Below are 57,671 nucleotides of genomic sequence, written 5' to 3' on the forward strand. Positions count from 1 at the left end.
CGGTTAAACGCTATGAAAATCATCTCAGTATTTGAAAAGAGCCATAAGCTCATTTTGAATCTGACGATTCATTGTGAATCGAAAGTTACTATCCATTTGTTCAGTTTTCAAGGAACTTGTATGTCCGTTTTCTGTTGATGTTTGTCAACCGGACAGGAATCTTATCATATCATGTTAACTAACTTACTGTCAACACTTTATTTTCGTCACCGTTCAAATGATTTCTCCAATCATTCGTTTGAAGCGACAAGAAATAATATAACACGTAGCGAATTATTTAGCAAGCATTTTTAATCAACCTTTTGATATCATGATATCTTCATCTACGGTGTCTTGTTTCCAACCTGTATTCGACAGATTAGCACATTCTCTGAACAAGTGAAAGGCTACCCTTAAAGTGCATTACATACATAAAGAAATAACTCATTTTTATAAATACTCCCTTCTATAACCACAAGTAATAATGATCTAGATGAGTTTTAGTTAGAGTACTGATCATGATAACGTTCCCTACCCTCCTGTTGGTTTGAAGAAAGTGATCCAAAAACTCTATAATAAGGTATATAGATATAGAGATAAGGCTAAGCAGTCAAGTGTAATACTTTCATAAGTAGCCCATGAACAATCGTATAACCATCTCGCATTGCACCTTTACACAGATCACGTACTCCATTCACAGCTAGCTATTACATATCAAAGTTCTGAATAAACTCATTACTAACCTATATGGGGTGATCGCACTTGAAACAATGGTTGAAGAACATGCGTAAAGGTTACGGCAAAAAGTTAGTTTCCATCCATGCCTGGAATGCCTGGATTGTTGTAATCCTTGCTATATCGGGTCTTATGCTGGTAGGTGGCTTTTGGCGAGAGATACTCGGAATCGGACGTGTGTGGTTAAAATGGCTGCATATCATCGTTGGGTTAGCTATGCTAGCACCCGTGGTATATTACTTGATTTTGGCCGGAAAGCACTGGAAGCAGCTTCGAAATAGACCTTGGCAAAGGATGAACACCATCATTGTTCTTACGCTGCTGGTCGGGTGGCTACTCTCGGGTATTGTATTATGGCAGTTCAAGCTAGCTGGACCTCGATGGTCGAATGCTGCACTTTTGATCCATGACCTGCTGACTTGGGTGGGCTTACCTTATATTATCTATCACTCCATCACTCGGACCAAATGGTTAAAGGACCCTTCACGTCGTGCGTTTAAAACCACTACAACTTCAACACGAACTCAAAATACAACGGAGACAACTGCTGAAACAGACGAAAAGGATACGATAGCAGCAGTTTCTTCTTCCAAAACCCAGGGCTCCAAGGTGGATCCGATTAAGAAAGCAGAGCGACCACAACCTGTGTATACACGTCGAGCTTTCATCCGTTCTGCTGTAGGCATTGGCCTCGCTGTGACTCTTGGACCTACATTTATATCCTGGGTTGGGCGAAATCTCAAGATCGATAACAGTATTGATAGTATGCTGGAGAACGATCCTAACCGTATGATTCCTTTACCACAACCGCTGTCTGCCTCCTCACCTCCCATTGGAGGCGGAGCTGAAGGTCATTTCCGCGTATATACGGTTACGCCTATACCGTCCTTCTCCAATGCCAACTGGTCTTTCCGAATTGATGGACTGGTTGAAAGAGCACAGGTTTGGAATTGGGAACAGTTCGTGAAGCTCGCGCGTACCGTACAGGTTAGTGATTTCCACTGTGTAACGGGCTGGTCTGTATATAAGAATACCTGGGAGGGCATCTCTCTTGCACAGCTTTTGAAACAAGCCGGGGTCAAACCGGAAGCTCATAGTGTGAAGTTTTATTCCGGTGACGGCGTGTATACGGATGCCATTACGATGGATCAAGCGCAGATGGACGATATTATGGTCGCTGTCATGCATGACGGCAAACCGATCCCTGCTGATCTTGGCGGTCCGGTAAGGCTGGTCATTCCTCAGATGTATGCCTATAAATCGGTAAAATGGTTAAATCGCATTGAACTCATCGACAGCGAACACATTGGTTACTGGGAAGAGCGAGGATATGATAAGGATGCCTGGCTTACAGGCGCATCTCAGCGCATCCCTAACAATTTAAGCGGATCATGATCAATTAAGACTGGTGAGTGTTCATTCGTTGTAAAATCATTCAGCTACACAGCAAAAGCCCCCGACCACGTATTCGTGTCTTCGGGGGCTTTCTGATATGAACTATTTTGCTAATTCATCCTCTAACTCTGTGGATTCAAAAGACGTACAAGTTCGTCCTCATCCTCAATCGTAGGAATACCAAGATCATGGGCTTTGGTTAGCTTACTACCTGCCTTCTCTCCGGCAATCACCAGATCTGTCTTTTTCGACACACTGCCTGTCACCTTCGCTCCGAGCGCTTCCAGTCTTTGCGTCGCCTCTTCCCGCGTCAGTTGGTGCAGGGTTCCGGTCAGTACGACGGTTTTGCCACTGAAGAAGGAATCTTCCACAACAGCAACCGCTGGCGCCTCAGGTGCCTGAGCTTTTACGCCCAAGTTTAGCATTTTCTCAATCGCAGCCTGTGTAAACGGATCTGCAAAGAAAGTTACGATGCTCTCCGCCACGATACCACCGACGTCGGGTAGTTCAACCAGTTCTTCTACGGTTGCATTCATAATGGCGTGCAGATCTCGGTAATGATCCGCAAGCATGCGCGTGGTCGATTTACCTGTGTTCGGAATACCCAGTGAGTATAAGAAGGAAGCTAGGTCTCTATCTTTACTAAGCTCAAGCGCAGCGATAAGATTGTTCGCTTTCTTTTCACCAAACCGCTCCAGCTTCACCAGATCATCAAACTGTAACGTATACAGGTCGGCAGGCTCACGTACGTTCAATTCGTCATATAGCTGAATCGCTGTTTTCTCACTGAACGTCTCAATGTCCATCGCATCCCGGGAAGCAAAGTGGGAAATACGTGCCACCGTTTGCGGTTTGCATGCCAGTCTGTTGTTACAGAACAGATGCGCTCCACGTTGCTCCAGCGGGAACCCACATGCAGGACACAGTTCAGGGAAGACTATCTCCTCGCCATCACTCTCCTCTGTCACTTTACCCAGAATCTCAGGAATGACGTCATTGGAGCGACGGATAAAGACCCGTGTGCCCAGAGCGAACTTCAGATTTTTGCGCTCAATATCGCCGACATTGTTCAGAGTACAGTTCTGTACCGTTACTCCGGCTAGTTCAACCGGTTCTACGCGTGCCAGCGGAGTTACTTTGCCAGTACGACCCACATTCCATACCACAGCGTTAAGAACCGTCGTGGTCTCTTCAGCCTCGAATTTATATGCTACCGCCCAGCGAGGGAACTTATCGGTATAACCCAACACTTCGCGGGTGCGCATGTCCGTAATTTTGATAACAGCTCCATCGATCAGATAGTCCAGTTGACCCCGGTTCTCTTGAATCGCAGCCAGTTGCTCCATCACATCATCAAACTCTTGGAAGTACGTGATAGATGGATTCACTTTGAAGCGGTTCTCACGCAGGAAGTCCATCATCTGCTGATGATTGGCAAACTGAATGTCATCCGAATAACCTACATTATAAAAATATGCATTCAACCGACGCTCAGCCGTCGCCTTCGGATTCAGGTTGCGGAGTGCTCCCGCTGCTGCATTACGCGCATTCTTGAGTGGCTCTGCAGCTGTCTCATTGTATCTATCCAGGACAGACAGATTCATGATGCCTTCACCCTGTACTTCAATCGTGCCACTTGTGTAAGGAATTTTGAGCGGAACAGATCGGATCGTTCTCACCTGTGCCAAAATCCCTTCGCCTATCGCACCGTTACCACGAGTAGAGGCTTGTACCAACTCACCGTTGGTGTACGTCAGGTTCAGCGTCAATCCGTCAAACTTCAACTCAATGACATAACCCGGTTCCGGTAAAGGCGTATCGGGATTTTTACTGTTAAAGTCATTAATCAGTTTCAGTACACGGGTGTTCCAGCTACGCAGCTGCTCAATATTCTGTGCTTTGTCCAGACTCCATAATGAGGATAGATGGCGATGAGGGGTAAACCCCTTGAGCAGTTCGCCACCCACACGCTGGGTTGGAGAATCAGGCAGAACCATGCCGCTTTCCTGTTCCAGCGTAACCAGTTCGTCGTACAGAAGATCATACTCCTTGTCGCTGATCTGTGGCTGATCCATCGTGTAGTACTGATAATTATGCTGGTTCAGCTCGGTAACGAGTTGCTCCATCCGGTGCATTGGGTCCATACAGGGCCATCCCTCCGTTAATTTAATCTATATATGTAGAACGAACACTCCTATTGCACGTGAACTGCGATAACAGAAAAACGTTCCATCGTTGATATCACTACATAATTTCAATGAATGAATATCCACACTGACACTCCGATAACAGAATAACTTTCCGATCGCTGTTATCCCCGGATTTCTTTTAATCCATTTTAAAAGGTGGAAATCCGGGGATAAAGGCGAACGCTATGCTTCTTCAAGTTATTTCTGCTCTCTCCGTTATCGTGCAAAAGGAGGTTTCGTTCTTATTCTACTTTGGTAATAGGGGCAAAGCCGGCAAGCAGACGTTTCACACCAACCGGAGCCGGGAAGGCAATCTGCAGTTCGGTATCATTACCTGTCCCTTTAACTGCAACAATCGTGCCTGTCCCCCATTTGCCATGCTGCACTTTGTCTCCTGCCTTGAACCCTGCTTCACTACTAGAAGCTGCCGGCTTGGAAGCAGATGATGGCGTAGAATATGTTGGGCGGGTGACACTTGTGGTCACACGCGAAGTTGGCGTGGATGAGGTAGCGGATGAACCGCTCTTACTTTGGTGATCGAATAGCTTGGTGCCACCACCGAAGTTACTTCCTCCACTAGAACCTAGTCCGCGTCCACCATATGAGCCGCCTCCGCTACTGCCTCGGCGGTAACGATCACGAGCCATCGAGGTGTCTTCCTTCAGCTCATCCGGAATTTCATCCAGGAAGCGGGAAGGCGGGTTCGCTGTTGTACGTCCAAACAAGGTACGCATCTGGGCACAGGACAGGAACAGTTGCTCTTCCGCACGCGTGATTCCTACATAAGCAAGTCGGCGTTCTTCTTCCAATTCTTCATTGTCCATAAAGGCACGGCTATGCGGGAAGACTCCTTCCTCCATACCTACGATAAAGACAACCGGGAACTCCAGACCTTTGGCGCTGTGCATGGTCATCAGGGTAACAGCGTCGCTCTGATCCTCTTCATCATCGTTCATGCTGTCGATGTCAGCAATCAATGCCAGATCGGTGAGGAACGACACGAGCGTTTTGTCTTCATTATTTTTCTCAAATTCCATCGTTACCGACAGGAACTCATCAATGTTCTCCAGCCGTGCGCGAGATTCGAGTGTGTTTTCATTTTGCATCTCAAGACGGTATTGACTCATCTCAAGAATCTTCTCAGTCAGTTCAGTGACAGACAGATACTCTACCATCTGATGCAACGCAGCGACCATGTCATAGAACTCCACCAGCGCATTCCGCGTACGGCCAGCAAAACCAAGATCATCTACGACCTGAAGTACACGGAAAATAGAAATTCCACGCTCTCCTGCCGCAGCCGCAAGCTTCGCTACCGTTGTATCACCGATGCTACGCTTAGGTACATTAATGATCCGGGTAAGACTGATATCATCGTCGGGGTTGGATAACAGGCGCAGATAAGCCAGAATGTCCTTGATCTCTTTACGATCATAGAACTTAATGCCGCCGACAATCTGATACGGGATATCAGACTTGATCAGAATTTCCTCTATAACCCGGGACTGGGCGTTGGTACGGTACAAAATAGCATGGTTCTGATAGGATTTGCCGTTCTTCACATTTTTACTAATCTCGGAGGTAACAAAATACCCCTCATCATGTTCGGAATCCGCACGGTACACCTTGATCTTCGAACCACCCTCTTTGTCCGTCCACAGTTTCTTCGGTTTACGCCCTGTATTCAGGCCGATCACTTCATTCGCTGCATTCAGGATATTGGAAGTAGAACGATAGTTCTGCTCCAGCAAAATCGTATTTGCTTCAGGGTAATCTTTTTCGAAGTTCAGGATATTGCTGATATCCGCCCCACGCCAGCGATAGATCGACTGGTCGCTATCCCCTACAACGCAGATGTGGTGGTGGCTGTCAGCGAGCATGCGGCACAGCATGTACTGTGCACGGTTCGTATCCTGGTATTCATCAACGTGAATGTACTGGAATTTCTTTTGGTAAAAGTCGAGGACCTCAGGCACTTCTTTGAACAGTTGAATGGTCTGCATAATGAGATCGTCGAAATCAAGTGAGTTGTTGGCTCTTAACCGTTTCTGGTACATCTTATATACCTTAGCCACAATACCTTCGAAATAGTCTCCCGACTGCTTCTCGTATTGCTCTGGACTGATCAGTTCATTCTTGGCCGTACTCATCATCGATTGAACTGCTTTGGGTTCGAATTTCTTGGTATCGATATTCTGATCTTTCATACAGCTGCGAATAACAGATAATTGGTCCGAAGAGTCCAAAATACTGAAGTTGGAGGTAAAACCAATACGTTCAATGTCACGGCGCAGAATTCGCACGCACATGGAGTGGAAAGTGGATACCCAAATGTCGCGGCCTTGTGAGCCACCTACGAGTTGGGATACCCGGTCTTGCATCTCACGAGCGGCTTTGTTCGTAAATGTAATCGCTAAAATGCCCCACGGGGGTGCTTTCCGTGTTGCAATGAGGTAGGCAATCCGGTGTGTTAGCACCCGGGTCTTGCCGGAGCCCGCTCCGGCCATAATCAGTAGCGGGCCATCCGTCGCCTCGACGGCTTGCCGTTGAGGGGTGTTAAGTCGTGCAACGGCATCATGTATATTTATAGGTTGCATGCATGCATGCTCCTTTCGTTGGTTGGTCTATAAAGCAAAATTAATAGGTTACACTTGCCACTCCGATGACAGAATAATCTTCCGATCGCCGTTATTCCCAGATTTTTTAATTTACTTTTTCAAAGGTGAAAATCCGGTAATAAATGCGAGCACTTCGTTTCTCCAGCTTATTTCTGTCCTCTACGTTATCGTGTAAAAATTAGTTTAGCTTAAATTTAAGGGCAGTAAAAATACAAGAGAGAACACTTTCTTCAGATTGCTTCTGCACTCTCCATTTCCGTGTAAACATAGTCCCTGTATACGAATTTCTTTAGTAAAAAAAGAACAAAATCAGGTAATAGAAGTATGCTTAGGAATTAGCTTTCTTACAGAAAGCTTTTAACGAGCATTTCGTTTCTCCAGCTCACTTCTCTCCTCTTCGTTCTCGTGTAAACGACATTACGCTTATATAACTTCTTTAATCAGTAAGGGCAAAGTTCTATTTTAACAGATCATCAGGGGAAAATGGGGGATTGGTAAACTAAACCGATTAAATGGTTCCTTTCACGGCCAACACCGTCTCAAGTGCTTTATTCAAATCGCTGTACACAATGTTACCTACCACGATGGTGTCTGCCACCTGGGCAGCTTGCGCGGCTTTCTCTGGATCATCAATTCCGCCGCCGTAGATAAGGTGTGCCCGATCCAATTGTCTGTGTGTCTCACCAACAAGCTCCATATCTCCGAACATTCCGCTGTACTCCATGTATACAATTGGAAGATTGAGCAGACGCTCCGCAGCCTGGGCATATGCCACCGCAGCTCCTGTCGTCAGATCCGTATCTGCACCAGTCAACCGAGCTACCGTGGAGTTTGCATTGAGCACAATATAACCCTCGGCAATAAGTAGATCCCACGGGATGAGATAACCATAACGCTCTATCGCTTGCTGGTGGTGCCCAATCATCCATTTGCTGTCCGTTGCATTCAAGACCATCGGGATCAAATATCCGTCAAACCCGGGAACAACAGCCTCCAGATCGGATACTTCAAGCACACATGGCAACTCATAACGACGCACACGGGACATCAGGTCTACCGTGTTATCATAGGTAATTCCCGAAGATCCGCCGACTATAATCGCATCGGTCCCCGACATGCAGACCAGATCAAGTTCTTCGTCCGTAATGTCCCGGTCCGGGTCAAGCTTAAATACATGTCTCCACTGCTTAATCATGTCTATCAACGAACATTCCTCCAGAGGTTCTTCTGCATCCTAGAAAGCTTGTAAACTAAGTCTAAGTCAGCAGGCAGCGAGTGTCAATGTTCGTATAAAAAGGGGAACAGAAAAACATGTATTTTTACGGTTTCCAGGCAAAACGTGTATTCATTTCATCCAACTCTTGCTCCGTAAGCACGTCAGAGTATACCCCGTACACGCCCCATTTCTCATAGTTAGCCACCTGTTCAGTGTCATTGATGGTATGCACGTAGGTGACTGAGCCTGCACTATTCAGCTTGGCAACGAAATTCTGGTTTACTTTATATTCCGGCATAGTTACGGCATCAATATCATTCTTTTGTACAAAATCAACAACCTGAGCTTCTGTATCCTGTGTGGCATATAATGTATAGATAATAGAAGGGAATGCATAGACTTCTTTCACCGTTTCGAGCATCGGTTCGTTATAAATCTGTACAACCACCCGATCCAGCACGGAGGGATCATGTTCTTTGGCTGCATCCACCAGGGACTGTAACACCTGCTGAATATCCTCATCCTTCTGTTCCTTGGTGTCAGTTACGATATACATATCCGGGTACTCAACCAGTACATCTATAATGCCGTCGGCATCCATGGGTTGGTACATGCCTAAAATAGGCGTATTCATAAATTCATAATGTGTCAGTGCCCCGGCTTGTTTATCCTCCGGAAGCTCTTCGTCTTGTCCTAGCATTTTGCTCATATTAGCGGTCCATTCATGTCTGGCTACGGCTTTGCGATCCGAGGTTAACATAAAGTCGATCTCAAATACACGTGTGCCTTTCTCGTAATTGGCAATCATCGCTTCATAGGCGTTGGTATATGGTTGATCACGAATGCTACCCATGGCATGGGCTATTAATCTATAAGCGGTAAATCCGTCCCGTTGTTCTTCACTCTGGCTTTCATAGGCGAAAAAGAGTGTGCCCACGGTAACGATCAGTAATGTTAAAACGGCGGTTATGCGTTTCATATAGCATTCACATCCTCAGTACCTTTTTGTTAGCTAACTACCCGAATTGAGTAGGTGCAAAACAAAATAGCCGCCCGGAGGCGGCTGTTAAATGGTGGGATAGACTATGGATATTAATAACGTACGTTGATGCTCTCAGTCTGTTTTTTGCACACTCAACTCATTCAAAAATGCAATCAATGCCTCACGCCAAGGTCTCAGAGGTTTCAGATCGTTCGTTCGAATCGCCAGATGATCCATTACAGAGTATGCAGGACGCGGAGCTGGACGTGGAAACTGATCGGTTGTGCATGGGTTAAGCTCGGCCGTTGGCTTAAATCCACCCTGCTTATTCGCTTCTTCGCTAATGGCCTGTGCAAACTCGTACCACGTGCAAGTTCCCGAGTTGGAAGCATGATAGATACCATATTTTTCACTAGCGGAAAGGATGTAGATGAATCGCGCAAGATCCACCGTATAGGTGGGTGAGCCTTGTTGATCATGAACGACTTGCAGTTGTGGACGTTTCTCCATAAGTTCCAGCATGGTTTTGACAAAATTACTGCCAGATACGCCAAACACCCATGATGTTCGAATGATAAACCACTGCGTACACAGACTTTGAACCAACCATTCTCCCGCTAGCTTGGACTTGCCGTACACACTCTGTGGATTCGTTACATCGTACTCGCGGTAAGGTAAACTCCCTTGTCCGTCAAATACATAATCGGTACTGATATACACGAGCTTCGCATTCACACTTTCAGCAGCAACGGTAATATTCCTAGTGCCTGATACATTCACAGCGTATGCTGCGTCCTCATCCACCTCAGCCTGATCGACTGCCGTGTAGGCAGCACAGTGAATAATGATGTGAGGCTGGAACGTCGTAATCATGTCTGTACACTGCTGTTGATCGGTAATGTCCATCTGATTTCTATCACAGGCCAGTACTTGAAGCCCCTCTGCTTGGAAGGTCTTCACCACATCATAACCCAGCTGTCCCGCCGATCCAGTCACCATAATTCTATAGTTCATTGGGACGAATCACCCATCCGCTTACCGTACTGAAGCTGGACATAATCCTGATATGCGCCTGATTGAATTCTCGTCCACCAGTCTTGATGATTCAGATACCACTGGATTGTCTCTCTGATCCCTGTCTCAAAGTTATGTGCAGGTTTCCAACCGAGCTCTGTACGAATTTTGGTTGGATCTATACCGTAACGCCGGTCATGTCCCAAGCGGTCCTGTACATGTTTAATCAAACTCGCTGGTTTGCCCAGTTGCTCCAAAACAGTCTGCACAATATACATATTAGTACGTTCGTTATTACCGCCAACGTTATATACCTCACCCGATTGTCCATTGTGAATGACAAGATCAATCGCGCTACAGTGATCCTCGACATAAAGCCAGTCACGAATATTGAGCCCATCACCATATACTGGGATGGCTTCATCATTCAATGCACGGGATATAATCAGCGGAATCAGTTTCTCCGGGAATTGAAAAGGTCCATAGTTGTTGGAGCAACGTGTAATGTTTACAGGAAGTCCAAAGGTTTCATGGTAGGCTCTTACAAGCAGATCCCCACCAGCTTTACTGGCAGAGTAAGGACTGTTAGGCATCAAAGGTGTATCTTCAGTAAATAAACCTGTTGCACCTAGTGATCCATACACCTCATCCGTCGATACCTGAACAAACTTGGTGACTTGATACTTCTTTGCCGCATCCAGCAGAACCTGAGTACCCATCACATTGGTACGGACAAAAATATCCGGGGACAGAATACTGCGATCTACATGAGACTCGGCAGCGAAATTCACAACCACATCGATGCCTTGAGCAAAAATAGCTTCCATCTCCTGTACATCTGCAATATCGGCTTTGATAAATGTATATTGAGGATTCGACTCTACCGTATGCAAATTCTCCAAATTCCCCGCATACGTTAATGCATCCACATTGATAATTTCATAACTCGGATGTTCACGAAGCATATATAGCACAAAGTTGCTGCCGATAAATCCGGCCCCACCCGTAACCAGTAGTTTCATGCTGTCTCTCTCCCTCTGCCTCCAGATACAGAAGTATCTGAGGAGTCTGTTTAATTAGTCGAAGTTTAATTCGGCATCTTTCAATAAAGGATGCTTCTGGTCCTTCTCCGATAATATAGGTTTCGTCACAGGCCAATCAATGGCGAGCGCAGGATCATTCCATAGAATTCCACGGTCATGTTCAGGCGAATAATAGGCGTCTACTTTATAAGTTACCTGAGAATGAGGTACCAAGGTACAGAATCCATGAGCAAACCCCTGAGGAACAAGCAGTTGCCGCTGGTTGTACTCACTTAGAATGAAACTTTTCCATTGTCCAAAGGTTGGGGAAGATTTCCGCACATCCACAATTACATCATATATAGCCCCAGATATAACCCTCACCAGTTTGGTCTGCGCCTTGGGATGAAGTTGGTAATGAAGTCCACGCAGAACACCAGCTTCTGCCGACAAGGATTGATTGTCCTGAATAAAGACGTGTTGTATCCCATTCTCATGCAAGACCTGTTCATTATAACTCTCCATAAAATATCCACGATGATCACCATAAACCTTGGGTTCCAAAATGGCTGCGCCATCCATAAACAGCGGAATTACCTTCATGACATCCCTCCGTTTTGCTGTTGACATCATTTCCTCATATTGACTATGTATATGTAAGGTGTCGGGTAATGGTTTGTTCATTGGCCTGTATAACCCTCATAATTAAACTTTCATAAAATAAATTAAAGCCCAGCCGCGATATCATTCTTCGGCTGGACTTCGAGGGCAAGCAGAAAACTATTTATTGATTCTTTACGACCTGTTCCAAATACTTCAAGAGATTTTCCCGCAGATCTGGGCGCTGCAATGCGTAATGAATCGACGTTTCAATAAAACCTAACTTCTCACCTACATCATGACGGAGCCCATCAAAGTGATAAGCAAGGATCTGACGCTGCTCATTTAAACGGGATAAGGCATCCGTGAGTTGGATTTCTCCACCGACGCCAGCAGATTGTTGACCTAGTATCTCAAAGATATCCGGTGTAAGAATGTAACGTCCCATAATAGCAAGGTTAGAGGGGGAATCTTCGGTCTTCGGTTTTTCAATTAAGCGGCGGGCACGAAAGACACGTTCATCGGTACGGGTCAGCAACTCTCCGTCCACAATCCCGTAGCGAGACACCTCATTCCAATCGACAGGTTGTACACCAACGATTGGAGACTGCAGCTCATCGTAAACTTCGATCATCTGCTTCAAGCAGGGATGGTCCGCTTCCACAATATCGTCCCCTAACAGGACGGCAAAAGGTTCGTTGCCGATAAACTTGCGTGCACACCAGATGGCGTGACCAAGTCCCTTCGGTTCCTTTTGACGGATATAATGAATGTCTGCCATCTCGGAGGGTTTGCGTACTTCGTTGAGCAAGTCCCACTTCTGTTTACCAGCCAGATTTTGTTCCAACTCGAATGAATAGTCGAAGTGATCTTCAATGGCCCGTTTCCCTTTACCCGTCACAATAATGATATCTTCAATGCCAGAAGCTACGGCTTCTTCAATAATGTACTGGATCGTCGGCTTGTCCACGATGGGTAACATTTCTTTCGGCATCGCCTTGGTGGCAGGCAAAAAACGGGTACCCAGCCCTGCGGCTGGAATAATTGCTTTACGAATTTGCATACGAACCTACTCCTTTTGCTAGATACATATTTTAATATATTTAATGATTCTGAGTTCTAGGATGCTTGGACTCCATTATACCATCAACAATTCGCGGATATCCTGTTCGGATAAGGTCGTCGATCCCCCGTCTCCCGGTTCGATCACTTCGGCAATTAAGTCCTTCTTCCGCTGCTGGAGTTCCAAAATCTTTTCCTCGATCGTACCTTCGGTAACCAGGCGGATGACTTGCACCACTTGTTTCTGTCCCATACGATGGGCACGGCCAATGGCTTGTTCTTCCACCGCGGGATTCCACCATAGATCATATAATATAACGGTATCTGCGCCCGTTAAGTTTAGCCCTGTTCCCCCAGCCTTCAGTGAAATCAGGAACAATTCAGCTTCGCCCTCATTAAATCTGCGGCACATCTCGACGCGGCTCTGTGCAGGTGTCTGACCATCGAGGTAGAACAGGTTTCTCACCTGTGCTGCGAGTGTCTGACGAATCAGGTTCAACATGCTCGCGAATTGGGAGAAGATGAGAATACGTTTGCCTGCCGCCAAACAATCCTCGACCGTTTCGAGCAACTGTTCCATTTTCCCGGAATCGCCTTGGTACCCTTCGACAAAGAGGGCCGGATGACAACACAACTGACGCAAACGCGTAATGCCTGCCAGAATTTTGATACGATTCTTCTGGAATCCGTTATCCTCCATGTCCTTCGATGCTTCATCCTGAAGCTCAGAGAGGTACGCGGCGTACAGTTTCTTCTGTTCAACCGTAAGCTCTGACCGCTGTACCGTTTCAATGCGATCCGGCAATTCTTCCAGCACATCCTTCTTCAGGCGGCGCAGAATAAACGGACGTACCATTCGCGAGATCCGTTCTGGAGGAAGATCGCGGAATCTTCTGTAACTTGGAAACAACCCAGGGAATACGGCTTCAAAAATGGACCATAATTCATCCAACGAGTTCTCCACAGGCGTACCTGTGAGTGCAAAACGGCGCGGAGCCTGAATTTGTTTGACCGCCTGCGCTGTCTGGGAAGAAGCATTTTTAATCGCCTGAGCTTCATCCAGAATGAGCGTATGGAATGTTCGGCCCAGGTACGTCTCTAGATCCCGGCGTAACAAAGGATACGACGTCACAATCACATCTGCCTCATCCATACCTGACAGCATACTAGCTCGCTCTTCTTTCTGACCTGCTGCGATTAGGACTTTCAGATGCGGGGCGAACCTCGTAAACTCATTAGCCCAGTTATAGGTCAGCGAGGCAGGCGCCACGACCAGTACCGGAGGATGAATGACCCTCGTTCGGATTGTCAATCCATCCTGCTGCACCGTGGACCATAAGCCCTCTGTATTCTCTGAAGCCAACTTATCCAATGGGAGTCCAGTTTCGGGATCGATGTCGGAAGTCGCCCACGTTTCACCGTCCCATAATGATCCGCTCTCCCGGTATTTATCAACGCCCGCATTGTCCACATTGTACTTAGGCTTCTCCTGAAGAACCGCTGTGATATAGGCGATGCTTTGCAACGTTTTGCCAAGACCCATATCATCCGCGAGAATGCCGCCAAAACGATAATAAGCGAGGGTACGCAGCCACTGGTATCCGCTGTTCTGATAATCCCGCAGGATGGGAGTGAGAGCTTCCGGCAATGCAAAATCCATCCGCTCGGGATCTCGCAGATCATCGAGGAAACGTTTCAGGGAGCCTCCCCACTTCACATGACCGGAAACCTCATCCCTGCCTGGCAATTGTAACGCTCGCACAGCTGGCAGCCGGATATGGCTGCTCTTGATGTCATCTGCTCCAAGGCCCAGTGAATCGGCCATATGAGCGAAACTGTCTGCACCTTCATTTTCAAGCGACAGAAAGACACCGCTCTTGAGACGGAAATACGGTTTCTTTTCCACAATGCGGCGCATGAGTTCCTGAAGCTCCTGCTCGTCCACACCTTCCATCTCGAATGAAATCTCCAGCCAGTCCAGTCCTCTCCCCAAATCTGCTCGTACTTTCGGCGGTGTTGGATAGGATTGCACCATCGCCTTCACGGCGTTTGGCATATAGATGTCTACCTGTTTTTCAAGCTCAGGCAAGAGATGATACATGACATCATAGATGGCATCTTCCCGTTCGCTCGCCCAGACACTACCATCACGTTCCAGGAAAGAACGATCGAGCCGTTCAATCAGATTTCGCTCTTTGTATCGGTCACGCACCAAAATAACCTTTTTCTCTTCTTCATCTATCAAGTACTCTGCCAGCGGATTAATAACCATGACCTCATAGTCGAATTCCAGACGCGCTGTGATCCGTTCACGATAGAAGTCGATGTACAGCTTCGGTGAAAGTTCCGGTTCCGCGATCTGTTCACGCACCTGTGAATCAATGGACAGATGTCCGAGCGTACGCAGTTCTGGCACGACATGCTGAACAAACTCATCCACCTGCTGGGTCGAAATATCAATGCTTTCCTTGATCCCATATGAAGTGAGCGCCGCACTCAAGTCCTCCAGACTTCGCATCTGCATCGGCTCCAACATGTGCAACTGCCCTTCCACTACGGCAGCATCATAAGCAGGGAGAAGAATCAACTCACGCAGTCCGGAAATTTCAAGTTGATATCCTTCGTTCGCTCCCTGGGCAATTCGGTAAAATAAAGGAAGTACCCCCTCACCCAGTGTGAGTGGTCCATTGGCAAATCCCGTGCCTTCCATCCGGCTGTCAGCCTGTAGCAGCAATTCCAGCAATGGCTTACATACGAGCGGAGCAATTAAAATATCACGTCCATCTGAAACTCCCAAATAACCGGAAATAGATTGGCGATATGCCTCCTCACTCTGTCTCATTCGAATAAGCATCGAGAGAATGGCCTGATCCTGCGGAGTGAAAACATGCATCAGTGGATCATAGTGGAACAGTTTGGTAAATGACATCGGCTCGCCCTTCTCAATGCAGTTCAGGAATTGTTTCACTTTCTGCACCACATACAGACGTTTGTTACCCACTTTCAATTCAAGAGCGAGTTTCCCGCCACCCTTGTGAACTTGTATCAGCTTGCATATAAACTGAACCTGCAACTCTTCACGTAAGGAGGATCGGCTGACAGGAGCGGTGTATTTACGGTCATTACCATGCAATGGTCTCCGTTCCTTGGCAAACATGGACAGAATTTGATCCGCCGTACGATAGGAAGGTTTTTCTGCAGAACGCCCCCACCCCGAAGCTGAGCTTGGACGACCTGCCTGGGAAAAGTGAACCGGAGGACGCTCTGGAGCATCATTACGTTGCTCTTGTTGTGAAGAAGACTGGGGTCGCTCCCACATGCTCTCTTCGACCAGCGTCCCTACCCTGGACTTGGAACCTGAGCTGGAACCAGGTCCTTGGCCTGTAGAAGACTGAGATGTCTTTCCAGAATCACGCGTGGCATTACGCTCCTGCTGCTCGCCCCATTCGTGAATAGCCAACAGAACAGCAGCCACATGTTTACAATAGTCATAATGCCTGCCATCACCCGGACAGCTGCAGCCTGCCACAATCTCACCCGATCCATCTACATCCACCGTCACCTGATAACGCTCCGATCCACGTACCTGTGCCTCGTAATGGAGTTGATTTTCACTGACCACCAGATTGGTCACCCTGCCAGATTGGTTATAATCTTCTCCACGCTTGAATGCCGTGACCCCGCACAGCAATTTGATATCCATGATTGTGAATGGCGCCACGCTTCTTCGCCTCCTGTGTCATGATGTAAAAAAACCCCAAGAGCTCCTTAAAGCAGAGTTTGGGGTTGCTTCATACTTGCTTGTAAATGAAGATGTAACATTCAATCCGTTTATTTAACCAATTGACCACGTGTAACGCCTAGTTGGTTCGTTGCTTTTAGTGTTTTCCACACTTGTGTACCACTGATCTCACCGCGCAATGCACGGTTGTATAGATCAATTACTTCGCGCACCTGCTCCGGTGTCTCTTCCAGGAATTCCACACGGTAACGGGATACACCCAGATCCATAAAGTTAGTCAGATACTCGGCACCTGACTGTTCCACGGCATTGTATACCGTATTGCGGCAACCTTCATCCACACGTACCGGGTGAGACATGCCGATCCGGTCTTGCAGGGATGCACGCTGTTCCTCACAAGGACGTCCACAGTTCGTAAAGTCCGTTCCTTCACTCATGAACGTACAGTACACACAGTGCTCGGTGTGGAACATCGGCAGATGCTGATGAATAACCACTTCGGTCTGACTTGTACGGGAGTGGCCCAGCAAATCAACCATTTGTTGAATGTTCAGGTCATAGGATGGCGTAATCCAGTCACATCCCGCTTCTAGGAACAATTCAACTGCTTTGTGATTGGCGATGTTCAATGAGAAGTCGCCGATCAGTTCCGGGTGCTTCGCATCCGGGTTTTCCATCCGGTGACGAAGGTAGAAGTACAGCGCGCCTGTATTACGCACCAATACCGCATCCGGCTTCAGACGCAGGATGTTATTGTGATATCCGTTCTCCCCAGGCATGTGAATACGCGGTGTTGCCAGCGCGATCTTGCGACCAGCGGCATGTACAGCTTCCACGGCTGCCGGGAACTGCTTGATAAACTCGAAGTCGGCATAGATCATGCCGATTCCTGCTTCAATCGCTGCCTCCACTTGTGGCAGGCTGCGACAGAGCGCGGTCAGTTCTGCTTGACCGCGAGCGACTGGAGATGCCGGTTTAACCGAATCGCCGTACACATCTACCGCCCGTTTCACGTAGACCGGCGGTTTAGGACGCTCGCCCGCGAGTTGTTCTACCGCCTGACGGCGAATGTTATTCAACTCGCGCATTGGGATGATAACGTCACCGTGCAGGTTGACGTCCATTCCTTCCAATTGAAATACTGTGCCTCCCAGACGTCCGAACTGCTCTTCGAGCAATTCATGTGTCATTGGACGCTTCTGGGCGATGTCCAGTTCCATCTCGGAATCAATACGGACGGTCGTGCCCTTCTGCACGTCTGTCCACCACGTGCTGAGCGGCTGCCCCGGGCTGCCGATAACTTTAACTTTTACCGGGAATACGCGGTACGGCTTCTCAGTCTCGAAGCTTTGACGCAGACGTTTGTCCAGCGCCGGGTCATTCGTTTTCCACACTTTGTCGCCAACCTTCACGCGACGCAGATCCACGTCACTGCGGCCTGGCACAACGTCAACGATCCAGCCCTCTTCAGCTTCGCCTTCGAGTTTTACGCCTTTGCGACGTACATCGTATACGCGTCCGCCCTCTTCCTTCTGAGTCGGGTCTCCGGCGTCAAATACGATCCCGTCTCCACGTTTCACAGGTGCATCCAGCTTCAGGACCACACCATCGCGCAACACTTGATCTACACGACCGAGGTAGACACCACGACTTTTCGGGAACGTTCCATCCACCAGTTCTTTATTGTTTGTACCGCTCAGGAAACCATGCGTGAATCCACGGGAGAAGCTTTGCTGTAATTCGCGAACTTCTTCCTTGCTTGGCGGTGTGTTATCTCCATCAAAATAACGGTCAATCGCTTTACGATATTTGCTTACTACGTTTGCTACGTATTCCGGCGTTTTGAGACGTCCTTCAATTTTGAAAGAAGTTACTCCTGCTTCGATCAGTTCCGGCATCAGATCAATCGCTGCCAGATCCTTCGGAGACAACAGATAGGCTACATCACCCATCGGCTTGTGCACTCCATCCACCATCAGGTCGTATGGAAGACGACAAGCTTGTGCGCACTCCCCACGGTTCGCGGAACGTCCTCCCCACATTTCGGAAGTCAGACACTGCCCCGAGTAGGACACACACAGTGCACCATGAACGAATACTTCCATTGGAAGCTTCGCCTGCTCACCGATCTTCTGGATCTGCTTCAGGTTGTTCTCCCGTCCCAGAACGACACGTTCCATATCAAACGGCTTCGTAAACTCAACCGCTTCTGGTGACGTAATCGTCATCTGTGTTGAACCATGAATCGGAAAATCCGGAGAAATCTCGCGGATCATCTTCACCAAACCCAAGTCCTGAACAATTACAGCGTCCACGCCAGCATCGACACATGCATCAATCAGTTCTTTGGCATCCGTCAATTCATTTTCAAAAATCAATATATTAAAGGTCAAAAAACCTTTTACGCCATAACTGTGCAAAAACGCCATAATTTCCGGCAGCTCGTCCATGCGGAAATTGTTCGCCCGTGCCCGTGCATTAAACTTTTCGACTCCGAAGAAAATTGCATCTGCGCCATTGGCTACCGCCGAACGCATACAATCCCAGTCACCAGCGGGTGCCAGAAGTTCAACGTCTTCTCTTCGTATTGTTGCTGTTTTCATGTAGATCCTCCCCATAACCGGCTATCCGCCGGATTTCATCCCTATATCCTTAAATGCCTGAAGTCACCAAGCCTAAACCTGTACCTAATCCGGTACACCTGCATTGTCACTGTATTGCTATATCTATACATTATGTCTGTATTGCCTGAACTCCAAGCTTACAGTCATCCATATTCATCAGATCAGCAGTCATAACTCCTGAACTAGTATAGTGTACCACTTCTGCACCGACTCTTCTACGCTTTCCTGAAAAAACCGTTTACCAATTTCATTTCCAGCACGGCGAAAAAACCGAAAGGTCTTTTGACCCTCCGGCTCCGATACATTTATTTAATAAAAGTAAATGAGTTCACTGCTTTTTCCAAGGCGGCCGCCTGAACTTCTGTCTTGTTGGCATCATTCAGACCACTTGTGATCGTATAGGTTGTTCCGTCCTTTTCAAACACGATCTGGCGACCCGCATATGGCACTCCCTTGTCCAGTTCATGATACGTAAAGGAAAATGCAGGCACACCCGCAAACGTCAGCTCCTCATTGCCAAGCAACTTGAAGTTCTTACGCGTTTTGGTCGCTTCCGCATAAGCTTCTCTCAGTTGACTGACCGTCATCTCGATCGACTTGTCTTCGCTCGCCGCAATGGAGAATTCTCCGCCCGTGAAGGTGTACACCACAGGTGAATATTCGAATCGATCACTGTATGGCGTCCAGTACCGCGGAATATCGACACTGTATTTATAACGTTTGGATGTACGCGTGAGTGTCTTCGTTTTGTCTGTCAAATACGGATCTTCATCCAGCTGACCGAAATTATCGGCAACCGTATCAAAATCAATCTCCACGCTCTTCATAATCCGTTCAAACCATGCCCGATCCGCAACCTGCTCCTCAGGGAACGTATACTCTGCATAATATCGATACCCATTCTTCTGCAAAAGAACATCGAACTCGGTCTGCCAGCCCCCGCCAAAGTTATAACGGAATTCATTCACCTCAGCAGTCTCTCCCGAGATATCCATCGTATATGAACCAATTGGCTCGTAACTCTCTGGTGTAAATGTCTCACGCATCCACTTATCCAGTTGGCCGCTCCAATCTTTTACCGTTGTACCTGCCTTCGCCGAAGTAACACGCCATTGCAGATACGCTCCATCCTTGGCCTCATAGATCATCTGATTGTTGTCCATCGACCAGCCGGCAGGAATCTTCATTTCAATGCCATAGTCATCATTCCACGCGGAGCGCATGCCATTATCTACGGTGGACAGATCCTTGATCGTTCGATCCGACTCTGCATAGGTAGGCTGGAATGAATTGAGCAGCGCCGCACGTTTGCCCAGATCCTTATAATTCAGGGCTTCGTAATCCGCAAGGTACACATCATATTGACGGCCTTCGCTCAGATACTGGCGCATCTCCCACAACATGCCGTCTACATCTTTCACAATAATTCGTGCATAAGGCGTTTTGCCTTTTGACACCGCTTCACGATCCAGTACCGTATCTCCCGATTGTTTGGCCTCCTGGACAAGTTGCTGCAACAAATCATCCGAATCCAAAGTCACATCTTGATCACTGACATACACTTCAAGATAATAACTGTTGTCCGCAGCGCCGAAAGTCATCATGCGCTCCTGCTCACCAGTCTGGAAGACCATGAGATCTGCCGGGTAGTTAATGGACCAACCGTAAAAGCTGTTACCGATTCTGGTTTTGCCTTCGTCCAAATGACTGCCATCCTCATCGTCCACAGAATCATCGGTTTGCAACAGACGAATCACCATTTCTCCGGAGCTGCTTGGAGCAAGCGTCGCACCGATTCCAGCAGCTACTGGACGAAGTGGGACCATAAGTACGCCATTCACCATCTTGGGAGCGGCACCCATCTCATGTTTCACACCATCCACCCAAGCAATCGTACTGCCAATCGTTAGAGTGACCGTGTGCGGACCTTCCTTGATTTTGACGACATCATTTTTCTCCAATCGGATTTCACTGCCAAATGCTTTCTTGAATACACCGACAGGCACCATCGTTACACCCTTGACCTTGTACGGTTTGGCTATGGCCTGCTTATCGCCGTTAATGTATGCGCTCGTGCTACCCGCTTTGACCCGTAGTTCACTCGTCGTTAGATCGGATGCCCATACAGGCAGTGCCGCACCAATGGTCAGCATCCCGGTTAATACACCTGTGCTCAGCACACGTATCCATGACTTTTTCATTCCGTTCTTTCGTCCTCTCTCCATCCGGGTTGATTGCCGGGCTATATTATTCTTCATCTGCAAGGAACGCTTCATCTTCCTCGTCCTGGATGTCTGCGCGATCAGCAAGCACCAGCGTACGGGTGACGATATCACCATCCGTTTGCATCAACAGCTTTACCTTTTGCCCAGGCAGATACTTTTTGAGCAACTCATTAATATCCACGACAGAGGACACGCGTGTGCCAGCCACACTATAGATGACATCGCCCTCTTTGATTTTGGCTTTCTTCGCTTCAGGAGACAGTACGCCCGTAATCGTTAATGGATCATCTGTAGGCAAGCCCACAATAGCAGACCAGCTTTCTTCCAGCTGTAGCCCCAGACTCGCACGTTTTATTTTGCCATATTTAAAAAACTGATCGATGATATATTGAACGGTATCCACCGGAATCGAAAATCCCAAGCTTTCTACGCCGATCGCAGAGAATTTCATGGAATTAATACCGACCACTTCACCCTTCAGGTTGACCAGCGGTCCTCCGCTATTTCCTGGGTTAATGGCCGTGTCAGTCTGAATCAACCGGTAGGTCGCCTCAACACCACGATTCAAGCCGCTAATTACCCCTACCGTTGCCGAGTTGCGCAAAGAAAAGGAAATTGGCGTACCTAGGGCGATCACCGTCTCACCAACAGAGGTTTGTGAAGCTTTGGCGAAGCTCGCCGGTTTAAGTGATTTGGCATTGATTTTGATTAGCGCCAGATCACTTAGTGCATCACTGTATGTTTTCGTAATTTTGTATGTATTGCCATCCGTCGTTACGACCACCGGGTTCACTAATCCATCAACCACGTGGGCATTCGTCACGATCCATCCGTTGGAACGAATGATGACCCCTGTACCATGTGCAAGATTATAGCGGTCATCTGATGATGCACCTTCCTGCACTTCGGTAGATTTCCCAATAATGCCTACGACCGAAGGAGACACCTTTTCGATCACTTTGGGAATGGCTTCATTTCCCTTGTACGTATACGTTCCGGATTTGGCATCATATTGTCCACTTCCACCAAATGCCTTAACTAAATCCTTGGTGTTCACATAGACTTGACCCTCTACCACTTTCGCTTGCATTCCCACTTTGGATTCAGCCGCACCAGCCGTTGCCGCCACACTAATTGAGAGTACAGCAGCCATTAGTATGGCTATCCCCTTTTTACCCAACACGCTCATGTTCTCACCTGACCCTCTCTATACATCCTTCTTGCGCGACTCGACATCGGATTCATCGCTGAATCTATTTTCTCTTTCTCTCATCTGCAATACCGGTATCCCTCAATGTATCATACAGAATCTGGATATACAATTGTTTTAAGTCGCTATTTTGGTAGAGAAGATAGAATCCTCTTCAATCGTTCAAACTAAATGAAAAAAACACCCTCCATGTCTCTCTGGAAAGTGTTCGTCTGTACCTCTATTGGCTTACATTCCATTCGCTTCAACAGCATTCCTACTGAGCAAACCAACCGGTTATCATCGCATAGTCTGTCATTAGAAATACCAGTAGGCTGACTACTGCAAATCCAATCGCAAACAGATTCTTCTTCGGTGCCCGAAGGAGGCGAACGACTCCGATGAAAATCAGGATCGTGAATAAGATGACAAAAATATCAAATGCATTAAAATTCGATGTACTCGCCGTGGCAGCTTCTGCAAACAGCATGGATAGACAGACCTCCTCACCATAGTTGAACAGCTAACGCATACCCTAATATCTTCCTCTATGTTATCTGTACCCTGCTTGTAATGCAAGCCCTATCATCCATAAAAATGAAAAAAATCCAATTTGGCCGAATATTCCTGTAATGCTCGTCGCAATGCATATGTAAACACTTTCACTAAAGCAATATAATACAGGGGAACCTCCTACATATCCCATTTAAAAATAAAACCCTCCCTTTCGAAAGCAGAGCATATCAGATCGTAATCCAATGTCTCACACTTCTCGAAAAGAAGGGCTTGTTCACTACCATTTTTCGTTCAAAAATCTCTGACTATAAGAACTTAGTCCACCAATTGCAGTGCCTTACTCCGTTCAGTATCCCGCTCCAAAACCGGCTTCAAGTACTTGCCTGTATAGGAAGCTTCCACTTTAATGATATCCTCAGGTGTTCCAGTTGCAACAATGGTTCCTCCACCGCTACCGCCTTCTGGACCCAGATCGACAACATAGTCTGCCGTTTTGATCACATCCAGGTTATGCTCGATTACTAACACTGATTCCCCAGAATCAACCAGACGGTGCAATACGTTCAGCAAACGATCGATATCATCGACATGCAAACCGGTTGTCGGCTCATCGAGAATGTAGATCGTTTTCCCCGTACTGCGGCGATACAGCTCGGAAGCAAGTTTCACCCGCTGGGCTTCACCACCAGACAATGTAGTTGCAGGTTGTCCCAGATTAATATAACCCAGACCCACATCCATCAGTGTCTGCATTTTGCGATGGATTTTCGGAATGTTCTCGAAGAATTGGGTTGCATCTTCAACCGTCATTTCCAACACATCGGAAATGTTTCTGTTTTTATATTTCACTTCAAGCGTTTCCCGGTTGTATCGTTTGCCTTTGCAGACTTCACAAGGGACATAAACGTCTGGCAAGAAGTGCATCTCGATCTTGATAATGCCGTCTCCACGGCAGGCTTCACAACGTCCACCTTTGATGTTGAAGCTGAATCGGCCTTTCTTGTATCCACGTACCTTGGCTTCGTTCGTCTGAGCAAACAAATCCCGGATATCATCAAAGACACCTGTGTACGTAGCCGGGTTGGAACGTGGTGTCCGCCCGATTGGCGACTGGTCAATATCGATGACTTTATCGATATGCTCCAGACCACGAATCTCTTTATGCTGACCCGGACGTACCCGAGCACGGTTCAGATCACGTGCCAGCGTTTTGTAGAGGATTTCATTGATCAATGTGGATTTACCTGAACCGGACACACCCGTTACCGCAGTAAACACACCCACAGGAATCTTCACATTCAGATTCTTTAGGTTATTTTCTTTGGCTCCGCGTACTTCCAGCCAGCGGTCTCCTACACTTCTACGTTCTGCACGAATAGGAATGAATTTGCGACCACTCAGATATTGACCGGTTAACGAGTTCTCATCGTTCATGATCTCTTCCGGTGTACCCTGTGACATAATGGTACCTCCATGGATACCTGCACCAGGACCAATATCAATAATATAATCGGCAGCCATCATCGTATCCTCATCATGTTCAACCACAATCAACGTGTTACCAATATCCCGCATATGCGCAAGCGTTGAAATCAGACGGTCATTATCCCGTTGATGCAATCCGATACTTGGCTCATCCAGAATATACAGTACACCCATCAGGCTGGAACCAATCTGTGTGGCCAGTCTGATCCGTTGGGCTTCCCCACCGGACAACGTTCCGGCAGCACGACTCAGTGTAAGGTAATCCAGACCTACGTTCACCAGGAAGCCAAGACGGCTGTTGATCTCTTTCAAAATCAGCTTGGCTATCGTCTGCTCTTTCTCCGTCAATTCCAATGTATCGAAGAATCGGCCAGCTTCACCAATGGACAAACTAGTCACATACGCCATGTTGTGATCATTAATCGTAACCGCGAGACTTTCCCGTTTCAGACGCTGACCTTTACACGTACCACAAGGCTTCGCACTCATGTAACCTTCAATGAATTCGCGGATACCTTCAGATGCCGTATCACGGTAACGACGCTCCAGATTATTTACGATACCTTCAAAGGTAACCAGTGCTTCCTTGCGTTGTCCAAAATCATTTTCATACCGGAAACGGATTTTCTCCGTACCTGTACCCTGTAACAACTTGTTCATCTGTTCAGCCGGCAGATCTTCGACAGGCACATTCTGCGGAATGTTGAAGTGTTCACATACTGACTTCAGGAACTGCGGATAATAGGTTGATGTTCCACCAGTCCAAGCATCGAAAGCACCATCTTCAATCGTCTTGCTGCGATCCGGTACGAGCAGGTCAGGGTCAACGATCATTTTGACACCTAACCCATCACAATCCGGGCAAGCCCCGAAAGGACTGTTGAATGAGAACATCCGCGGTGCAAGCTCTTCAATACTGAATCCGCACACCGGGCAGGCAAAGTTGGAACTGAAGCGCAGCTCTTCTTCGCCCATAATGTCCACAAGTAGTTGTCCACCGGACAAATTAAGTGCTGTTTCAATAGAGTCGGCCAGACGCGCCTGTACATCATCTTTAACAACGATCCGGTCAACAACGACTTCAATCGTATGCTTCTTGTTTTTCTCCAATTGAATATCTTCTGACAAGTCACGCAGTTCCCCGTTCACCCGTACACGAACAAAGCCCTGCTTGGACACATCGGCAAATACACTTTTGTGCTCGCCCTTGCGGCCAGAGATAATAGGTGCCAAAATCTGCAACCGGGTACGCTCTGGATATTGCATAATGCGGTCAACCATTTGTTCTACGGTCTGGGAACTGATCTCAACGCCGTGGTCTGGACAATGCGGATGACCCACACGTGCAAATAACAGACGCAGGTAATCATAGATTTCCGTCACAGTTCCCACCGTGGAACGCGGGTTACGGCTTGTTGTTTTCTGATCTATTGAAATGGCAGGAGATAATCCTTCGATGGAATCCACATCCGGTTTCTCCATCTGCCCCAAAAACTGTCGTGCATAAGCTGACAATGATTCTACATAACGTCGCTGTCCTTCGGCATAGATGGTGTCAAAAGCCAGCGAGGACTTGCCTGAGCCACTCAAGCCGGTCAATACAACAAAGCGATCACGCGGGATGGTAATATCGATATTTTTCAGGTTATGCGCTCGCGCGCCTTTAATGACAATGTTATCGCTCGCCAATAGAATTCATCCTCTCAAATTTACTAATCCAACCTTTTAAAAGACTTTTCGATCCCTCCCAAACCCTCCCTTCCAAGGGAGGGCCCCAGAGGGCGCAGCCCTCTGGACACCCGAAACAAGCGGTGCAACGGTGAGGGGTCGGGTCTTGCTATGTGAAGGGTGGTCGTGTGCCCGCGGCTCCACATAAGGTTCCCGCTCATTGCCGGAACCTTATGTGGCCGCTCTACTGCGAGGTGACGCTCTCGGCTTCGCCTTGATCGCGACAAGTCGCCATTGCCTTCGGCTCGGCTCCAAAGTTCAACACCCGGACGCTCTCGGCTTCGCCACGTTCGCGACAGGTCGCCATTGCCTTTGGCTCGGCTCCAAGGTCAACACCGAGGCGCTCTCGACTCCCAGGGGGACACGACTCCCAATTGCTTTCCTATAAACCTTTTAACCAATTTCAACTTTTCTATCAGTATAGACCTGATTCCAAGATTTCAACATCTCTTATTATCGGTAGATATAGATGATTTCCTTACTCAACAAGAGAACGGCCAATTGGCCGTTCTCTTGTTACAGATCTCTCTTTTATGGAGCATATGAAAGAGCTGTACCTTATTCAGCGCGAAGTTCCAGCAACGCATCGCGAAGCTCGGCAGCACGTTCAAACTGCAGGTTTTTGGCTGCATCTTTCATCTCTACCTCTAGGCGCTGAATAAGCGCCTGGCGATCCTTCTTCGACATCTTCTCGGCTGCGCCTGTGAGATAGTCTTTCTTGGATTCGGCAACTTTGGTTGCCTCAATCACATCACGCACTTTTTTGCGAATCGTCTGTGGTGTAATTCCATGCTTCTCGTTGTACTCGATCTGAATCTCACGACGGCGTTCGGTTTCCTTAATCGCCTTGTCCATCGAATCGGTTACTTTATCACCGTATAGAATAACGCGACCCTCGCTGTTCCGTGCTGCACGACCAATCGTTTGGATTAGTGAACGCTCGGAACGCAGGAATCCTTCTTTATCGGCATCCAATATGGCTACCAAGGATACTTCGGGCAGATCCAGACCTTCCCGGAGCAAGTTGATTCCGATTAGCACATGGAAAACGCCCAACCTTAAATCACGTAAAATCGCCATCCGTTCCAACGTTTTAATCTCGGAATGCAGGTAACGTACCTTGATTCCAATTTCTTTCAGATAATCCGTCAGGTCCTCAGACATCTTCTTCGTTAATGTTGTAATCAACACACGCTCGTCTTTGGCAATCCGATCATTAATCTCACCGATCAAGTCATCGATCTGTCCCTTCGTTGGACGCAGTTCGATAATTGGATCAAGCAGTCCGGTTGGACGAATAATCTGTTGCACCATCGTATCCGTATGCTCAATCTCATAAGGACCCGGTGTGGCCGATACATAGATAATCTGATCCATCTTGCCTTCGAACTCGTCGAATTTGAGTGGACGATTATCCAATGCTGACGGCAAACGGAATCCATGCTCAACCAATACCGTCTTCCGCGCTTGGTCACCATTGTACATCGCACGGATCTGTGGCAGGGTCACATGGGACTCATCAACCACGATCAACATGTCATCCGGGAAGTAATCCATCAGTGTGTATGGCGTATCGCCACGTTCACGGAAAGTCAGAGGTCCTGAATAGTTCTCGATCCCTGAACAGAATCCAACTTCCTTCATCATCTCGATATCGTACCGTGTGCGCTGCTCCAGTCGCTGAGCCTCCAGCAATTTCCCCTGTTCACGCAACGCTTCAAGACGCTCTTCCAGTTCACGCTCAATGTTAACCAGCGCAACCTTCATCGTCTCTTCTTGCGTTACAAAGTGAGACGCCGGGAAGATGGCAATATGTTCACGTTCGCCAATCAGTTCACCGGTTAACACGTCAATCTCCGTAATTTTCTCGATCTCATCACCGAACAATTCAACCCGAATCGCGTGTTCGCCCTTGGAGGCAGGGAAGATCTCTACAACATCCCCACGGACACGGAATGTCCCCCGTACAAAGTTAATATCATTCCGTTGATACTGGATCTCTACCAGTCGGGATAAGATCTGATTACGTGGTTTCTCCATACCTACCCGGAGCGACAGCAACATGCTGGAATATGAGTGAGGTGAACCCAAACCATAAATACAGGACACACTCGCTACAATAATGACATCCCTGCGCTCAAACAACGAACTTGTCGCTGCATGCCGCAGTTTGTCGATCTCTTCATTAATACTGGAATCCTTCTCGATATACGTATCGGAGGACGGGATATATGCTTCTGGCTGAAAATAATCGTAATAACTGACGAAATACTCAACCATGTTATTAGGGAAAAAATCTTTGAACTCACTTGCAAGCTGCGCTGCCAGCGTCTTGTTGTGCGCAATAATCAGCGTCGGCCGTTGCAGCTGAGCAATCGTCTGGGCAATTGTAAACGTCTTACCCGTACCGGTTGCGCCCAGCAGTGTCTGATACCTTTTCCCCTCCTGAACACCCTTCACCAATTCTTTAATGGCTGCAGGCTGATCACCTTGGGGAGAAAACTCTGACTCGATTTCGAACGTTTTGTCGCTCATTATAATATCGCTCATTGCCGTATCTCACCCTATCGTCTAAAATAATAGTCACTATATATTGTCGAAGTTCCCCGAATTTTCATATGGGAAAACTTATAGTAATAGGAATATTTGTTCCCGTTTAATTATACCTCGTTCGTTTTAGTGATGCAAACGTGAAATGAAGATAGGAGTGAGTTAATTTATGGATATTGCGACACTTATCGGTATTATTGCCGGAATTGCCGCAGTCATTAGCGGTTTTTTGTGGGAAGGCGGCCAATTATCGGGTCTCCTGCAAAAGACGGCTGCTTTAATTGTATTCGGTGGAACAATAGCTGCTGTGGTTGCCAGTTTCCCAGCACATCGCCTGCGTACGATTCCAGCTGCCCTGCGTATGGCTTTTGGACGTAACAATAATGAATCAGGCTTGTGGGTCGAAGAACTGGTCGAGATGTCTTCAATCGCACGCCGCTCAGGTGTGCTTGCATTGGAACGTAAGGTTATGGATCATCCGCATCCATTTTTGCAAGATGGTATTCAGATGGTTGTCGATGGTACCGATCAGGATGTGGTTCGCCAGATCCTGGAGATGGAAATTGACTCGATTGAACAAAAACATGAGGGATATGCCAAAATATTTGAATCCGCTGGTGGGTACGCTCCAACCATGGGGATCATCGGAACTGTGATGGGACTTATTCAGGTACTCGGCAGTTTGACCGATCCCACAGGACTCGGACCTGCTATTGCTGTTGCCTTTACCGCAACCCTGTATGGGGTCGCCAGTGCCAACCTTATCTTTTTGCCCATTGCCTCCAAGATCAAATCCAGAGGTGCTGACGAAGTTCAGACCATGGAAATGCTTCTCGAAGGTGTACTTGCCATTCAGAACGGTGAGAATCCCCAGCTTGTACGCAAAAGACTGGAGTCCTTCACCCTCACGCATCGTGAGCATATACGCCCCCTAGCAAAGGAGGGATTGGATGAGTCGGCGCAGTAAACGTCGCGGAAAACGTGCAACTGTTGATCATCGGGATCGCTGGATGATTACTTATGCCGATCTCATCACCCTGCTTTTGATCTTTTTTGTCATCATGTACGCCATGAGCAATCTGGATTCCGGTAAATATGACGTCGTTACTCAATCCTTACAAAATACATTCAACGCGTCCGACTCTGTACTTGAGCTTGGTGAAGGACTCGGTGAGAAACCCGGACAGACGATTACAGAGACCCCACCATCCGAGGTTCAGGGTGAAGGAACGCCTTCCGATTCCGGGACTGCCACGCCAGAAGATGACGACAAGCCTCTCACAGAGCGGGAAGAGCAATTCAGATCACAGGAACAGGAACTGCAAAATCTGTTCAATGTGATTACCCAATATATTGAGGATAATAAACTGGAAAATCAGATTTTTGTTGCGGATAAGCCACAGGGCCTCTCCATTACCCTAAGTGACCGTTTCCTTTTTGACCAGGGACAGGCCGCTCTAAAGGATGGTGCAGCACCAACACTTAGTAAGCTTGCCAGCCTGTTCCGTGATCTGAATACCGTTGTCAGCATTGAGGGTCACACCGATAATGTTCCTGTGGGGGCAAACTCCGCCTATACCGATAACTGGCAGCTTTCCGGGGAACGCGCACTATCTGTATTGCGATTCTTTCTGGATACAGAGAAGCTCAACCCTGACGGCTTCCAATATGCCGGGTATGCGGATACTCGCCCAACGGGTGACAACACCACACCGGCTGGCAGACAAAAGAACCGTCGAGTGGAAATTACTGTCTTACGTCAGCTCCAACCTTAATCAACATTATCTCGCATAATGCATCATTACTTATAAGCAAAAAGAGCACGCTCTAACTGAATTCAATTCAGCAGAGCGTGCTTTCTTTTATGTCGTATTACCTTATGCATCCACACCCGGCTGACTGGGACGCAAAATTGCAGAACCAACCGTCAACAAAATGGCAGCCATTCCGAACAAAATCAATAGTGGTAGTGTAATATCCGATAACGTACCGCCAGCGGAGATCGTTTCCACCGCCTGAATCGCCCATTTCTGTGGAACAAAGTTGGCGAGCTTCTGCATATAATCAGGCATCAACGAGATCGGCCAGAAACAACCACCTATCATACAAGTTGGCATAATGACGAGTGAATTCAGCATATTCGCATTTTTGGGATTACGGATTAATCCTGCAACAGTACTCGCAATCCCCATCGAGACCAGCATGAATGCCGCCAAGATCATGAAATGAATTCCAAAAGGAATACCCGCATCATAATGCAGCAGCCACCTACTGACTCCCAAAACCATAACAATCTGAATCATACCAATGACAAAGCTGCCCAAGAAATTGCCAAGCGCAATCTCATATGCGCGTACGGGTGCCGTATACACTCTGGCCATCGTGCGTTTCCTGCGATCCTCCATAATCACAGCTACTGCACTGGTCAGCAGACCCATCATAAACATGATTGTAAATCCAGTCACATTGTTCAGGCCTGGCTTGGAATAGATCTGCAGATCGGTGACTTCACCAGCAACCTGATGTTTTCCTATCTCCTGTAGAAGCTGTTCAAACGGCTTCTGTATCTTCACCGCTATGTCATTCTCACTTGAGACACGACCCGCGGCCAACATAACAGCTGAAGCAGATTGTTGCAATCCGCTCGTCAAACCTTCAACCGCCGCTCGTAGGGTATAGGAATCTTCACTTATACGCAGTTCCACCAGTTGGATCTCGATTGCCTCACCTTGTAGGAGATCCTCCGTATAATGTGCAGGAATGATGATGCCAGAACTTCCTTTTTGCTGAGCAATAGCTTCCTTCACTTCTGCTTCATTGTTCATTGGCTTGAGCAGATACTCCTCTTTGCCAGCAAGTTCATTAATCATCCATGTCCCTGCTACCCCTGTATCCTCATTGACGTAGATAATGACAGTCCGTGTACTCTGCTCACTCCCAAAAAGGGCAACCGCTCCCGTAACCACCAGGCAAGGCAGAAGCAGAAACGTAATGAAGCCCATTTTACGACCAAGTGTACGTCTGATCATCAACCAGGCGATGTGTAGACTATTCATATCGGTATCCTGCCTTTCTATAGATCAATCCTGAGATGAACAACAATACAACGCATACCACGCCTAACATTAGAATGCTGTACACAATCTCTCCTACAGGTGCATCCAGCATCATTCTCAGAAAACTCTGGAGCGCCCAGTGATTAACCGTAAATCCGCTAATCCGTTGTACAAAATCAATCGGAATGGGCATGAATCCACCGCTGATGAATGTCATAATAACGATGATACCTTGTATCGTTGCACTGGCTGATGCCGTACTTTTGCATACCAATGCCACGATTACGCCAAGGGTCATGGATGCCAATGTGATGAAGACACAAGTTAGCACGATATACCAAGGATGTGTTCCCCAATCCACACCATAGAACCAATACGTCATAAGGATGATCGTCGTTGCTTGCAAGAAAGCGAGCAGACTGTTGCCTGCAATTTTGCCAGCGAAAATAACTCCATTGCCTATAGGCGCAGCCTGAAGGCGAATTAACGTTTTGTTATCACGCTCTCCAAAAAGGCTGGTGCTTGTTGTCATGCCTGAGTACAACATGAACATCGCCAGCATGGATGCTGCATAGTATTGGGAGGCACTATACGCCGTACCTGTCTTACCGGGATTAATGACAGCAATGGAGGTGGAATTCGCATCACCAGACTCCGAATAAGCGGCCATGGCAGCAATCACTTCCGGACCGAGCACTTTGGTAATCGCCATCTGTCGGTTCAATTCATCCGTAAAACGTGTGAACAAAGTTTCACCCAACGTATTAAGTGTGTTGTCCTTTCCTCGAATCCACTGTAACCGGGCCTTTTTCCCCATCATCACGTTCTGTTCAAAATCCGAAGGAATCATTACGGCAAAGTCCAACTTGCTGGTACGCAGCGAATGGACAGCCTCTTCTTCTGTTGTAAAGTTCTGAACTTTAACCATCTCCGCTACCACTGGAGAGTTCACGAATGTATCCAGCGCTTGATTAAGCGTATCTGGTCCTCCGCCTGATTCGGAATTCATATGGATTATTCCCACACGTACAGTATCCGGAATAACATCATCCGCCGTACCCATCGTACTGGAAAGCGCCGTGCCCAATATGAAAATCAATAACAACGGCAGAATGAACAGGTTCAACACTACAGATCGAATCTTAAGAATACGTCTCAATTCAAAAATGCAAATATGCCATATATTCATCTCTCGCTCCCCCTAATCCCGAAGCGTACGCCCGGTCAGATTGAGGAACAACGTTTCCAGATCCGGCTCTTCCACCTTGAGCGACTGAATGGATATTTCATGTTTGCTGCAAATGAAGAGCAGATCCTGGAGATCCTGCTGTGCTGAAGGCAGCGTAATGGTCAGTGTATTCTCTGAAACGTCTACCATTCGCACGCGAGGGTGAAGTTTCAGTTCTTCCACGACGTCGGGACCGATACCGGAAGTGGAGAGCACTACTTTTTCCTCCGATGCTACCTGTTCTCTCAGCTCTGCTTCAGTCCCACAGGCAATAATTCGCCCCTGATCCATAATCGCAACCCGGTGACTAATCGCCGCCACTTCCTCCATGTAATGACTTGTATATATGATCGTTGAACCCATCTTATTGAGTGTGCGTACCGATTCAAGAATATGATTCCGAGATTGTGGATCAATACCAACTGTTGGTTCATCCATAATAATCAGATCCGGGCGATGTGTAATCGCACATGCGATGTTTAACCTGCGTTTCATACCGCCGGAGAAGGTCGAGGGGGCGTCCTTTGCTTTGTCCTGTAACCCTACAAATTCAAGGGACTCCTGCACTCTTTCCTTAAGCAACTTTCCACGCAGTCCGTACAGTCGGGCAAAAAAAGTCACATTCTCCGCAGCCGTCATCGTTTCGTATAACGCCAGATCCTGCGGAACCAGTCCGATCTTGCGCTTTACTTCAAGCGGTCGCTCCTTGACCGATATCCCGTCTAATCTGATTTCACCCTGATCCATACTCAGGAGCCCTGCAATCATGCTGATGGTGGTACTTTTCCCTGCTCCATTGGGACCGAGTAATCCAAAAATTTCGCCTTTGCCAACACTAAGGTTCAAATGATCCACGGACAGCCTGCTGCCGTATCGTTTTACTACATGATCCACTTCAAGTATACCCATCCCTTTTACGCCCCTTTTCCGGTTCGACTTCCGCCGCTGGATTTCATAATTTTATTGTAACGGATCGCAATCTGTAGCGAAGGTACAAAAAGTCATGAATGGAAGGTGACTTAAGTCATCTCCTGATTCGAATGCTGCTTATGGTATAATCAAGGGCGCATTACCGAGAGATTTTCTACTCCACTTTTATATAAAGGATGTCACAACCATATGCCGATGCGGTTTCTGCAATACGGATTAATTATCTTTCCAGCAGTGCTGTACCTGTTGATGCTACCCTTGGAAAACGAAGCCGTCTACACCCTGTATATCATCATCGCGCTTGGGCTCTCCGTGTGGAAAGATTTCACCCGTTCAAGTGCACAGCAGTGGCTGTTGCTTCTGGCGGAAATACTCTGGAGCTGTTGGCTGATTGCTTCGTATGGACCATTCATGTTATTCCTTTCTCTATCCGTGCTTTACGTGTATATGTACAGACTGGAGGGGAGCCAGCGGTGGCTGATGTTTGGAAGTCAGCTTGTGGTAAGCAATATCGCATTGCATTGGCATTATTCTGACCCACAGGCACCTCAACCAGGGTTAACCACACTAAATACAACCGCCCCTACATTACTCTCCGCAGAGACAACTGCGATGGTTCTTGGCAACCTGCTTCTGCTCATCACAGCGGCTCTGGCCTGGCAGGGATCAAGAACGGCGAGCAGCCGCGGACAACTGGAACAAGTCTATGACGAACTTCGCAGCAAACATTACGAGCTACAAGAAACTCGTGCGCAGCTGCTGTTATTTACAAAGCAACTTGAAGGAGTGGCTCAGGCAGAGGAACGTACCCGTATCTCAAGACAGCTTCATGACGATATCGGGCATCGACTGATTCGCACTAAAATGATGTCGGAAGCCGCACTGCTGACCATCCCCTTGAATATGGAACAAGGAACGGAAATGGTGAGACAGATTCGCGATCAATTGGCCGATAGTATGGATGACATGCGCAGCACATTGCACAAACTGCAACCTAATTCCTATGCATCCGAAGCCTACGCCCTGGATCGTCTCCTAGAGGAAGTGGGTAGAGATACCGGCGTGAAGACAAATTATAAAGTTCATGGCTCATCCCATGTGCTGTATCCCAGCATACAGATTGTTTTATACAAAAATGCCAAAGAATCCCTGACCAATGCCCTGCGACACGGAAATGCTTCTTCAATCACAGTAGAGCTGGTATTCGGTGATCAGGAAGTCTGTATGAGTGTAAGTAATGATGGCAAAATCAATCCTCATTCTTCCAAGCGAAATGGCATAGGACAGGAAGGTATGCTTCTGCGCACACAAATGGTGGGAGGAGTCCTGGAGATTCAATCGGCTTATCCGTATACAGTGATTACACGCATTCCATTAACGAACCAGATGGATATACTCTGAAAAAGGAAGTGAATGTTCTCATGTCCGAACAGAATGATATGAACAACAAGAATGATTCAGCTCAGCCCCCACTTATTCGGCTAATTCTTGCCGACGACGACTACTTCATTCGCGAAAGCCTTAAAGTGTTGCTCGGACTGGGCTCCGGCATTATTGTTACAGGCACGGCTTCAAACGGGCAGGAAGCGTTGGAATTGCTTGAGACAGGGACTCCTGCGGACGTGGTCTTAATGGATATTCGGATGCCGGAATGTGACGGAGTTGAAGGTACCAAACGCATCAAGTCACGTTTTCCTGAAATCCAGGTGCTCATGCTAACTACTTTTGACGACGATGAGTATATTATTCAGGCATTACAGAATGGAGCAAGCGGTTATTTGCTCAAAAATGTTCCACCCGAGCGGATTATTCAAGGCATCAAGACCGTACATAACGGTGATATGTTAATTCATCCGGATATTGCCCGCAAGCTAACAGGACTTCTTCGTCCTGCTACGACTCCCCTGACACAGAATCCAATCGAAGCCTATGGACTGACACGTATGGAGCTGGCGGTTGCCGAAGCCATATCGGAGGGGCTATCCAATAAGGAAATTGCCGCCAAACTGTTCCTCAGTGAAGGCACGGTCAAAAACTACGTCACGGATATTCTCGGCAAGCTGAGCTTGCGTGATCGGACCCAAATCGCCATCTTTATGTTAAAAAAATAACAAAAAGGTATTTCCCTTGCCTGCGACGGCGTTAGGAAATACCTTTTTCATTGCTTGATTTATGCAAACCACTTCATCACTTATGCCTATTTACATCTCTACAGAACCATTGTCACTGACCACAGGGGCAGGCGGCAATGCCAGTGGAGCTTCATCCTTATGTGGTTTCTTCAGGCGGGCAAACAATTTGAGGTTAACAATATGGAACAGCGTCAGTGGACGTAATCGAATCGCCCATACCTCGTGATTGTCCGGTGCCATAATGATCCCAAGCTGATGATGCTCCCCTTCATAGATCGCCCGTTGCATGAACTTGCTTTCTCCCTGGTGATTTCGCACCTCAAGCTTGCAAAAAGCAGGGTTCATCCGCAGAGCACGATGCAACTCTTCCGGTGAATGTACCAACTTACCATTCACCTTGTACAACGTCTCTCCTGCTTCAATCCCCAAATCTGCAGCAGGACTCTCCGGAATAACAGCCAATACCTTCAACCCATGCTGCGGATGAACAAATACCGGACTGCGATTTTGCTCTTCAAACGCGCTGTACCATAACAAAAATTCATGTCCAATAAATGCAATCAATGCAGCAACCACCATGAGTGGAGACCACCAAGAAGCAAGCAAACTGAACACGAGCAAGGTTGTCCCATAGATCATCAAACGCTTGGATGTGATCTGCACCTTCTGTCCAGGAAGCATACTCTGCGTTATCTCACCAAACCCGAGCATGATGGGCAACGCAACCAGCATATAACTATGTCCTGCATTCATAAGTGGATTCCATGCCAGCTCCGCGCCACCTCCTGTGACGGGAACAAGAATCAGTAGGGGAATGGCCCAGAACTGTTGGAGTTGATATCCACCAACCAGTTTCCCGCGTTTTCCCTCGAAGAGAAGCGGTGATGCCATCGATACTCCCTGCATACGTACCAGCAGGGCTTCACCCATATGTAGGAGGGCCGCCAGAACAAGCAGTGCAGGCATATCCAAGGTACGTAGAGTCTCCGTAATACTGCCCATCCAACCCGATGGTTGCCAGCCTGAGGCCAGATTCAAACCAAATTGCAACACACCCAGCAACCCGGCCGCGTAGGCAAAGCACAGATATCGGATACGGAACAAGGATAGAACTAACGTTGCAGCCCATATACATATGAGACTTCCCAGCGTAAGATGTGCACCGAGAAATAGGGACACGATTGAGACAATGGTACCGATGAGTATGCCTCCGAGCACTGCACGAATCGTCTGTGTTATCGAGCTTTGCAAACGGACATGAAACAATTTACGCTCCTGTAGTAACTGACGATGATAGATCAGCGCAATCAGGATCACCGCAATATAATAAAACGGCTGAATAAACAACTGCAACAAAGCTTCCCCTAATGTAGTTAACCACGGCCATACCCATTCCATTGTGGTCGGTCACCCCTCTCCTTCAGCCGGTTCAGAAAAAAAGAAGGCTGAAAATCAGCCTTCTTTATGGCTTCGACACTGCGGACGAAATATCCTTTGAGACATTTTCGATCGCGCGTTTCAGCTGTGCATCATATTGAGGATTGGCAATGCGTTCAATCAGAGCCGCTTCCAGTGATTCAGCGGTTTTCTCGTCAATCTGGCCTGTAGCCTGCATGCCTTTTTGCTGCTGGAATGCCTTGACCGCTTCTTCTGTCTTCTGGTCGTAGTATCCGTCCACACGATCCGGTTTGAAATCGAGTCCTCTCAGCATCGTCTGCGCACTTTTCACATCCGTGCTATTGCTGTCATATTTCAGTGGTAACTTCTCTTTGTTAATCGGTGCCACCGAGAAATAATCCGGTTGGTCTACCGCAATATCCGGTTTGATCCCTTTTTCATGAATCCAGTCCCCATTCGGAGTGAGCCACTTGGCAATGGTGATCTTCAGCAAGCTGCCATCACCCATTTGTTTGTCATAACTCGTCTGTACGGTTCCTTTACCAAAGGAGTTTTCACCGATCAACTTAGCACCTGCTGACTGTTGTAATGCACCGGCCAAAATCTCCGACGCACTCGCACTGCCTTTGTTCATCAGGACTGTGACTGGATAAGCTTTCGCTGATCCATTGGATTTACTTTGTTCCTTTTTGCCGTTCTTGTCTTCGACTTGCACAATAACCTTGCCTTTAGGAACAAATTGTTCAGCAATATCAATGACGACTTGCAGTACACCACCTGGGTCATTCCGTACGTCGATGACTAGGCCTTTCATGTTCTGCTTCTCAAGCTTCGCCAATTCTTCCTTGAAGCGATCACCTGTATTAAGAGAGAATTGGGTAATGGCAATAACACCAATGCCGCCGTCCTCCATGTGAGCATATACGGTCTCCAAATCAATGTCATCCCGTACAATAACAAATTCAATCAGTTCGGAAGATCCGGCACGTTTAACCTGTACCTTCGCTTCACTGCCTTTAGGGCCTCTGATTTTGTTAACAGCCTTGTTCAGTTCCAATCCCTGCAGGGATTCTCCGTTTACAGACATAATCATGTCTTTCGCACGAATACCCGCTTTCTCGGCAGGTGATCCTTTGATCGGGGAAACTACAACCACGTTTCCATCCTGTGAGGATACCTCTGCACCAATACCGGTAAATGAACCTTCGATCGACTCTTCAAACTGAGCAGCTGTTTCCTGCCCCATATAGTTGGAGTACGGATCACCAAGGGATTCCATCATGCCGTTGATCGCACCGTCAATCAATTTGGTCTGATCCACATCTTTATAATAGTTGCTTGAGATCAAATCCATTGCGGTTTCAATCTTCTTCAAATCGTTCTTCTGCTGCGTATTGCCGGTTACACTGGCCAGCAAACCTTCGCCCGGTGTGGCCTGGCTCGCTATTCCCGGATAAGTCATTAATACCAGGGTTAGTAAACTACCGCCAAGCAGACCCACAATGACAAGCAGTAGCGCCGATCTTTTTTTCATCATCCGTTTGTCACCGCCTTTAGTTTTGAAGCGTGTCAGATTCCATGATTGCCAGAATCTATTCCCTGAACATGCCAGCTTAGTATATGTCTAGCTTGTACGGAATATGTTTTTTCCATTCGGTCTGTGGATGAGGAAATTACAAATAGTTCATTGGATTGACTGCTGTACCATTATCTCGTACTTCAAAGTGTAAGTGAGGTCCAGTAGAGTTTCCTGTATTTCCTGATTCAGCAATGGTATCACCTTTGCTCACGGTGTCCCCCTTGCTGACTTTAAATCCACCTTCGCGCAAGTGACCATATAACGTCCATAGTCCGCCACCATGATCCACAATAACCGTATAGCCATAACCACTATACCATTCAGCCATGATTACAATTCCGCCGGAGGCAGCATGTACAGAGGTTCCCACAGGCACAGCGAAATCGACACCAGCATGCATCTTACCCACTACACCCGTAATTGGATGGGTACGGGGACCGAATGGAGAAGAAATACGTCCTCCAGATACCGGTCTTGAGAAGATACCATTACCGGACGAATAGGTAGGCTCACTACTGCTATCCGAGCTGACTCTAGTTGGAGCCTTGGCTGCTGCCTTCGCCCGAGCGGCTGCGGCGGCTTTTGCTTTGGCTGCGGCTGCTGCCTGTTGTTCACGCAATTTATTTTTCTCTTGAAGAAGTGCTGAACGTTTGCTGGCAATCTGCATCAATACATCTTCCTGCTCTTGTGTCAGCTCTTCTGATTCTTCAATCTTAGCATCATATGAAGCGAGAAGCACTTGCTTTTCCGCTTCTTTTTCATTCAATTGGGACTTACGCTGTTTCTTCTGTGAATACAGGCTCTTGGCTTCAGCATATTGCACATCCAGTTCTGCCTTTTTGTCCACAACCAGTTGCTTGTCCGCTTTGTGCTCATCCAGCAGATGCTGATCCTGATCCACGATTGTTTTGAGTGAATCCGCACGGGTCAAAAAGTCAGTGAAGCTGGTGGAGGACAACAATACATCCAGATAGGATACAGCACCGTCCGTATACATCAGACGCACGCGTGACTCCAAAAGTTTCTCCCTTGCAACAATACGTTCTTCTGCCGCTTGAAGGTCTTTCTTGGTTGTACGGAGATCTTCCTCCGTGTTCTCGATTTGCAAGGATACACTGGCGAGTTCATCACTAACGACATTGATCTGTTCCATGACAACCTTCAGATAAGCATTGGTTTTGTTCTTGTAATGCTGAGCTTCCTTTTTGTTGGAAGCGGCTTTTTTCTGCTCCTGCTTGGCAGTAGCTGCCTTGTTCTCCAGTTGCTGAATCTGCTGGTCAATATCGCTGATGCTACTCTTGGCATATCCGTCAGAAGGTTGAAGCGTCATACCGGCCAATAACGTTAGGGCCAGCAGCGAAGCAGTTTTTTTCAAAATGATGATCCCCCATCCTATGATTTCACAAGAAAGCAACCTGCACAGGTGGTGAACAGCATGTTCTTTGCTTTCTTCCAACTTAAAAGACTCCGTCTTTCCTACATATCGTCAAACAGCGTCCATTAATGAACCTGCTTTACCATTCTTTTCGACATATTCTGCAATTCGATCATTGAAAACAAGATTAAACGTTGAGTGATTTTCGAATGGAAAGTGTACTTCCCAAAATACCTACCAGCACACCGAGTCCGATCAACAGTGTTCCAAACAGCAACCAGATTTCGCCGAGAGGAATCAAGTTAAGCATCTGCATGAAGACATCCTGACCAATCGTGTTCATTAACTGGCTATATCCAACGAACAACACCCCAACCGTAATGACCGAGCCAATAAATCCAATAAGTGCACCCTCAATAAAGAAAGGCCAGCGAATAAAGGTGTTGGTTGCGCCAACCAGCTTCATAATGCCGATCTCCCGGCGACGGGCCAGAATCGTTACGCGAATCGTATTCGAGATCAGAAACATGGACATCAGACCCAGTCCCCCGACAAAAATAAATCCGATATTACGAACAAGCTTCGTAAATTTGAACAATACTTCCACCGTTTCCTTGCCGTAGTTCACTTTCATGATCGGCTTCTCCGGGTGTTTTTCGTTCAGGGCTTCGATTTTTTGCGCCACAAAAGTGACGGTTTCCGGTTCAATGACCTCTACTTCAATGGTCTCCGGCAGTGGGTTGTTATCCACATCGAAACCGCTAAGCACGTTATCTGCACTCGCTCCAAGACGTTCACGGAACTCCTTGAGTCCTTCTTCCTTGGAAACAAAACGAATCTCACTTACTTCAGGCATCGCGCTGATTTCTTGCTCCAGTGTGTTACGCAGGTTCTCGTCCACATTCAGTTCAAGGAACGTGCTGATCTCCACCTGGCTATCAACTTGATTCGCCATGGAATTTACATTGAGCACCAACAGCATGAACACGCCAAGAATCAACAGCGACACAATGATGGACATGATGGAGGCCACAGACATCCAGCCGTTGCGGAATACGTTTTTGAATCCCTCCCGCAGATGGCGCAAGAGAGTACTAAAATTCATAACCGTATTCCCCTCTCATCTGATCCCGTACAATCTGTCCACGTTCAATGGCGATTACCCGTTTACGCATCGTATTCACGATATCTTTGTTGTGGGTCGCCATAACAATGGTTGTTCCCCGGAAATTAATCTCATCCAGCAGTTGCATAATGCCCCATGACGTCTCCGGATCAAGGTTACCTGTAGGCTCATCCGCGATAATAACCGATGGGTTATTGACGATAGCCCGTGCAATCGCAATACGTTGCTGTTCCCCACCTGAGAGCTGTGAAGGTTCACGATTCGCCTTGCTGCGCAGACCCACCAAGTCGAGCACTTCCATGACTCGTTTCTTGATATGCCGCTTCGGCGCTTCAATAACTTCCATGGCAAATGCCACATTCTCAAATGCGGTCATCCGTGGCAGCAGACGAAAGTCCTGGAACACAACGCCGATGTTACGACGCACATAAGGAATCTTTCTTGGCTTCAACTTACCAATATTAAATCCGTTAATGGATATTTGTCCTTTGGTCGGAACTTCTTCTCTGTACATCAATTTCATAAATGTCGATTTGCCTGCGCCGGACGGACCGACGATATAGACAAATTCATTGCGGTCGATCTTCACCGACACCCCTTGTAATGCGTGGGTCCCATTGGCGTAGGTCTTCCACACGTCCTGCATTTCTATCACATCATCACTTCCTGCTCGCATAGTTAGCCATTATCATTTCGACACAATCCCGGCATTTCCTTTAAAAAGACCTGAATTTCATCAGGAAAAAATCCACGTCGTTCCTGTTTCAATGGTGAAGCATGGATTCATATGAAGTTTATTGTAACAAATTTGTTACCTATTGAGTACCCGAAAGTTTTCCTGCATTGGATCATATATATAGAAAGTGTTACAAAGTCGGGAACAACTGAAGTATAAAGGAGCGTACGGTTATGAAAAAAATACATTTGACGGTCATTGTTCTATTCTCCATCCTCTTGATCGGCTCCGCGTCCTATGGATTGTTGTATATGTACGTGAATCAGCCTGCCCTGCCCAAAGACATTCATGTTGGCGGCATGCCAGTGGAAGGGAAGAACCATAAAGATGTACTGCATGAACTGGAGGAGAAGATCAAAAAGCTCGAGGACTGGCCTGTCACTCTTGAGTTGACTGAACCTGACCCCAAGACGATGACGTACAGCGCAGCTCAGGTGGGTGTAAACTACAACGTTAACGGCTTCAAGTGCGTGATAAAAGAGCTTGAGGAAGGGGGCATATGGGAACGCGCTTATGCACGTTATCATCTTCCGAAAGAGTTCTCTCTGGATATGAGTTACGACTTACGATCACTCCAAGAACATCTCAACCCTGCCTGGGAAAAAGAAACCTTCGGTACACCTGCGAACGCCGTTCGACGCATTACCGCAAGTGACAAAGTCCAGTATATCCCGGAAAAAGGCGTCCGCCGCGTTGATTGGGATACACTCACAAGTCTCATTCAAACCAAGCTGCACCAAGATTTCAGTGTACTGAACCCGGATGAGAAACCCGCCCCATTGCTGATCCAGGTACCACTGTATACGCTGAAGCCTGAAGTGACCCTTGATTCCCTGCGCCAGGAAGGCATTGACCGGAAGATCATCCAGTTCTCCACGGGTCTCGGCAATAGTAGTGAAGGGCGGATACATAATGTCAACGCAGCAGCGGAAGCGATTAACGGCATGATTTTGCCACCGGATGCCACATTCGATTATGAGAGGGTGGTCCGTAAAGCGGAGAAGGATTATGGTTTTCGTGAGGCCCCGGTCATTGTCAATGGAAGACTGACCCCCGGAATTGGCGGGGGAATCTGCCAGGTATCCAGTACAGTGTATAACGCAGCGCTGTTGACGGGTCTTGATATTATTGAGCGTCGCAACCACTCCCTGCCGGTCAAATATTTGCCGAAAGGACTGGATGCCACCTTTGCCTCGGGAGCTATCAACTTTCGTTTCAAAAACAATACAGGAAAATCCTTACTCATTCATGCAGAGGTGAAGAACCACCAATTGATGGTGAAATTTTTTGGCACATTCCCGGAGAATGTCAGCTATGCCCTTGAATCTCGCACCATCGAAACATTAAGTGTTCCGGTGAAATATGTGTCCAGTACAGTACTGCCTGATGGTGCACAGCAGGTGCTGCAAGACGGACAGCCGGGATATATTGTCGAGACGGTACGAACCAAGAGGGTGGACGGCGAAGTCGTCGAATCCAAAACGATTACACGGGATACGTACAAAGCTCAGAATCGTCTGATTGCCCGCTCAGGTCATAGCAGCTTGCCTGATCCACAAGAACCTTCTGTTGTCGAGGATGGTATTAGCGATACGAAACAGCCTTAATTTTTTCAAAGCAACCGACAACTTACAGATCACGGAATAGTACAAACAAAGTCCTGCCGTAATTCATGGATAAGCATAAGCGGATCACACGAAAACAAAAAGACACACTTCACGTCCCTTTTGAGGATAAGCGAGAAGTGTGTCTCTACATTTTCAAGATAAGTTATTCGAGTTTTATCAAGCTAGGATTAGCTTTACTACCGTAACTTACAGTTTACTACATAACGGCTTAGTGACCGCCAGTGTATTCACCTTGCTCTTCGCCTACGACCATCTTCTCTTTCCCCATGAAGAAGGAAGCGACCAACGCTAGTGCAGCCGGAATCACAGCCCAGGCAAATAACTGCACGATCGAAGAAGACAGGGCATGTGTGATCGTATCCAGCACCTGAGGCGGAATCGCCTGTCTAAGTTCTGGTGAGAGCAACGCGTGTGGATCGGTCAGATCCACTCCCTGAGGCACGCCCCCTGCTGAAGCACCACCTGCTGCTTCCCCAGCCGAGCCAGCGAGAGCATCATTCATTTTACGCGTAAATACCTGGCTCTGTACGATACCAAAGATCGTAATCCCCATCGTCATGCCGAGGGAGCGCAAAAAGTTAAGCGTGGAACTCGCCGCACCGCGTCTTTGCGGTTCAAACGCGTTCATGGCAGCATTGCTAAGTACGGAGAACGAAGCACCGACACCAAGACCAACCATCACCATGTAGATACGTATCGTCCAAAGGGAAGAGTTCTCATCCAGCGTAGTCAGCAATCCGAGTCCAATAACAAGCAAAGCCAACGTAGGAATCATAATATTGCGATACTTGATTTTGGTCATCAACACCCCGCCCAAGGAAGCCGTCACAACGGACCCGAGCATCATGGGCAGCAGTACGAGACCGGAGTTGGTCGCTTTACCACCGAGTACCCCCTGTATGAAGATCGGAATGTACACGGATGCTGTGATGAATGCCGCACCACTGAACATCCCAATGACGTTACTGGACCAGTAGACCCGGTTGCGGAACATGCCGAAGGAGATAATTGGTTCTTTGGCTTTCGTTTCCGCGTACAGGAACAGCAGTGCTAGTAATACAAATCCGGCAAACAAGCCAAGAATCTGCCAGGAACCCCAGGCAAACGTTTTGCCTCCCAGTTCCAGACCAAAGATCAGGCACACAACAGCACCGATCAGTGTTACAGCACCCAGCCAGTCGATCTGTTGGGATTGATGCTGATGGGATTCTTTATAAAAGAACGCAATAAACACAAATGCAATCAAGCCGAGTGGCAGGTTGATATAAAATACCCATTCCCATGTCGCATACTGGGTAATGTAAGCACCGAGCAATGGCCCAAATACACTAGACAGGCCGAAGACCGCTCCAAACAACCCACCCAATTTACCACGAGATTCCGGTGCAACGACATCAAACATGATCGTAAACGCAATCGGAACCAGTGCACCCGCACCAATACCCTGAATCGCTCTGTACATCGTCAATTCCACAATAGACGTTGCCGTTCCGCACAGCGCTGAACCAAGCATAAACACAATAATACCAAATACAAAAAACTTCTTCCGTCCATACATATCGGATAGCTTACCGAAGATCGGCATGCCTGCCATCTCAGCCACCATGTACGCGGAGGTAACCCAGACGAACTTGTCGAGCCCACCCAGCTTCCCGACGATATCCCCCATAGCTGTTGCCACGATGGTATTATCCATCGAAGCCATTAGTATGCTGAGCAGTAACCCTGCCAGCACCAATCCAATACTGTTTTTACGTGCAACCATTGTACTCAATCTCTCCATTCACGCTCTATTCATATGACTGCATTAGTATATCCGAAAAGAAGTCTGCGTTAATCAGTCCAAGGACCGATTGCTTTGCAGCAAAACTTCCGATTGCGGATGAATTTGCAGAGATGAACGGTATTCCACTGCACCAATCCGGCAACCCGGACCGATTTTTATTTTATCGCCACGGACAATCTCGGCCTCTGTATTCTCTAATTCAATATCATCACCTTCGATAATCTGTGCTTTGAGGATAGATTTATTCCCCGTAAACAAGTCATTCAACCGGCCACTCTTCACCGAGATGATGGAACCACCCATTTCCTTGACCTCGGATGGACCCATGATTTTGAGTGTCATGTGTTCAGCGCTGAGCATCCCCGCTATCGTCAACCGTCCGTTCAGCTTGATATTTTCCGCCTGACAATCCCCGGACAGATGAAGCTCACCTACCACTTTTATAAGCTCAGCTTTGGCATGTAGGCCAGATGTCTGGATTCCATCCTCACCCTCGTTGCTAGCCTCTCGCTCTGTTAGAGTAAGGGTTCCGGTAATTTTAATCTCTGTGGATTCAAGCGATCCGTATATGACCGATGTACCCGTACATTTGAAACGATCACAAGATAGATTGTCGTTAAAGGACGCGTCCCCTACGACCTTGATCTTGCCGTACACGCCACCAGAAGAGCTGCCATCACCAACGATGCTGATATCCATTTTTTTGTCCAATGAACGCCCAGGATTGTTACTCATGTCGATCCCCTCCCTTTCTCTCCATATCCAAACTTTAAATTTGCTTACTGCTTCCTACTTTGGCATCCTGATCAACCTCAAGTTCACCTGAATACTCGACCAGCCTGATGTTACAGCCACGACCAATATGAATGTTACTTCCCCGCACAATATCAGCTTCGGTATCTTCCAGTACAATCTCATCGCCCTCAATTAAGGAAGTCTTAAATGAAGGGGTACCGCCGAGACCAATACTTTTCCAAAAGCCATTCTGTTGTTCCTTGCGACGAATATCAATCCGCTCTCCGCCAATCTCTTTGGCCGAAGAAGAGGTGTGCAGCCTGATCTCCACCGTTCCTGCATTCAGAAATCCGCTAATCTTAATATTGCCCTGCACATTCAGGGACTCACATTGCACATCCCCTTCAATATCGATCACACCGCCAATATCAATTCGTTCCCCGTCCACTCTTCCGCGTACGGTACACTTCCCGTTCACTTCAAGCTCAGGGCTATTAAGATTTCCGTTAATTGTCGTCATGCCATCCACACGAACACGAGAACTGCTCAAAGGGCCATTCAACGTGCACATACCGTTAATTGTTGTACTCTCAGAGCTCAAAGCGCCGTGCATCTTCAATGTTCCATTCACTTCCATAGAGGTGCAGTCTAGATTACCGTTCACCTTAGCCATGCCATCAATAGATACACGGTGAAACTCCCCGCCTGCCGTTTGACTTATGCCCGCCACATTCAGATCATTCCGCTTATTCCGCTCTTCCATAGATGATCCTCTCCTTATCCCAATTTGAGTTTTAATTCTTCCATAAATGTTCCCATGGGCTGCCTAAGAACCACCTTCACACCATTGTCAAAATAAAACTCCGTTCCTGCTGTCACCAGCATGAATGATGGGACACCCATTTTACGAGTAAGCACCAGTTCGCTAGGTTTGCCTGTGAAACGATAATAATGTTCAGACATCACATCGATCAGCAACGCGCCCTCTTGCCGCGTAATATCTCCGCTCATTAACAACTTATCAAGGACATAGAGCATCATTATCTGTTCCAACGCATATAACGGTTGTTCCCGGCCTGCTTCCTGCAACAAATCCAGTGATATTTGTGAAACAATGTTTCGCTCTAACAGTTGTTGCGCAGACATCTCCACTTCACCCAACGTAGGCGAGAACACGTCTGCCAGCTCATCCAGCGATAATCCGTCTTTCATATTGAGAATCTTGTCAATGCGTAGTAAAATCTGTTGTTTTGGAAAAAAGGTCTCTTGTCCGGTGTAGGACGACTTCCGAATGAACCATTCCTCCGGAATGAGATTTTTCCGCTTCCAGCGGTACAACTGGCCGTATGAGATTCCTGTCAGGTCCAACAACTCTTTCTTGGAGATCAAATCATCCGTCATATATGGTCCCCCTTTACATTGAAATCAGTGTAACATAACATTGTTACGTTGTAAAACGTTTGTTATTGCATTCGATGAGCATTGCGTATAACCTGTTAAATATAAAAGTATGAAAGGGGTTTCTTATACTTATGGCACTTATTAAATGTGATTTTTACTCGGATACGCTTGGATTGAGCACGAGCATGCATGTCATTCTGCCGCAACAAACCCACAATCAGATCGGTATGGAGAATGTGACTGGCAATGGACTACACCCAACCCTGTACCTGCTGCACGGTCTGTCTGACGATGATTCCATCTGGCTGCGCCGGACTTCCATCGAACGTTATGTAGCTAACCTCGGGATCGCTGTTGTTATGCCACAGGTTCACCGCAGCTTCTATACAGATATGGTAGAAGGCGGACGTTATTGGAGCTTTATCAGTGAAGAACTCCCGGCACTTGCTCGTTCTTTCTTCCCACTGTCAGATCAACGGGAGGACAATTTCGTTGCCGGATTATCCATGGGTGGCTATGGGGCGTTCAAGCTGGCCCTTCGTAAACCGGATCAATATGCTGCAGCTGCCAGTTTGTCTGGAGCACTCGATATGTCTGCACATATGGATAGAAAAGCATCCTCAGCATTGCAACAGACGGAATTACAGCGTATTTTCGGACCAGAGGTGGCAGGCACTGAGAACGATCTGATTCATCTGTTAAAAGAAAATCAATCTAGCGAAAGTCCTCGACCTTTGCTCTACCAATGCTGCGGAACGGAAGATTTCCTGTATGAGGATAATCAAACCTTCCGGCATGCCTGTGAACAAACGAACTTCGAATTGACATACGAGGAAGGGCCTGGTGAACATGAGTGGGGCTACTGGGATGCCAAAATCCAGGATGTATTGAAATGGTTGCCTTTGCCCAAACGGGACTAGTGGAGAGTTGCAATGGAGCTAGCGCGGGTAACTAAACTGGTACTCCCGATAGTAGATAAACTACCTTCCGTTCGCGGTTGGGTTCAATATATCTAGAGCACATCGCTGTAAAACACAAAGAAGCAGGCCGTTGAGAACAAAGTTCTCTGGCCTGCTTCTTTGTTGAACTGCTGTATCTGTAAGGGTACCTTACAGTAGCGGTGATATTAACCGCGGTTCGTAATCCATTGCTCGGTAATCTCCAGTACCTTCTCGCTGCGTCCAATGGCTTCAGCGACTTGACCCGAAGCAGTTCCGCCGTAAACATTACGAGCGTTCACTACCGCTTCAGGTTGAAGCACGCCATAGATCCGGTCATCAAACAATGGTGAGAACTGACGGAATTCATCAATCGTCAGATCCAGCAAATACTTGCTGTTCTGGATGCAGTACAGTACCGTTTTACCAATCACTTCATGCGCCTGACGGAAAGGCAAGCCTTCGCCCACGAGGAAGTCAGCAATATCTGTAGCGTTGGAGAAATCCTGATTGACCGCTTGACGCATCCGAGCCTTGTTCACTGTCATTGTTGCGATCATTGGAGCAAACAGTTGCAGTGCACCCTCCAGCGTTGCTACCGTGTCGAACATGCCTTCTTTGTCTTCCTGCATGTCTTTGTTGTATGCCAGTGGAAGAGATTTCAGTACCGTCAGCAAGCCGATCAGGTTGCCGTACACACGTCCTGTTTTACCACGAACGAGTTCAGGAACGTCCGGGTTTTTCTTCTGAGGCATGATGCTGCTGCCTGTGCAGAACGCATCATCCAGTTCAACGAAACCAAATTCCGTGCTGCTCCACAATACCAGTTCTTCACTAAGACGGGACAAGTGAGTCATGATCAGCGAAGCTGCCGCCAGGAACTCAACGATGAAGTCACGGTCGCTTACTGCGTCCAGACTGTTCTCGTAAACGCCATCGAAGCCAAGTTGTTCCGCCACAAAATGACGGTCAATCGGGAATGTTGTGCCTGCAAGAGCACCTGCGCCCAGTGGCAGGATGTTAATGCGTTTGTAGCTGTCCATCAGACGCTCCGCATCCCGTTGGAACATGGATACATATGCCATCAGGTGATGGGCGAACAAAATTGGCTGTGCACGTTGAAGATGCGTATAACCCGGCACAATCGTATCGAGGTTATCTTTCGCTTGTCCAATCAGTGCTTCCTGCAAGGAATGCAGCATGCCCACAAATCCAACTACGCGCTCGCGCAGGTACAAGTGCATATCCGTTGCAACTTGGTCATTCCGGCTACGGCCTGTATGTAATTTTCCGCCTACAGGGCCAATCGTCTCGATCAGGTTTTTCTCAATATTCATGTGGATGTCTTCGTCCGATACGGAGAATTCCACTTCACCTGCACGGATTTTGTGCAAAACGGTGATCAGACCTTCTTTGATGGTCTCTACATCTTCCGCCGGAAGAATGCCGCATTTGCCCAGCATCGTCACATGGGCCAGACTGCCCTGAATGTCTTCCTCTGCCAAAGCTTTGTCAAAATTGATCGATGCCGTATATTCCTCAACCAAATGATTGGTTTGTTTTGTAAAACGTCCTCCCCACAGCTTGCTCACGGTGAGTACTCCCCTTTCGCTCATGGACAAAGCCGCTCCTGCCAGATGTGCAAGAACGGCCTGCCTTGTCATGTATATTGATGTAGCTCTATTGTGCAGGTTGAAATTAGTTTTTGTTTTGCTCCACACCGGAGTTTACTTTCAAACGTAGTGCATTCAGGCGGATAAAGCCTGTTGCATCACCTTGATCGTAGGCTTGCGTTGGATCAGCTTCCATCGTAGCGATGTCCGGATTGTAGAGGCTGACAGGGCTTTTCACGCCTGCGCCGATGATGTTGCCTTTATACAATTTCACACGAACGGTACCTGTTACATTTTTTTGGCTTTCAGTCACCAGCGCTTGCAATGCAAGACGCTCTGGTGCGAACCAGAAACCGTTGTATACCAGTGTGCTGTAACGTGTGATCAGGCTATCACGCAGGTTCATCACTTCACGGTCCATCGTGATGGACTCCATTTTGCGATGTGCTGTGAACAGGATTGTTCCACCTGGTGTTTCGTACACACCACGGCTCTTCATCCCAACAAAACGGTTTTCGACCATATCTACACGGCCAATACCATGTTTGCCACCCAGTTCATTCAGTTGCTCCATCACTTGCAGCGGGCTCAAGCGCTCACCGTTCAGTGCAACACAGTCACCTTGTTCGAACTCCAATTCAACATATTCCGCTTGATCCGGTGCATCTTCAGGTGCACTGCTCAGCAAGAACATGTCTTTGTTCTCGTCCGCGCTTGGATCGAACCAAGGATCTTCAAGCACACCGCTCTCATAGCTGATATGCAGCAAGTTACGGTCTGTGGAGTATGGTTTAGCCGCAGATGCGGTTACCGGAATACCGTGTTTCTCAGCGTAAGCGATCATCTCAGCACGTCCCGGGAACTGGTTACGGAATTCTTCCAGACGCCAAGGAGCAATTACGTTAATGTCTGGTGTCAGTGCAGCCGCGTTCAGCTCAAAGCGAACTTGGTCATTTCCTTTACCTGTAGCGCCGTGAGCAATGGCTGTAGCGCCTTCTGCACGAGCGATATCCACCATGCGTTTAGCGATCAGTGGACGAGCGATACTTGTGCCAAGCAGGTATTGTCCTTCATAGAGGGCACCTGCCTGGAACATCGGATAGATGAAATCTTTGGCGAATTCATCGCGCAGATCGTCGATGTATACTTTGGAAGCGCCTGTTGCTAGTGCTTTTTCCTCCAAACCGTCCAATTCATCCTTTTGTCCGATATCGGCTGTGAAGGCGATAATCTCAGCATCGTACGTTTCTTTCAACCATTTCAAAATTACAGATGTGTCCAACCCGCCTGAATACGCGAGTACAATTTTTTCCTTAGCCATGTTCAATGGTCCTCCCCAAGATCAGTTAAGTTAAACAGAGCCTTCATACACTGATCACTACGACAACAGAAAACCTTTTGATCGCTGTTATCCCCTAATTTTCTTGAATTCCTTTTAAAAGGAGAAAATTAGGTTATAAAGGCGAACGCTTCGCTTCTTCAGGCTTTTTCTGTCTCTCCGTTTTTGTGTACGCTTCTTGTTTAATTAACTTTTTAAAATACATTATAGATGAATCTATCATCGCGAAATCTGCGCCTAAAATCAACCCATAAAGGCAAACAGCATCTATTCGCTCATTAACGCAGCCATTAATGCTTTCTGTGCATGCAAGCGATTCTCCGCCTGATCAAAGATCAGGGAGTTCGGTCCATCAATTACACCGGCACTCACTTCTTCGCCGCGATGTGCTGGCAGACAATGCAAGAACATGTAGTCCGGCTTCGCGCCTTTCATCAGTTCCTCGTCCACTTGATATGCGGCAAATGCCTGCTCACGAATCTTCTGCTCTTCCTCAAAGCCCATGCTCGCCCATACATCCGTATACACGATATCTGCATCTTTGGCTGCTTCTTGTGCACTGTAAGTTACAGTCACTTCAGAACCGCTCTCCTGTGCGATAATGCGTGCCTGCTCCACAACTGCGCTATCCGGCTCATAGCCTTCTGGCGTTGCTACAGCAACATGCATCCCCATCTTCGCTGCACCGAGCATCAGGGAGTGCGCCATATTGTTGCCATCTCCGATGTAGGCCATTTTCAGACCTGCCAACTTGCCTTTGTGCTCCAGCACCGTTTGGAAGTCTGCCAGTACCTGGCAAGGATGTGCTGCATCGCTCAGGCCGTTAATGACTGGAACATCCGCATGCTCTGCCAGTTCAGTTACATTATGGTGTCCAAAGGTACGGATCATGATGCCATCCAGGTAACGGGACAATACTTTGGCTGTATCATGTGTTGTTTCACCGCGACCTAACTGGATATCATTTTTGCTCAGGAAGAGCGCGTGTCCACCCAATTGGAACATGCCCACTTCAAAGGATACACGCGTACGTGTGGATGATTTTTCAAAAATAAGTCCGATCGTTTTGCCTTTCAACGGTTGAAAAGGTAAACCGCTTTTTTGCTTGCCTTTAATTTCGATCGCGAGATCAAGCAGATAACGAATCTCCTCGGCCGTATAGTCCGTGAACTCGATAAAATCACGGCCTCTCAGATCAATCTTTTGAACCTTTTCAGTCTGTTGTGCTGTCATCTATAATGTCCTCCTTATTTCCGGTTCCCTGCACCCGCATGGGCAGAAGAGAGAGCAACGTTAACACTTTGTCTGGATGCTTCTCGAGTTTATCCATTCCCACCTTCTGCAAGCTCACCGCGCGGCTACAGGGATTCATCATCTCGTTCTGCTTCGAGGCCGGTAATGGCCCCGATACAGAAAGGTTCTCTATTTTTATATTAGGCTTTCGCCGCTACGTGCTCTTCGATCAATGTCGCTACTAGGGATACTGCCTCGTCGATCTCTTCTTTGCTCACATACAGGTTCGGAAGCAAACGAATTACATTCGGTCCTGCAGAGACGAACAAGATACCGCGTTTTTGCCCAGCAAGCACAATATCGCCTACCGGCTCAGCACATTCAATACCGACCAACAATCCCAAACCACGTACTTCCTTCACAAAGGAATTGCCGGCCAAACGATTCCGCAGGGAGCTCATCAGGTATTCACCCATCTCTGCTGCACGCTCTGGCAAACGATCTTCCAGCATCGTTTCGATTGTTGCAATCACAACGGATGAAGCAAGTGGTGTTCCGCCAAATGTTGTCGCATGGCTACCTGGCGTGAACGCATCCCGCAGGAAACCTTTACCCAACATCGCACCTACAGGGAAACCACTACCGATACCTTTGGCAACGGTGAACACGTCTGGCTCAATACCATAATGTTCGTGCGCAAACAGTTTGCCTGTACGCCCCATTCCCGTTTGTACTTCATCGACAATGAGCAGCAACCCATTCTCGTCACACAGTTTCCGTACATGTTTGACGAATTCCGGTTCAACTGGATATACACCACCTTCGGCCTGAACCATTTCCAGCATAATAGCTGCTGTGTTGGGTCCAATTGCCGCTTCAAGTGCAGGAATATTATGCAAAGGTACGGTTACAAATCCGGCTGGCAATGGTAAAAATCCTTCTTTCACCTTATCCTGTCCAGTTGCTGTCAGCGTTGCGAGCGTCCGTCCATGGAAGGACTGGGCAAAGGTAATCACTTCATAGCGATCTGCGCCTTTCACCTTCTGATGATAACGACGTGCGACTTTAATAGCTGCTTCGTTCGCTTCGGCACCACTGTTACAGAAGAACACTGCGTCAGCGCATGTATTGGCTGTCAGCAATGCTGCTGCTTTCTCCTGTCCTGGAATCTGGAAAAGGTTGGACACATGCCACAGCTCATCAATCTGAGCTTTCAGCTTGGCTCCAACTTTCTCCGGTGCATGGCCCAGGCTAGTTACAGCGAGTCCGCACATGAAATCGAGATAACGATTACCCTGATCATCCCACAACCAGCTGCCTTTCCCTTTGACCAGACTGATTGGATAACGCGCATACGTTTGGAAAAGCGAGCTTTCCGTCTGTGCCGTTGCACCTGTTGCTGTTGCGCCCGCTACCGCTGTGCCAGAACCTGGCTGTTCGTTGCCTTTTGCCATGACCATATCACTCCTATTGGTTGGTACAACGGCAATTATATAAGAGCTCTTATTTACACTAGATCACTCCGATTGCGGAACCATCTTCCGAACGTATGCATACTCCACTTCGATGACAGAACAACCTTCCGATCGCTGTTATCCCTGGATTTTTTTTATTCCCCTTCAATGGGGAAAATCCGGGGATAAAGGCGCACGCTCCGCTTCTTCAGGTTATTTCTGTCCTCTCCGTTATGCATTTTTATTCTTCAGATTGGTTCTGCACCCTACGTTATTGTCAGTGTAATATTAGATTTCTTATATAAAAAAGCCGTGCACATATTTTTTTATTTAATATAAGACTATTAAGACCCTAGCACACTGAGAGCAAATTACTGCATACGGATGATTCTTGTTCCGATGATTTCTCCACCGAGCACTCGGCTCAGGATCTGGGGTTCGCTGCCGTCTACGATGACGACCTCACGCACTTGACCATGAATACATGCGATTGCTGCACGCACTTTGGGAATCATACCGCCATAGATTTCTCCGGTCTGGATCATGTCCTCAATCTCTTGTACAGATACGGATGGCAGTACTTTTTTCTCGCCGCCTACGTTCTTCATGATGCCTGGAACGTCGGTCACGACAATCATCCGACTCACGCCGAGATGAGACGCTACTGCACCCGCAGCTGTATCTGCGTTGATGTTGTAACGTTGTCCGGTTGCATCTACACCAACTGGTGCGATAACTGGCATGTAACCCATGTTCACAATGCCTTGGATAATCTCTGCATTTACGCTAGTGACATCGCCTACCCAACCGATCTCTGCGTGGTTTGTAACAGGTTTAGCCTGGATCAGACCACCGTCCACGCCAGATAAGCCTAGAGCCCGACCGCCAACACGTTGAATCAGACGTACGATCTGTTTATTGATACTGCCCGCAAGCACCATCTCCACTACGTCGAGCACAGGTTCAGTCGTTTTGCGCAGGCCGTTAACGAATTCGGTTTCGATACCGAGCTTCGCCAGGTTATCCGAGATGGCAGGACCCCCACCATGCACGATTACGGGTTGCGTGCCCTGAGACTGCAAATCACGCAGATCCGCAAAGAAAGACTCGGGCAATGCTGCCAGCGTGCTGCCTCCACATTTCATGACAAACATCTGTTTCTCTGTGCTCGCTTCCGTTGCGGTACTCTCGTTTGGCATTGTTGAATTCATGAGGGCAAGCTCCTTTCGTTCAAATATTCTAAAAGGCTTAACACTTAATTGATGCGATATTCGTTGGCTGACCGTTCCGAATCCGGATCGTTCTTTTGATCGCTGTTGTCTCCAGGTTTTTTGATTCCCTTTTTAAAGGGGAAACCCGGAGACAAAGGCGAACGCTTCGCTTCTACAGAATCGATTCCGTCTCCTCCACTGCCTTCGCCAGTTATCTCAAAGACCAAATAAAGTTCAATCCTTATATATTTTCTAAATATTTACCAAACAGCTTCTCATAGGGAAGCTGTTACTTCAATAGAATAAATGCTAAGTCTTATTACGTGCGGTATGCTGCGTTAATTCGGACGTAGTCATACGTCAGGTCACAGCCCCAGGCTGTAGCCGTTCCTTCGCCGTGGTGCAGATCCACCACAATGCGAACTGTATCAGTCTGCAAATAAGCCAATGCCGCTTCTTCGTCAAACACGACTGGACGGGACTGTGCGAGTACCGAGATCTCTCCCAAACGAATATCCACCGTATCCGGGTTCACCGGTTGTCCTGCACGCCCTACGGCTGCGATAATCCGTCCCCAGTTGGCGTCAGCACCGAACATGGCGGATTTCACCAGACTGGAACCAATGACAGTTTTGGCGATTGCTTGCGCGGATTCATCACTTACCGCACCTGTAACTTCTACCTCAACCAGTTTGGTTGCTCCTTCACCATCACGAGCGATGGCTTTCGCCAGCACTTGGCATACATAGGTGAAGCCGGCTGCAAAAGCGTCCCAATCCGGGTGCTCCATCGTCAGCTCTTCATTGCCTGCATATCCATTGGACATAGCTACCAACATGTCGTTCGTACTTGTATCCCCATCGACGGTAATCATGTTGAATGTATGATTCGTTGCCTGGCGTAGCAGGCGCTGCAACGCTTCTGCACCAATGACCGCGTCAGAGGTCATAAAAGCGAGCATTGTCGCCATATTCGGATGAATCATACCCGAGCCTTTGGCGGCACCTGCAATTGTTACCGTCTTGCCGTTAACCATAACGGAGACGCAGGCTTCCTTTTTCACCAAATCCGTTGTCAGAATCGCTTGTGAAAATTGTTCCGCCTCATTCGACTCCTTGCCCAGATGCGCCGGAAGTCCAGTGATTCCTGAATGTACAGCATCCATTTTGAGCAATTCCCCAATGACACCTGTGGATGCCACAGCGACGTCCTCTTCTGCCACACCCAACTCACGCGCAGCGGCTGAACGCATTGCATAAGCATCTTCTTCCCCTTGTTGTCCCGTACATGCATTGGCGTTACCACTGTTGACGATGACAGCCTGAAGGCGTCCATTGCTCAAGCTTTCGCGCGTAACTTTGAGTGGTGCGGCTTGAAACACGTTCGTCGTGTATACAGCAGCAGCTGTAGCTGGTACATCACAACGGATCGCTCCGATGTCATTGCGAGATGTTTTTTTCAATCCACAGTGAAGTCCACCAGCCGTGAATCCCCCAGGGGTTACAATTGTTCCGTTCTCAACCACGGTAAAACTTTGTTGCTCCACATTCGTTCCCATATCATATCCCCCGTATGCGTTCAGCTATATGCTGATGATCGCCTGCTTAACCTGATCCGTTCTCCCTAAGTGACTCCGAGAATGCACTCTTACAGACAATGTTCCAATGCTCCTCTTGAATTCCATCTCTTATGGATATACAGGTGTCATGTTCAGCCCGAGGTTCTCCTCCCATCCCATCATCAGGTTCATATTTTGAATCGCTTGCCCGGACGCACCCTTCACCAGGTTGTCGATGACCGAAATAATCGTCAAACGCCCTGTGCGAGGATCCACCGCAAATCCGATATCACAATAGTTGGATCCGTACACTTCTTTGGTAGAAGGCCAGATGCCCGGTTCAC

42 protein-coding genes (1 of these 42 running past the window's edge) are annotated in these 57,671 nt (G+C 47.7%); 7 read left to right on the forward strand and 35 right to left on the reverse strand.

Features of this window, described 5'->3' with window-relative positions:
* Positions 1–741 precede the first annotated feature (741 nt).
* Complete coding sequence (locus tag OM416_RS27910; RefSeq protein WP_264934939.1) at positions 742–2,109, forward strand: molybdopterin-dependent oxidoreductase; 1,368 nt, start codon at positions 742–744, stop codon at positions 2,107–2,109.
* Between the two features lie 122 nt (positions 2,110–2,231).
* On the opposite strand, the gene ligA is transcribed toward OM416_RS27910, so the two are convergent.
* The 15 genes from ligA to uvrB form a co-directional block, all read right to left on the reverse strand.
* Entirely contained in the window at positions 2,232–4,253 is a 2,022-nt protein-coding gene (ligA, locus tag OM416_RS27915; protein ID WP_264934941.1) for an NAD-dependent DNA ligase LigA, read from the reverse strand.
* Between the two features lie 287 nt (positions 4,254–4,540).
* Complete coding sequence (gene pcrA, locus OM416_RS27920; RefSeq protein WP_264934943.1) at positions 4,541–6,895, reverse strand: DNA helicase PcrA; 2,355 nt, start codon at positions 6,893–6,895, stop codon at positions 4,541–4,543.
* A gap of 529 nt (positions 6,896–7,424) precedes the next feature.
* Positions 7,425–8,120, reverse strand: a complete 696-nt coding sequence (locus OM416_RS27925; protein WP_264934945.1) for a heptaprenylglyceryl phosphate synthase — start codon at positions 8,118–8,120, stop codon at positions 7,425–7,427.
* Between the two features lie 115 nt (positions 8,121–8,235).
* A complete protein-coding gene (locus OM416_RS27930; RefSeq protein WP_264934947.1) occupies positions 8,236–9,111 on the reverse strand; it encodes a phosphatidylinositol-specific phospholipase C/glycerophosphodiester phosphodiesterase family protein in 876 nt (291 codons plus the stop codon).
* Positions 9,112–9,246: 135 nt separating this feature from the next.
* Positions 9,247–10,128 (reverse strand): dTDP-4-dehydrorhamnose reductase, encoded by an 882-nt coding sequence (gene rfbD, locus OM416_RS27935; protein ID WP_264934949.1) that lies wholly within the window; start codon positions 10,126–10,128, stop codon positions 9,247–9,249.
* On the reverse strand, positions 10,125–11,150 hold the full coding sequence (rfbB, locus tag OM416_RS27940) for a dTDP-glucose 4,6-dehydratase (RefSeq protein WP_264934951.1): 1,026 nt from the start codon (positions 11,148–11,150) through the stop codon (positions 10,125–10,127). Before rfbB ends, rfbD begins: the two co-directional genes overlap by 4 nt.
* 54 nt (positions 11,151–11,204) lie before the next feature.
* Positions 11,205–11,753 carry a dTDP-4-dehydrorhamnose 3,5-epimerase gene (gene rfbC, locus OM416_RS27945; protein WP_264934953.1) on the reverse strand — a complete coding sequence of 183 codons (549 nt, stop codon included), beginning with the start codon at positions 11,751–11,753 and terminating at the stop codon, positions 11,205–11,207.
* Positions 11,754–11,934: 181 nt separating this feature from the next.
* On the reverse strand, positions 11,935–12,813 hold the full coding sequence (galU, locus tag OM416_RS27950) for a UTP--glucose-1-phosphate uridylyltransferase GalU (protein ID WP_264934956.1): 879 nt from the start codon (positions 12,811–12,813) through the stop codon (positions 11,935–11,937).
* A gap of 75 nt (positions 12,814–12,888) precedes the next feature.
* Positions 12,889–16,533 carry a DEAD/DEAH box helicase gene (locus OM416_RS27955; protein WP_264934958.1) on the reverse strand — a complete coding sequence of 1,215 codons (3,645 nt, stop codon included), beginning with the start codon at positions 16,531–16,533 and terminating at the stop codon, positions 12,889–12,891.
* Between the two features lie 110 nt (positions 16,534–16,643).
* Complete coding sequence (locus OM416_RS27960; RefSeq protein WP_017692029.1) at positions 16,644–19,157, reverse strand: U32 family peptidase; 2,514 nt, start codon at positions 19,155–19,157, stop codon at positions 16,644–16,646.
* A gap of 326 nt (positions 19,158–19,483) precedes the next feature.
* Positions 19,484–21,379: a stalk domain-containing protein gene (locus OM416_RS27965; protein ID WP_264934962.1), complete on the reverse strand. Its 1,896-nt coding sequence runs from the start codon at positions 21,377–21,379 to the stop codon at positions 19,484–19,486.
* 46 nt (positions 21,380–21,425) lie between these two features.
* Positions 21,426–22,592, reverse strand: a complete 1,167-nt coding sequence (locus tag OM416_RS27970) for a S1C family serine protease (protein ID WP_264934964.1) — start codon at positions 22,590–22,592, stop codon at positions 21,426–21,428.
* A gap of 277 nt (positions 22,593–22,869) precedes the next feature.
* Complete coding sequence (locus tag OM416_RS27975; protein ID WP_017692026.1) at positions 22,870–23,082, reverse strand: hypothetical protein; 213 nt, start codon at positions 23,080–23,082, stop codon at positions 22,870–22,872.
* A gap of 341 nt (positions 23,083–23,423) precedes the next feature.
* On the reverse strand, positions 23,424–26,282 hold the full coding sequence (gene uvrA, locus OM416_RS27980) for an excinuclease ABC subunit UvrA (RefSeq protein ID WP_264934966.1): 2,859 nt from the start codon (positions 26,280–26,282) through the stop codon (positions 23,424–23,426).
* A 597-nt stretch (positions 26,283–26,879) separates the two neighbouring features.
* Positions 26,880–28,871, reverse strand: a complete 1,992-nt coding sequence (uvrB, locus tag OM416_RS27985; RefSeq protein WP_169479716.1) for an excinuclease ABC subunit UvrB — start codon at positions 28,869–28,871, stop codon at positions 26,880–26,882.
* A gap of 169 nt (positions 28,872–29,040) precedes the next feature.
* On the opposite strand from uvrB, the gene OM416_RS27990 reads away from it, so the two are divergent.
* Both OM416_RS27990 and OM416_RS27995 read left to right on the forward strand, forming a co-directional pair.
* The gene (locus OM416_RS27990; protein ID WP_264934969.1) at positions 29,041–29,838 is read left to right on the forward strand and encodes a flagellar motor protein; all 798 of its coding nucleotides are present in this window, start codon (positions 29,041–29,043) and stop codon (positions 29,836–29,838) included.
* Positions 29,822–30,646, forward strand: coding sequence for a flagellar motor protein MotB (locus OM416_RS27995; protein WP_264934971.1), 825 nt, complete (start codon positions 29,822–29,824; stop codon positions 30,644–30,646). Before OM416_RS27990 ends, OM416_RS27995 begins: the two co-directional genes overlap by 17 nt.
* Positions 30,647–30,748: 102 nt before the next feature.
* Here OM416_RS27995 and OM416_RS28000 read toward each other — a convergent pair whose 3' ends face one another.
* From OM416_RS28000 to OM416_RS28010, 3 genes are read right to left on the reverse strand one after another with little or no spacing between them, the layout of a single operon-like run.
* Positions 30,749–31,927 (reverse strand): ABC transporter permease, encoded by a 1,179-nt coding sequence (locus OM416_RS28000; RefSeq protein ID WP_264934973.1) that lies wholly within the window; start codon positions 31,925–31,927, stop codon positions 30,749–30,751.
* Positions 31,920–33,116, reverse strand: a complete 1,197-nt coding sequence (locus OM416_RS28005) for an ABC transporter permease (RefSeq protein ID WP_264934976.1) — start codon at positions 33,114–33,116, stop codon at positions 31,920–31,922. Before OM416_RS28005 ends, OM416_RS28000 begins: the two co-directional genes overlap by 8 nt.
* A gap of 12 nt (positions 33,117–33,128) precedes the next feature.
* Entirely contained in the window at positions 33,129–34,064 is a 936-nt protein-coding gene (locus OM416_RS28010; protein WP_319951940.1) for an ABC transporter ATP-binding protein, read from the reverse strand.
* 210 nt (positions 34,065–34,274) lie between these two features.
* On the opposite strand from OM416_RS28010, the gene OM416_RS28015 reads away from it, so the two are divergent.
* Together OM416_RS28015 and OM416_RS28020 are read left to right on the forward strand one after the other, a co-directional pair.
* A complete protein-coding gene (locus OM416_RS28015; RefSeq protein WP_264934978.1) occupies positions 34,275–35,486 on the forward strand; it encodes a sensor histidine kinase in 1,212 nt (403 codons plus the stop codon).
* A 20-nt stretch (positions 35,487–35,506) separates the two neighbouring features.
* On the forward strand, positions 35,507–36,196 hold the full coding sequence (locus OM416_RS28020; protein ID WP_264934980.1) for a response regulator transcription factor: 690 nt from the start codon (positions 35,507–35,509) through the stop codon (positions 36,194–36,196).
* A gap of 90 nt (positions 36,197–36,286) precedes the next feature.
* On the opposite strand, the gene OM416_RS28025 is transcribed toward OM416_RS28020, so the two are convergent.
* The 5 genes from OM416_RS28025 to ftsE all read right to left on the reverse strand — a co-directional run bounded on the left by OM416_RS28025 (position 36,287) and on the right by ftsE (position 42,350).
* Complete coding sequence (locus OM416_RS28025; RefSeq protein WP_264934982.1) at positions 36,287–37,615, reverse strand: PDZ domain-containing protein; 1,329 nt, start codon at positions 37,613–37,615, stop codon at positions 36,287–36,289.
* A gap of 64 nt (positions 37,616–37,679) precedes the next feature.
* Positions 37,680–39,152: a S41 family peptidase gene (locus OM416_RS28030; protein ID WP_264934985.1), complete on the reverse strand. Its 1,473-nt coding sequence runs from the start codon at positions 39,150–39,152 to the stop codon at positions 37,680–37,682.
* Positions 39,153–39,288: 136 nt separating this feature from the next.
* Entirely contained in the window at positions 39,289–40,569 is a 1,281-nt protein-coding gene (locus OM416_RS28035; protein ID WP_145149303.1) for a murein hydrolase activator EnvC family protein, read from the reverse strand.
* 187 nt (positions 40,570–40,756) lie between these two features.
* Positions 40,757–41,674, reverse strand: a complete 918-nt coding sequence (gene ftsX, locus OM416_RS28040) for a permease-like cell division protein FtsX (protein ID WP_264934988.1) — start codon at positions 41,672–41,674, stop codon at positions 40,757–40,759.
* Positions 41,664–42,350, reverse strand: coding sequence for a cell division ATP-binding protein FtsE (gene ftsE, locus OM416_RS28045; protein WP_024631580.1), 687 nt, complete (start codon positions 42,348–42,350; stop codon positions 41,664–41,666). The genes ftsX and ftsE overlap by 11 nt, the downstream gene beginning before the upstream one ends.
* 254 nt (positions 42,351–42,604) lie before the next feature.
* Here ftsE and OM416_RS28050 point away from each other — a divergent pair, with 254 nt between their 5' ends.
* Complete coding sequence (locus tag OM416_RS28050; RefSeq protein ID WP_264934994.1) at positions 42,605–44,038, forward strand: VanW family protein; 1,434 nt, start codon at positions 42,605–42,607, stop codon at positions 44,036–44,038.
* Between the two features lie 229 nt (positions 44,039–44,267).
* On the opposite strand, the gene OM416_RS28055 is transcribed toward OM416_RS28050, so the two are convergent.
* The 4 genes from OM416_RS28055 to OM416_RS28070 form a co-directional block, all read right to left on the reverse strand.
* On the reverse strand, positions 44,268–45,824 hold the full coding sequence (locus tag OM416_RS28055; protein WP_319951941.1) for an MDR family MFS transporter: 1,557 nt from the start codon (positions 45,822–45,824) through the stop codon (positions 44,268–44,270).
* Positions 45,825–45,896: 72 nt separating this feature from the next.
* On the reverse strand, positions 45,897–46,580 hold the full coding sequence (locus OM416_RS28060) for a hypothetical protein (protein ID WP_264934997.1): 684 nt from the start codon (positions 46,578–46,580) through the stop codon (positions 45,897–45,899).
* 34 nt (positions 46,581–46,614) lie between these two features.
* On the reverse strand, positions 46,615–47,343 hold the full coding sequence (locus OM416_RS28065) for a polymer-forming cytoskeletal protein (protein ID WP_264934999.1): 729 nt from the start codon (positions 47,341–47,343) through the stop codon (positions 46,615–46,617).
* A gap of 14 nt (positions 47,344–47,357) precedes the next feature.
* Positions 47,358–47,981 carry a YhbD family protein gene (locus tag OM416_RS28070; protein WP_264935001.1) on the reverse strand — a complete coding sequence of 208 codons (624 nt, stop codon included), beginning with the start codon at positions 47,979–47,981 and terminating at the stop codon, positions 47,358–47,360.
* A 131-nt stretch (positions 47,982–48,112) separates the two neighbouring features.
* Between OM416_RS28070 and OM416_RS28075 the strand changes: the two genes are divergently transcribed.
* Entirely contained in the window at positions 48,113–48,901 is a 789-nt protein-coding gene (locus OM416_RS28075; protein ID WP_264935003.1) for an alpha/beta hydrolase, read from the forward strand.
* Between the two features lie 206 nt (positions 48,902–49,107).
* On the opposite strand, the gene argH is transcribed toward OM416_RS28075, so the two are convergent.
* The 8 genes from argH to argC all read right to left on the reverse strand — a co-directional run.
* A complete protein-coding gene (gene argH, locus OM416_RS28080; protein ID WP_264935103.1) occupies positions 49,108–50,511 on the reverse strand; it encodes an argininosuccinate lyase in 1,404 nt (467 codons plus the stop codon).
* A gap of 106 nt (positions 50,512–50,617) precedes the next feature.
* Entirely contained in the window at positions 50,618–51,853 is a 1,236-nt protein-coding gene (locus tag OM416_RS28085) for an argininosuccinate synthase (RefSeq protein WP_017692004.1), read from the reverse strand.
* Positions 51,854–52,138: 285 nt separating this feature from the next.
* The gene (gene argF, locus OM416_RS28090) at positions 52,139–53,104 is read right to left on the reverse strand and encodes an ornithine carbamoyltransferase (protein ID WP_264935006.1); all 966 of its coding nucleotides are present in this window, start codon (positions 53,102–53,104) and stop codon (positions 52,139–52,141) included.
* Between the two features lie 200 nt (positions 53,105–53,304).
* Positions 53,305–54,558 carry an aspartate aminotransferase family protein gene (locus tag OM416_RS28095; protein ID WP_264935008.1) on the reverse strand — a complete coding sequence of 418 codons (1,254 nt, stop codon included), beginning with the start codon at positions 54,556–54,558 and terminating at the stop codon, positions 53,305–53,307.
* A 371-nt stretch (positions 54,559–54,929) separates the two neighbouring features.
* Positions 54,930–55,769: an acetylglutamate kinase gene (argB, locus tag OM416_RS28100; RefSeq protein ID WP_264935010.1), complete on the reverse strand. Its 840-nt coding sequence runs from the start codon at positions 55,767–55,769 to the stop codon at positions 54,930–54,932.
* Positions 55,770–55,813: 44 nt separating this feature from the next.
* A complete protein-coding gene (locus OM416_RS28105) occupies positions 55,814–55,996 on the reverse strand; it encodes a hypothetical protein (protein ID WP_264935011.1) in 183 nt (60 codons plus the stop codon).
* Between the two features lie 92 nt (positions 55,997–56,088).
* Positions 56,089–57,327, reverse strand: a complete 1,239-nt coding sequence (gene argJ, locus OM416_RS28110) for a bifunctional glutamate N-acetyltransferase/amino-acid acetyltransferase ArgJ (protein ID WP_264935012.1) — start codon at positions 57,325–57,327, stop codon at positions 56,089–56,091.
* Positions 57,328–57,456: 129 nt separating this feature from the next.
* Positions 57,457–57,671: the 3' end of an N-acetyl-gamma-glutamyl-phosphate reductase gene (gene argC, locus OM416_RS28115; RefSeq protein ID WP_264935013.1), read on the reverse strand. 835 nt of this gene lie beyond the right edge of the window; 215 of the gene's 1,050 nt are visible here — the last part of the coding sequence; its start codon lies beyond the right edge, outside the window — the gene reads right to left on this strand; its stop codon occupies positions 57,457–57,459.

It is taken from the genome of Paenibacillus sp. LS1 (assembly GCF_026013365.1).
GTDB lineage: Bacteria > Bacillota > Bacilli > Paenibacillales > Paenibacillaceae > Paenibacillus.

Bases quoted from the DNA above. Each gene is read 5' to 3' on its own strand.
- OM416_RS28095 (WP_264935008.1), bottom strand. From the start codon at position 54,558: ATGGCAAAAGGCAACGAACAGCCAGGTTCTGGCACAGCGGTAGCGGGC.
- argF (WP_264935006.1), bottom strand. From the start codon at position 53,104: ATGACAGCACAACAGACTGAAAAGGTTCAAAAGATTGATCTGAGAGGC.
- OM416_RS27965 (WP_264934962.1), bottom strand. From the start codon at position 21,379: ATGAAAAAGTCATGGATACGTGTGCTGAGCACAGGTGTATTAACCGGG.
- rfbB (WP_264934951.1), bottom strand. From the start codon at position 11,150: ATGAAACTACTGGTTACGGGTGGGGCCGGATTTATCGGCAGCAACTTT.
- uvrB (WP_169479716.1), bottom strand. From the start codon at position 28,871: ATGAGCGATATTATAATGAGCGACAAAACGTTCGAAATCGAGTCAGAG.
- pcrA (WP_264934943.1), bottom strand. From the start codon at position 6,895: ATGCAACCTATAAATATACATGATGCCGTTGCACGACTTAACACCCCT.
- rfbD (WP_264934949.1), bottom strand. From the start codon at position 10,128: ATGAACTATAGAATTATGGTGACTGGATCGGCGGGACAGCTGGGTTAT.
- OM416_RS28025 (WP_264934982.1), bottom strand. From the start codon at position 37,615: ATGGAATGGGTATGGCCGTGGTTAACTACATTAGGGGAAGCTTTGTTG.
- OM416_RS28060 (WP_264934997.1), bottom strand. From the start codon at position 46,580: ATGAGTAACAATCCTGGGCGTTCATTGGACAAAAAAATGGATATCAGC.
- ftsX (WP_264934988.1), bottom strand. From the start codon at position 41,674: ATGAATTTTAGTACTCTCTTGCGCCATCTGCGGGAGGGATTCAAAAAC.
- argB (WP_264935010.1), bottom strand. From the start codon at position 55,769: ATGAATTCAACAATGCCAAACGAGAGTACCGCAACGGAAGCGAGCACA.
- OM416_RS28020 (WP_264934980.1), top strand. From the start codon at position 35,507: ATGTCCGAACAGAATGATATGAACAACAAGAATGATTCAGCTCAGCCC.
- ligA (WP_264934941.1), bottom strand. From the start codon at position 4,253: ATGGACCCAATGCACCGGATGGAGCAACTCGTTACCGAGCTGAACCAG.
- OM416_RS28050 (WP_264934994.1), top strand. From the start codon at position 42,605: ATGAAAAAAATACATTTGACGGTCATTGTTCTATTCTCCATCCTCTTG.
- OM416_RS28005 (WP_264934976.1), bottom strand. From the start codon at position 33,116: ATGAATATATGGCATATTTGCATTTTTGAATTGAGACGTATTCTTAAG.
- rfbC (WP_264934953.1), bottom strand. From the start codon at position 11,753: ATGAAGGTAATTCCGCTGTTTATGGATGGCGCAGCCATTTTGGAACCC.
- OM416_RS28065 (WP_264934999.1), bottom strand. From the start codon at position 47,343: ATGGAAGAGCGGAATAAGCGGAATGATCTGAATGTGGCGGGCATAAGT.
- OM416_RS28055 (WP_319951941.1), bottom strand. From the start codon at position 45,824: ATGGTTGCACGTAAAAACAGTATTGGATTGGTGCTGGCAGGGTTACTG.
- OM416_RS27990 (WP_264934969.1), top strand. From the start codon at position 29,041: ATGGATATTGCGACACTTATCGGTATTATTGCCGGAATTGCCGCAGTC.
- OM416_RS28030 (WP_264934985.1), bottom strand. From the start codon at position 39,152: ATGATGAAAAAAAGATCGGCGCTACTGCTTGTCATTGTGGGTCTGCTT.
- OM416_RS28015 (WP_264934978.1), top strand. From the start codon at position 34,275: ATGCCGATGCGGTTTCTGCAATACGGATTAATTATCTTTCCAGCAGTG.
- OM416_RS27975 (WP_017692026.1), bottom strand. From the start codon at position 23,082: ATGCTGTTTGCAGAAGCTGCCACGGCGAGTACATCGAATTTTAATGCA.
- galU (WP_264934956.1), bottom strand. From the start codon at position 12,813: ATGCAAATTCGTAAAGCAATTATTCCAGCCGCAGGGCTGGGTACCCGT.
- OM416_RS28085 (WP_017692004.1), bottom strand. From the start codon at position 51,853: ATGGCTAAGGAAAAAATTGTACTCGCGTATTCAGGCGGGTTGGACACA.
- OM416_RS28070 (WP_264935001.1), bottom strand. From the start codon at position 47,981: ATGACGGATGATTTGATCTCCAAGAAAGAGTTGTTGGACCTGACAGGA.
- OM416_RS28000 (WP_264934973.1), bottom strand. From the start codon at position 31,927: ATGAATAGTCTACACATCGCCTGGTTGATGATCAGACGTACACTTGGT.
- OM416_RS27930 (WP_264934947.1), bottom strand. From the start codon at position 9,111: ATGAAACGCATAACCGCCGTTTTAACATTACTGATCGTTACCGTGGGC.
- OM416_RS28010 (WP_319951940.1), bottom strand. From the start codon at position 34,064: ATGGGTATACTTGAAGTGGATCATGTAGTAAAACGATACGGCAGCAGG.
- OM416_RS27995 (WP_264934971.1), top strand. From the start codon at position 29,822: ATGAGTCGGCGCAGTAAACGTCGCGGAAAACGTGCAACTGTTGATCAT.
- OM416_RS28075 (WP_264935003.1), top strand. From the start codon at position 48,113: ATGGCACTTATTAAATGTGATTTTTACTCGGATACGCTTGGATTGAGC.
- argJ (WP_264935012.1), bottom strand. From the start codon at position 57,327: ATGGGAACGAATGTGGAGCAACAAAGTTTTACCGTGGTTGAGAACGGA.
- OM416_RS27970 (WP_264934964.1), bottom strand. From the start codon at position 22,592: ATGAGCGTGTTGGGTAAAAAGGGGATAGCCATACTAATGGCTGCTGTA.
- OM416_RS27960 (WP_017692029.1), bottom strand. From the start codon at position 19,157: ATGAAAACAGCAACAATACGAAGAGAAGACGTTGAACTTCTGGCACCC.